This window comes from Stutzerimonas stutzeri (assembly GCF_024448935.1).
In the GTDB taxonomy this organism is placed as follows: domain Bacteria; phylum Pseudomonadota; class Gammaproteobacteria; order Pseudomonadales; family Pseudomonadaceae; genus Stutzerimonas; species Stutzerimonas stutzeri_AO.
This window is the reverse complement of sequence record NZ_JAMOIE010000017.1, coordinates 1-57,671: the sequence shown is the minus strand read 5'-3', so window position 1 is coordinate 57,671 and position 57,671 is coordinate 1. Positions and strand designations below refer to the sequence as shown.

The 57,671-nt window shown below is 55.9% G+C and carries 47 protein-coding genes and 4 pseudogenes (1 of these 51 running past the window's edge); 15 read left to right on the top strand and 36 right to left on the bottom strand.

The window, feature by feature from the left end; translation table 11 throughout:
• The 3 genes from prpC to NA637_RS07400 form a co-directional block, all read right to left on the bottom strand.
• Positions 1 to 726: the 5' portion of a bifunctional 2-methylcitrate synthase/citrate synthase gene (gene prpC / locus NA637_RS07410; RefSeq protein ID WP_256071670.1), read on the bottom strand. 402 nt of this gene lie to the left of the window's left edge; the window shows 726 of its 1,128 coding nt (coding positions 1-726); it begins with the start codon at positions 724 to 726; its stop codon lies beyond the left edge, outside the window.
• Between the two features lie 80 nt (positions 727 to 806).
• Complete coding sequence (gene prpB, locus NA637_RS07405) at positions 807 to 1,694, bottom strand: methylisocitrate lyase (protein WP_045426448.1); 888 nt, start codon at positions 1,692 to 1,694, stop codon at positions 807 to 809.
• Entirely contained in the window at positions 1,691 to 2,413 is a 723-nt protein-coding gene (locus NA637_RS07400; RefSeq protein ID WP_256071669.1) for a GntR family transcriptional regulator, read from the bottom strand. The genes prpB and NA637_RS07400 overlap by 4 nt, the downstream gene beginning before the upstream one ends.
• Positions 2,414 to 2,684: 271 nt before the next feature.
• Between NA637_RS07400 and NA637_RS07395 the strand changes: the two genes are divergently transcribed.
• From NA637_RS07395 to pabB, 4 genes are read left to right on the top strand one after another with little or no spacing between them, the layout of a single operon-like run.
• Positions 2,685 to 3,221: an ATP-dependent zinc protease gene (locus tag NA637_RS07395; protein WP_256071668.1), complete on the top strand. Its 537-nt coding sequence runs from the start codon at positions 2,685 to 2,687 to the stop codon at positions 3,219 to 3,221.
• 4 nt (positions 3,222 to 3,225) lie between these two features.
• Positions 3,226 to 4,752: an inactive transglutaminase family protein gene (locus tag NA637_RS07390; RefSeq protein WP_256071667.1), complete on the top strand. Its 1,527-nt coding sequence runs from the start codon at positions 3,226 to 3,228 to the stop codon at positions 4,750 to 4,752.
• 3 nt (positions 4,753 to 4,755) lie between these two features.
• Positions 4,756 to 5,739 carry an alpha-L-glutamate ligase-like protein gene (locus NA637_RS07385; protein ID WP_256071666.1) on the top strand — a complete coding sequence of 328 codons (984 nt, stop codon included), beginning with the start codon at positions 4,756 to 4,758 and terminating at the stop codon, positions 5,737 to 5,739.
• Between the two features lie 47 nt (positions 5,740 to 5,786).
• Positions 5,787 to 7,136 (top strand): aminodeoxychorismate synthase component I, encoded by a 1,350-nt coding sequence (gene pabB / locus NA637_RS07380; protein WP_256071665.1) that lies wholly within the window; start codon positions 5,787 to 5,789, stop codon positions 7,134 to 7,136.
• A gap of 40 nt (positions 7,137 to 7,176) precedes the next feature.
• Here pabB and thrH read toward each other — a convergent pair whose 3' ends face one another.
• Complete coding sequence (gene thrH, locus NA637_RS07375; protein ID WP_256071664.1) at positions 7,177 to 7,794, bottom strand: bifunctional phosphoserine phosphatase/homoserine phosphotransferase ThrH; 618 nt, start codon at positions 7,792 to 7,794, stop codon at positions 7,177 to 7,179.
• 185 nt (positions 7,795 to 7,979) lie between these two features.
• On the opposite strand from thrH, the gene NA637_RS07370 reads away from it, so the two are divergent.
• Positions 7,980 to 8,714: a phosphoadenylyl-sulfate reductase gene (locus NA637_RS07370; protein WP_256071663.1), complete on the top strand. Its 735-nt coding sequence runs from the start codon at positions 7,980 to 7,982 to the stop codon at positions 8,712 to 8,714.
• Positions 8,715 to 8,823: 109 nt separating this feature from the next.
• Here NA637_RS07370 and cysB read toward each other — a convergent pair whose 3' ends face one another.
• Both cysB and NA637_RS07360 read right to left on the bottom strand, forming a co-directional pair.
• Positions 8,824 to 9,798, bottom strand: coding sequence for an HTH-type transcriptional regulator CysB (gene cysB / locus NA637_RS07365; RefSeq protein ID WP_256071662.1), 975 nt, complete (start codon positions 9,796 to 9,798; stop codon positions 8,824 to 8,826).
• Positions 9,799 to 10,161: 363 nt separating this feature from the next.
• Positions 10,162 to 10,605 (bottom strand): annotated as a pseudogene (locus NA637_RS07360) (2-dehydropantoate 2-reductase N-terminal domain-containing protein); the annotation flags it as partial.
• Positions 10,606 to 10,869: 264 nt separating this feature from the next.
• On the opposite strand from NA637_RS07360, the gene NA637_RS07355 reads away from it, so the two are divergent.
• A complete protein-coding gene (locus tag NA637_RS07355; protein WP_256071661.1) occupies positions 10,870 to 11,946 on the top strand; it encodes a 3-deoxy-7-phosphoheptulonate synthase in 1,077 nt (358 codons plus the stop codon).
• 43 nt (positions 11,947 to 11,989) lie between these two features.
• Here NA637_RS07355 and NA637_RS07350 read toward each other — a convergent pair whose 3' ends face one another.
• Positions 11,990 to 12,280 (bottom strand): GNAT family N-acetyltransferase, encoded by a 291-nt coding sequence (locus tag NA637_RS07350; RefSeq protein WP_256071660.1) that lies wholly within the window; start codon positions 12,278 to 12,280, stop codon positions 11,990 to 11,992.
• 422 nt (positions 12,281 to 12,702) lie between these two features.
• On the opposite strand from NA637_RS07350, the gene NA637_RS07345 reads away from it, so the two are divergent.
• The gene (locus NA637_RS07345; RefSeq protein WP_256071659.1) at positions 12,703 to 12,957 is read left to right on the top strand and encodes an Lpp/OprI family alanine-zipper lipoprotein; all 255 of its coding nucleotides are present in this window, start codon (positions 12,703 to 12,705) and stop codon (positions 12,955 to 12,957) included.
• Positions 12,958 to 13,043: 86 nt separating this feature from the next.
• Here the strand turns inward: NA637_RS07345 and NA637_RS07340 are convergent, their stop codons facing one another.
• The 3 genes from NA637_RS07340 to NA637_RS07330 all read right to left on the bottom strand — a co-directional run bounded on the left by NA637_RS07340 (position 13,044) and on the right by NA637_RS07330 (position 15,007).
• Entirely contained in the window at positions 13,044 to 14,006 is a 963-nt protein-coding gene (locus NA637_RS07340; protein ID WP_256071658.1) for a L,D-transpeptidase family protein, read from the bottom strand.
• A 68-nt stretch (positions 14,007 to 14,074) separates the two neighbouring features.
• A complete protein-coding gene (locus NA637_RS07335) occupies positions 14,075 to 14,356 on the bottom strand; it encodes a hypothetical protein (protein ID WP_256071657.1) in 282 nt (93 codons plus the stop codon).
• Between the two features lie 45 nt (positions 14,357 to 14,401).
• A complete protein-coding gene (locus NA637_RS07330) occupies positions 14,402 to 15,007 on the bottom strand; it encodes an arylesterase (protein ID WP_256071656.1) in 606 nt (201 codons plus the stop codon).
• Between the two features lie 10 nt (positions 15,008 to 15,017).
• Here NA637_RS07330 and NA637_RS07325 point away from each other — a divergent pair, with 10 nt between their 5' ends.
• From NA637_RS07325 to NA637_RS07315, 3 genes and pseudogenes are all read left to right on the top strand, one after another.
• On the top strand, positions 15,018 to 15,704 hold the full coding sequence (locus NA637_RS07325; RefSeq protein ID WP_256071655.1) for an ABC transporter ATP-binding protein: 687 nt from the start codon (positions 15,018 to 15,020) through the stop codon (positions 15,702 to 15,704).
• Positions 15,701 to 18,202, top strand: a complete 2,502-nt coding sequence (locus NA637_RS07320) for an ABC transporter permease (RefSeq protein WP_256071654.1) — start codon at positions 15,701 to 15,703, stop codon at positions 18,200 to 18,202. Before NA637_RS07325 ends, NA637_RS07320 begins: the two co-directional genes overlap by 4 nt.
• A 63-nt stretch (positions 18,203 to 18,265) precedes the next feature.
• Positions 18,266 to 18,436, top strand: a pseudogene (locus NA637_RS07315) (transcription elongation factor GreB); the annotation flags it as partial.
• Positions 18,437 to 18,524: 88 nt separating this feature from the next.
• On the opposite strand, the gene greB (NA637_RS07310) reads toward NA637_RS07315, so the two are convergent.
• On the bottom strand, positions 18,525 to 18,998 hold the full coding sequence (gene greB / locus NA637_RS07310) for a transcription elongation factor GreB (protein WP_046163597.1): 474 nt from the start codon (positions 18,996 to 18,998) through the stop codon (positions 18,525 to 18,527).
• Between the two features lie 78 nt (positions 18,999 to 19,076).
• The gene (gene parS, locus NA637_RS07305; protein ID WP_256071653.1) at positions 19,077 to 19,493 is read right to left on the bottom strand and encodes a type II RES/Xre toxin-antitoxin system antitoxin; all 417 of its coding nucleotides are present in this window, start codon (positions 19,491 to 19,493) and stop codon (positions 19,077 to 19,079) included.
• A 229-nt stretch (positions 19,494 to 19,722) separates the two neighbouring features.
• Here parS and NA637_RS07300 point away from each other — a divergent pair.
• Positions 19,723 to 20,092, top strand: a pseudogene (locus NA637_RS07300) (IS256 family transposase); the annotation flags it as partial.
• Between the two features lies 1 nt (position 20,093).
• On the opposite strand, the gene NA637_RS07295 reads toward NA637_RS07300, so the two are convergent.
• Both NA637_RS07295 and NA637_RS07290 read right to left on the bottom strand, forming a co-directional pair.
• Positions 20,094 to 20,693 carry a DUF6088 family protein gene (locus NA637_RS07295; protein ID WP_256071652.1) on the bottom strand — a complete coding sequence of 200 codons (600 nt, stop codon included), beginning with the start codon at positions 20,691 to 20,693 and terminating at the stop codon, positions 20,094 to 20,096.
• A 164-nt stretch (positions 20,694 to 20,857) separates the two neighbouring features.
• Positions 20,858 to 21,148: a helix-turn-helix domain-containing protein gene (locus NA637_RS07290; RefSeq protein ID WP_256071651.1), complete on the bottom strand. Its 291-nt coding sequence runs from the start codon at positions 21,146 to 21,148 to the stop codon at positions 20,858 to 20,860.
• A 104-nt stretch (positions 21,149 to 21,252) separates the two neighbouring features.
• On the opposite strand from NA637_RS07290, the gene NA637_RS07285 reads away from it, so the two are divergent.
• The gene (locus NA637_RS07285; protein ID WP_025986794.1) at positions 21,253 to 21,699 is read left to right on the top strand and encodes a hypothetical protein; all 447 of its coding nucleotides are present in this window, start codon (positions 21,253 to 21,255) and stop codon (positions 21,697 to 21,699) included.
• A 44-nt stretch (positions 21,700 to 21,743) separates the two neighbouring features.
• Here NA637_RS07285 and NA637_RS07280 read toward each other — a convergent pair whose 3' ends face one another.
• The 12 genes from NA637_RS07280 to NA637_RS07225 all read right to left on the bottom strand — a co-directional run bounded on the left by NA637_RS07280 (position 21,744) and on the right by NA637_RS07225 (position 42,192).
• On the bottom strand, positions 21,744 to 22,052 hold the full coding sequence (locus NA637_RS07280) for a hypothetical protein (RefSeq protein ID WP_256071676.1): 309 nt from the start codon (positions 22,050 to 22,052) through the stop codon (positions 21,744 to 21,746).
• A gap of 151 nt (positions 22,053 to 22,203) precedes the next feature.
• Positions 22,204 to 24,243: a protease Lon-related BREX system protein BrxL gene (brxL, locus tag NA637_RS07275; RefSeq protein WP_256071650.1), complete on the bottom strand. Its 2,040-nt coding sequence runs from the start codon at positions 24,241 to 24,243 to the stop codon at positions 22,204 to 22,206.
• Positions 24,244 to 24,257: 14 nt separating this feature from the next.
• Entirely contained in the window at positions 24,258 to 26,885 is a 2,628-nt protein-coding gene (pglZ, locus tag NA637_RS07270; protein ID WP_256071649.1) for a BREX-1 system phosphatase PglZ type A, read from the bottom strand.
• Positions 26,886 to 26,941: 56 nt separating this feature from the next.
• Positions 26,942 to 28,651 (bottom strand): LeoA/HP0731 family dynamin-like GTPase, encoded by a 1,710-nt coding sequence (locus NA637_RS07265; RefSeq protein WP_256071648.1) that lies wholly within the window; start codon positions 28,649 to 28,651, stop codon positions 26,942 to 26,944.
• 9 nt (positions 28,652 to 28,660) lie between these two features.
• The gene (locus NA637_RS07260) at positions 28,661 to 30,757 is read right to left on the bottom strand and encodes a GTPase (protein ID WP_256071647.1); all 2,097 of its coding nucleotides are present in this window, start codon (positions 30,755 to 30,757) and stop codon (positions 28,661 to 28,663) included.
• A gap of 4 nt (positions 30,758 to 30,761) precedes the next feature.
• On the bottom strand, positions 30,762 to 34,325 hold the full coding sequence (gene pglX, locus NA637_RS07255) for a BREX-1 system adenine-specific DNA-methyltransferase PglX (RefSeq protein ID WP_256071646.1): 3,564 nt from the start codon (positions 34,323 to 34,325) through the stop codon (positions 30,762 to 30,764).
• Between the two features lie 52 nt (positions 34,326 to 34,377).
• The gene (locus tag NA637_RS07250; RefSeq protein ID WP_256071645.1) at positions 34,378 to 35,130 is read right to left on the bottom strand and encodes a hypothetical protein; all 753 of its coding nucleotides are present in this window, start codon (positions 35,128 to 35,130) and stop codon (positions 34,378 to 34,380) included.
• On the bottom strand, positions 35,108 to 36,295 hold the full coding sequence (locus NA637_RS07245) for an AAA family ATPase (RefSeq protein ID WP_256071644.1): 1,188 nt from the start codon (positions 36,293 to 36,295) through the stop codon (positions 35,108 to 35,110). The genes NA637_RS07250 and NA637_RS07245 overlap by 23 nt, the downstream gene beginning before the upstream one ends.
• A gap of 125 nt (positions 36,296 to 36,420) precedes the next feature.
• Positions 36,421 to 40,092 carry a BREX system P-loop protein BrxC gene (gene brxC, locus NA637_RS07240; RefSeq protein ID WP_256071643.1) on the bottom strand — a complete coding sequence of 1,224 codons (3,672 nt, stop codon included), beginning with the start codon at positions 40,090 to 40,092 and terminating at the stop codon, positions 36,421 to 36,423.
• 18 nt (positions 40,093 to 40,110) lie between these two features.
• Positions 40,111 to 40,686 carry a DUF1788 domain-containing protein gene (locus tag NA637_RS07235; RefSeq protein ID WP_256071642.1) on the bottom strand — a complete coding sequence of 192 codons (576 nt, stop codon included), beginning with the start codon at positions 40,684 to 40,686 and terminating at the stop codon, positions 40,111 to 40,113.
• A 22-nt stretch (positions 40,687 to 40,708) separates the two neighbouring features.
• Positions 40,709 to 41,326: a DUF1819 family protein gene (locus NA637_RS07230; RefSeq protein WP_256071641.1), complete on the bottom strand. Its 618-nt coding sequence runs from the start codon at positions 41,324 to 41,326 to the stop codon at positions 40,709 to 40,711.
• Positions 41,323 to 42,192 carry a helix-turn-helix transcriptional regulator gene (locus tag NA637_RS07225; protein ID WP_256071640.1) on the bottom strand — a complete coding sequence of 290 codons (870 nt, stop codon included), beginning with the start codon at positions 42,190 to 42,192 and terminating at the stop codon, positions 41,323 to 41,325. Before NA637_RS07225 ends, NA637_RS07230 begins: the two co-directional genes overlap by 4 nt.
• Positions 42,193 to 42,549: 357 nt before the next feature.
• Here NA637_RS07225 and NA637_RS07220 point away from each other — a divergent pair, with 357 nt between their 5' ends.
• Both NA637_RS07220 and NA637_RS07215 read left to right on the top strand, forming a co-directional pair.
• Positions 42,550 to 42,840, top strand: a complete 291-nt coding sequence (locus NA637_RS07220) for a BPSL0761 family protein (protein ID WP_256071639.1) — start codon at positions 42,550 to 42,552, stop codon at positions 42,838 to 42,840.
• Between the two features lie 111 nt (positions 42,841 to 42,951).
• Positions 42,952 to 43,092, top strand: coding sequence for a hypothetical protein (locus NA637_RS07215; protein ID WP_256071638.1), 141 nt, complete (start codon positions 42,952 to 42,954; stop codon positions 43,090 to 43,092).
• Positions 43,093 to 43,367: 275 nt separating this feature from the next.
• Here the strand turns inward: NA637_RS07215 and gmtX are convergent, their stop codons facing one another.
• From gmtX to gmtY, 3 genes are read right to left on the bottom strand one after another with little or no spacing between them, the layout of a single operon-like run.
• A complete protein-coding gene (gmtX, locus tag NA637_RS07210) occupies positions 43,368 to 43,967 on the bottom strand; it encodes a gamma-mobile-trio protein GmtX (RefSeq protein ID WP_256071637.1) in 600 nt (199 codons plus the stop codon).
• Positions 43,968 to 43,970: 3 nt separating this feature from the next.
• Positions 43,971 to 48,458: a gamma-mobile-trio integrase GmtZ gene (gene gmtZ / locus NA637_RS07205; RefSeq protein ID WP_256071636.1), complete on the bottom strand. Its 4,488-nt coding sequence runs from the start codon at positions 48,456 to 48,458 to the stop codon at positions 43,971 to 43,973.
• On the bottom strand, positions 48,451 to 49,812 hold the full coding sequence (gene gmtY, locus NA637_RS07200) for a gamma-mobile-trio recombinase GmtY (RefSeq protein ID WP_256071635.1): 1,362 nt from the start codon (positions 49,810 to 49,812) through the stop codon (positions 48,451 to 48,453). The genes gmtZ and gmtY overlap by 8 nt, the downstream gene beginning before the upstream one ends.
• 128 nt (positions 49,813 to 49,940) lie before the next feature.
• On the opposite strand from gmtY, the pseudogene greB (NA637_RS07195) reads away from it, so the two are divergent.
• Positions 49,941 to 50,270: pseudogene (gene greB, locus NA637_RS07195) on the top strand (transcription elongation factor GreB); the annotation flags it as partial.
• A gap of 204 nt (positions 50,271 to 50,474) precedes the next feature.
• Here greB (NA637_RS07195) and NA637_RS07190 read toward each other — a convergent pair.
• The 7 genes from NA637_RS07190 to recR all read right to left on the bottom strand — a co-directional run bounded on the left by NA637_RS07190 (position 50,475) and on the right by recR (position 57,624).
• On the bottom strand, positions 50,475 to 51,602 hold the full coding sequence (locus NA637_RS07190; RefSeq protein ID WP_256071634.1) for an acyl-CoA dehydrogenase: 1,128 nt from the start codon (positions 51,600 to 51,602) through the stop codon (positions 50,475 to 50,477).
• A 9-nt stretch (positions 51,603 to 51,611) separates the two neighbouring features.
• Positions 51,612 to 52,799, bottom strand: coding sequence for an acetyl-CoA C-acyltransferase (locus NA637_RS07185; protein ID WP_256071633.1), 1,188 nt, complete (start codon positions 52,797 to 52,799; stop codon positions 51,612 to 51,614).
• A 12-nt stretch (positions 52,800 to 52,811) separates the two neighbouring features.
• Positions 52,812 to 53,579 carry an SDR family NAD(P)-dependent oxidoreductase gene (locus tag NA637_RS07180; protein WP_256071632.1) on the bottom strand — a complete coding sequence of 256 codons (768 nt, stop codon included), beginning with the start codon at positions 53,577 to 53,579 and terminating at the stop codon, positions 52,812 to 52,814.
• A 640-nt stretch (positions 53,580 to 54,219) separates the two neighbouring features.
• Positions 54,220 to 54,993: an ABC transporter permease gene (locus NA637_RS07175; RefSeq protein WP_256071631.1), complete on the bottom strand. Its 774-nt coding sequence runs from the start codon at positions 54,991 to 54,993 to the stop codon at positions 54,220 to 54,222.
• Complete coding sequence (locus NA637_RS07170; protein WP_256071630.1) at positions 54,993 to 55,736, bottom strand: ABC transporter ATP-binding protein; 744 nt, start codon at positions 55,734 to 55,736, stop codon at positions 54,993 to 54,995. Before NA637_RS07170 ends, NA637_RS07175 begins: the two co-directional genes overlap by 1 nt.
• A gap of 93 nt (positions 55,737 to 55,829) precedes the next feature.
• Positions 55,830 to 56,819, bottom strand: coding sequence for an ABC transporter substrate-binding protein (locus tag NA637_RS07165; RefSeq protein WP_256071629.1), 990 nt, complete (start codon positions 56,817 to 56,819; stop codon positions 55,830 to 55,832).
• A gap of 205 nt (positions 56,820 to 57,024) precedes the next feature.
• Entirely contained in the window at positions 57,025 to 57,624 is a 600-nt protein-coding gene (gene recR, locus NA637_RS07160) for a recombination mediator RecR (protein WP_256071628.1), read from the bottom strand.
• Positions 57,625 to 57,671: the final 47 nt, after the last annotated feature.

The following is a 57,671-nucleotide window of genomic DNA, read 5'->3' as shown; positions in this document are numbered from 1 at the left end:
GGCCTCTTCCGGACTCTTCCACTGCTTGATCATGTCCATCGCCGCTTCGTTGGCGCCGCCATGCAGCGGACCACGCAGCGAACCGATCGCGCCGGTGACGCAGGAGTACATATCCGACAGCGTCGAGGCACAGACACGCGCAGTGAAGGTCGAGGCGTTGAACTCGTGCTCGGCGTAGAGGATCAGCGACACGTTCATGACCTTGACGTGCAACTCGCTCGGCTTCTTGCCATGTAACAAGGCCAGGAAATGCCCACCCAAGGTGTCCTCATCGCTGCTGCATTCGATCCGCGCCTGCTCGTGAGTGAAACGGTACCAGTAGCACATGATGGCCGGGAAAGCCGCCATCAACCGTTCGGCCACATCCCGCTGCTGCTCGAAGGAGTGCTCGGGCTCTAGCGTACCCAGCATGGAAGCGCCGGTCCGCATCACGTCCATCGGGTGAGCGTCGGCGGGGATTCGCTCCAGCACTTCCTTCAGCGCGGCAGGCAAACCCCGCATCGTCTTGAGTCGCGCCTTGTATTCGCTCAGTTGCTGTGCGGTCGGCAGCTCGCCGTAGAACAGCAGATAAGCGACTTCCTCGAACTCGGCCTGTGCGGCCAGATCGCGTACGTCGTAACCACGGTAGGTCAGTCCTGCACCGGTCTTGCCAACCGTGCAAAGAGCGGTCTGCCCGGCAACCTGGCCACGCAGGCCTGCGCCACTCAATACTTTTGCTTCAGCCATTGCCTTCTCCTTGATTGAATTTGTTCTGGATACTGCAAACTGCTCATCAAGCCGGACGGGCGATTGGGGCCCGCCCCGCGTTAGCTTTTCTTCTGGGCGAACAACGAATCGAGGTGCTGCTCGAACGCGTGGTAGTTGATGCGATCGTAGAGCTCCATGCGGGTCTGCATGGTGTCGATTACATTTTTCTGCGTACCGTCACGGCGCAATGCCGTATAGACGTTCTCGGCCGCCTTGTTCATCGCGCGGAACGCGGAAAGCGGGTACAGCACCAGCGAGACATCGACACTCGCCAGCTCCTCGGTGGTGTACAGCGGCGTGGCGCCGAACTCGGTGATGTTGGCCAGGATCGGCGCCTTCACCCGATCTGCGAACGTCTTGTACATCGCCAGTTCGGTGATGGCTTCGGGAAACACCATGTCGGCGCCCGCCTCGATACAGGCTTGCGCACGATCAAGCGCCGATTCCAGTCCTTCCACGGCCAGCGCATCGGTACGCGCCATGATCACGAAACTGTCATCGGTTCGCGCATCCACGGCCGCCTTGATCCGATCGACCATCTCCTGCTGCGAAACGATTTCCTTGTTGGGCCGGTGACCACAGCGCTTGGCACCCACCTGGTCTTCGATATGGATAGCCGCAGCGCCGAACTTGATCATCGACTTGACCGTACGTGCCACGTTGAAGGCCGAGGAACCGAAACCGGTATCGACATCCACCAACAGCGGCAGGTCGCAGACGTCGGTAATGCGACGCACGTCGGTCAGTACATCGTCGAGCCCGGTTATGCCGAGATCCGGCAGGCCGAGCGAGCCGGCCGCCACGCCGCCACCCGATAGGTAGATCGCCTTGAAGCCAGCACGCTGGGCCAGCAGCGCGTGGTTGGCGTTGATAGCGCCGACGACCTGCAGCGGATGCTCACTGGCCACCGCGTCACGGAAACGCTGGCCGGGGGTAGGAAGTGTCATGCCTCACCTCTTGGTTGTGATGTCTGTTGCTGAGCAGCCAAATAATGCCGCTCGATGTTGCGCTTGGAAGCGCAGATATGCCGCCGCATCAGCAACTCGGCCAGCTCGCCGTCGCGGTCGGCGATGGCGTCGAGAATCCGGTGGTGCTCGGCAAATGCCTGACGCGGCCGATTCGGCGTTGCGGAGAACTGGATGCGGTACATGCGCACCAACTGATACAGCTCCCCACACAACATCTGCGTCAGCGTGCGATTGCCGCTGCCCTGAATGATCCGATAGTGAAAGTCGAAGTCGCCTTCCTGCTGGTAATAGCCGACGCCCGCCTGGAATGCCTCGTCTCGCTCATGGGTATCCAGAACGCGCCGCAGCTCATCTATTTCCGCCACACTCATGCCCTCGGCGGCGAGTCGGCAGGCCATGCCTTCCAAGGACTCGCGAATCTCGTACAGTTCGATCAGCTCGGCATGGTTGAGCGATACCACCCTGGCGCCAACGTGCGGCACACGGACCAGCAGCTTCTGCCCCTCGAGACGGTGTATGGCTTCACGCAGCGGGCCGCGACTGATGCCATAGGTACGCGCGAGCTCAGGCTCCGATATTTTGCTGCCCGGTGCGATATCGCCTTTCACGATGGCTGCCAGGATCCGTCGGAAAACGTGCTCGGAGAGCGTACCGCTGTCAAGCTGATCGGGGCGAGGAACTTCCAGTGTATCCAACATATTGTTGACATCCGAGCCCTTAATGGCTCCACGTTAGCCGCTGAAAAGGCGCCAGGTCAATCATACAAAAGTAGATTGTCGACAATCGATTCACCGACCTGAGCTAATCACTGCGCGCCTGGCGCCGCAGCACGGCTTGAGCCTAGCCTCGCGATCAGCCACCCATGCTAGAATGCGGCACCGCTGTATATGCCACGCCCGGCGCTCGCCTCGACGTGCTTCACTATGGCTCGTTGTTCGAGCCACTTCCTCGACTCGACTACCTGGATTTATGAGCACCAAAACCCGCCTTCTATTGCTCTGTCTCGTAAGCGCTCCGTTCTGGGCCCAGGCCGGTGAGAAAACGATCTACGGCCTGAATGAGCACGTGGCGTTACTTGATTTCGATCTTGAGGTGCCAGCCAAACTCGATACAGGCGCACAGACTGCCTCGCTCAGCGCCCGCGACATCGAGCGCTTCAAGCGCAACGGAAAAAGCTGGGTACGCTTCTACCTGGCTATTGATGAGGCCCATAACCGGCCCATCGAACTGCCCCTGCAGCGCATCAGCAAGATCAAGCGTCGCGCTGGCGACTTCGATCCGGAGGAAGAAAAAACCTATACACCTCGCCCGGTTGTTGAACTCAATCTCTGTGTGGGCAAGGTTAAACGAGGCATTGAAGTGAACCTCACGGACCGAAGCGCATTTCAATACCCTCTTCTAATCGGTTCTGATGCGCTTGCTCGCTTCGGTGCCCTGGTCGACCCTGGTCTTAAGTATGCTGCTGGCAAGCCCGGCTGCATTATCGAATCCGAAGCTTACGAGTAACCCCATGCGCGCCCTCACATTGCACCTGAAAATATTGATTCTTTTGCTCGTCACACTGGGTATCGCAATCACTGCCTACCAGATATTCATTTTGGGCATCCCGGTTACTGAAGATGAAACCAGTGACCTTTGGAACATAGACGCCAAGGTTGAATTTCAGGCCAACCCGCGCGAGCCGGTGAAGCTGCAGATGTACGTGCCGCCACTGAATCAGGATTTCGTCAGCCTCAACGAGAGCTTCATCTCCAACAACTACGGTGTCAGCATCAACCGGGCCGACGGCAACCGCCGGGTTACCTGGTCCGCACGCCGCGCGAGCGGAAACCAGACGCTCTATTACCGCCTCGTGCTCACCAAGCGCTACAGCGGCGAGCAGAGCAAGCCCACCGGCCCGATCTTCCGCGACAGCATTCCGGTTGAAGGTGCTGAAAAGATTGCCGCAGAAGCATTGCTTTCACCGATACGCCAGCATTCGGCCGACGTAGAGACCTTCATCAGCGAAGCCATAAAGCGTGTCAACAATGCCAACGATGACAACGTCAAGCTGCTGCTTGGCGGTGACGCTTCCACGCCGAACAAGGCACGGGTAATCGAGCTGCTGCTGTCCATAGCGCATGTCCCCATGGAGCGCGTTCATACGGTTCGACTGCAGGCCGACATGGCCCAGTCCCCCGAGCTCTGGCTGCGGAGCTTCAACGGCGACAAATGGCTGTATTTCAATCCGGAAACCGGCGAGCAAGGTTTGCCTCAAGACCGTCTGGTCTGGTGGACCGGTAACGAACCGCTGCTGAACCTCGAAGGTGGGCGCAACCCGCAAGTTACCTTTACGCTCAACAGCAGCGAAATGAATGCCATCCGTCTGGCAACACTGACGGACGAAAATACCGACGCCGACTTCCTCGAATATTCGCTTTACGGTCTGCCGCTGCAAACTCAGCAGACCTACCAGATCATGATCATGATTCCGATCGGCGTTCTGGTCATTCTGATTCTGCGCAACCTCGGCGGCTTGCAAACACTGGGTACCTTTACGCCAGTGCTGATTGCGCTCGCCTTCCGTGAAACCCAGATCGGTTTCGGCATCATCCTGTTTACCATCATTACGGCCATGGGCCTGTCGCTGCGCTCGTATTTGGAACATTTGAAACTTCAAATGCTGCCACGCCTGTCCGTTGTGCTCACGTTCGTCGTGGTGCTGATCGCGGTGATCAGCCTGTTTAGCCACAAGCTCGGGCTCGAGCGCGGGTTGTCCGTTTCACTGTTCCCGATGGTCATCCTGACCATGACCATCGAGCGGCTCTCCATCACCTGGGAAGAACGCGGCGGCGGCCATGCATTCAAGGTTGCGGTCGGTACGCTCATCGCAGCGGCACTGGCGTTCCTCCTGATGAACATTCCGGAGCTGACCTACTTCATCTTCACTTTCCCGGCGGTCCTGCTGATCATGGTCGGCTTCATGCTTGCGATGGGTCGTTATCGCGGCTACCGCCTGACCGAACTGTTTCGTTTCAAAGCCTTTTTGAAGGATTGAGCCATGTTCGGTCTAATCAAGACGTGGAAGGCCCTCGAAGCCAAAGGCATCATGGGCATCAACCGCCGCAATGCGGACTACGTGCTCAAGTACAACAAGCGCAACCTGTACCCGATCGTCGACGACAAGATCATCACCAAGGAGCGCGCAATCGAAGCGGGTATCGATGTCCCGGAAATGTACGGGGTCATCGAGACCGAGCGCGATATCGGGAGGCTCAAGGATATCGTCAAGGGCCATTCCGACTTTGTGGTCAAGCCAGCGCAGGGTGCGGGCGGTGACGGCATTCTCGTCATAGCCGATCGTTTCGAGGGTCGTTACCGGACGGTGTCAGGAAAGATCCTCACTCACGACGAGATCGAGCATCAGATTTCCAACATCCTCACCGGACTGTACTCGCTCGGTGGTCACCGTGACCGCGCCCTCATCGAGTACCGCGTCACGCCCGACCCGATCTTCAAGAGCATCAGCTACGAAGGGGTTCCGGACATCCGCATCATTGTCCTGATGGGCTACCCGGTAATGGCCATGCTGCGCCTGCCGACGCGACAGTCTGGCGGCAAGGCCAACCTGCACCAGGGTGCCATCGGCGTGGGAGTAGACCTGGCAACAGGGATTACGCTACGCGGCACCTGGCTGAACAACAAGATCAGCAAACATCCGGACACCACCAACGCTGTGGACGGCGTACAGCTGCCGAACTGGGACGGCTTCATGAAGCTTGCAGCCGGCTGCTACGAGCTTTGCGGCCTTGGCTATATCGGTGTCGACATGGTGTTGGACAAAGATAAGGGGCCGCTGATTCTCGAGCTCAACGCACGCCCCGGCCTCAACATTCAGATCGCTAACGACTGTGGCCTGACCCACCGCGCCCACGCCGTGGAAAAACGGGTCGAGGAGCTCAAGAAAAACGGGGCGCAGGAAACCCCCGAAGAGCGAGTGCGATTCGCTCAGGAGCTGTTTGGCCACATCCCGGCTCACGACTGAGCCTGAGCCCGGCCCACTGGCCGGGCTCCCTCCGAACGAAACACATCATGCCTCTTTGCACACTGCATGCCCTTCCCTATCGCCCCGACCCAGCTTTCTGGTTTGAGCGCATCCGCCATGCACCCGGCGCAGTGCTGCTCGATTCCGGCCGGCCGGTTGCCGAACGTGGCCGATTCGACTTGCTCAGCGCATGGCCGATACAGTTTCTCGAACCTAGCGCGTCGGAAACGGGCCTCGCATTTTTTTCGAGGCTGCGTGAGGCGCTCCGTTCATTAGGTGATGCCAAAGCGCCGCCGAACGCCGACGTTCCCTTTATAGGCGGCCTGCTGGGCTATCTCAGCTATGACTTCGGCTCACGATTGGAAAACTTCTCCAATGATGGTGCCGACGACCTGGGTCTTCCCGATGCTCGGTTCGGCATCTATGCCTGGGCAGTGGTGAACGATCATCAGCGTCAATCCACGCATCTGGTCTTTCATCCATCACTGGATCAGACGGAACGCGATCGTCTGACCACGCTGTTCGAAACGAATTGGCAATCTCCACTCGTAACGTTCAGCCTGTCGTCTGCCTTCACAGCCGACCTGATATCCCGCAAGTATCAAGACGCGATCGAGCGTATCCAGCATTACATCCAAGCAGGTGACTGCTATCAGGTGAACTTCGCCCAACGCTTTCAAGCGACCTACAGTGGCGACCCATGGTGGGCGTTCCGCCTTCTGCGCGACGCATGTCCGACCCCCTTCGCTGGCTTTATGGCGACCGAACAAGGAGCCATTGTAAGCGTCTCCCCTGAGCGCTTCCTGCGCGTGAGCGACAGGACAGTCGAGACCCGCCCGATCAAGGGCACTCGCCCTAGAAGGCTCGATCCTCGAAGCGATCAGGCACAAGCCGACGCGCTGATGGCCAGCACAAAGGACCGGGCAGAGAACCTGATGATTGTCGACCTGCTTCGCAACGACCTGGGCCGCAGCTGCGAAATCGGAAGTATCCGCGTGCCGGAGCTGTTTTGCCTGGAAACCTACCCCAATGTGCATCACTTGGTCAGCAGCGTCAGCGGGCGACTTGCAAAGGGCAAGGATGCGCTCGATCTGCTCGCCGGCGCCTTTCCCGGCGGATCGATTACAGGCGCACCGAAGATCCGTGCCATGCAGATCATTGGTGAGCTAGAGCCGACTCGCCGCGCCATTTACTGTGGCTCGCTACTTTATCTGGATGTGCGCGGCGAAATGGATAGCTCTATTGCGATCCGCACCCTGCTGTTCCGAAAAGAACACGTCTACTGCTGGGGCGGCGGCGGCATCGTGGCAGATTCAGCCTGGCAGGCTGAGTATCAGGAAACCCTGGATAAGGTGAGCGTGTTGCTGGGGACGCTGGAGACAACGCTAGAAGCATAAGGCTCCACGGCGGCTGGGCATGCTGCCGTGGAGCCATTTTTTACAGCGTCAGCTTGCGGCTGGATGCCTTGATGAATTCTTGCTTGAGCGCATCGAAGGTATGCACCGCGGGAAACTGCGGGAACTCTCGGATGACGTTGTCCGGCGCATGGAAGAGGATGCCGGCATGCGCCTCGGAGAGCATGGTGGTGTCGTTGTACGAGTCGCCTGCTGCGATGATGCGGTAGTAGAGACTCTTCAGCGCGATCACCGACTGTCGCTTGGGATCTTTCTGGCGCAGCTGGTAGCCCACGACGCGACCCGAGTCGTCGGTGATCAGACGATGGCAGAGCAGCGTCGGAAAACCCAGCTGGCGCATCAGTGGCTGGGAGAACTCGTAGAAGGTATCGGACAGAATCACCACCTGGAAACGCTCTCGCAGCCAGTCCACGAAATCGACGGCGCCATCGAGCGGCTTCAGCGTGGCGATGACGTTCTGGATGTCCGAGAGCTTCAGATTGTGCTCGTCGAGAATTCTCAGTCGCTGCTTCATCAGCACGTCGTAATCAGGAATGTCGCGCGTGGTCGCCCGCAGCGATTCGATTCCGGTGGCCTCGGCGAAGGCAATCCAGATTTCCGGAACCAAAACACCTTCCAGGTCGAGACAGGCTATTTCCACGGGCGCGCTCCTTACAGCAGTAAAATTGAAGCGGCACTCTAACGACATGGACCCAGCGAAGCAACGCGCCTCTTATTCCACAAAGAGCGGTTTGTAGACCTGAAACGTTATTTAGCGTCATAACAACTGTTTGCTAACATCGTCACCAGCAGAGCGCACCAAGCACCAACCAAGGAAGCCGCCCGATGAGCCAACCCATTGATGTAGCCGCGCTGGCAGCCTCCTATGCCGGCAAATCCCCGCAGGACATTCTCAAACTGGCCTTTGACCTTTTCGGTGATGATCTGTGGATCTCGTTCAGCGGGGCTGAGGACGTCGTGCTGGTCGACATGGCCTGGAAGCTGAACAAGAGCGTGAAAGTGTTCAGCCTCGATACCGGACGACTGCACAGCGAGACCTATCGCTTCATCGAGCAGGTTCGCGAGCACTACGGTATTCCCATCGAAATCATGACGCCGGATCCGGCACTGTTACAACCCATGGTCAACGAAAAGGGGCTGTTCAGCTTCTACCGCGACGGCCATGGCGAGTGCTGCGGAATTCGCAAGGTCGAACCCCTGCGCCGCAAGTTGTTAGGCGTTCGCGCTTGGGCAACAGGCCAGCGCCGCGATCAGAGCCCGGGTACGCGCAGCCAGGTTTCGCTGCTCGAGATTGACAGCGCGTTTTCCACACCCAGCCACAGCCTGTACAAGTTCAACCCGTTGGCGCAGATGTCCAGCGAAGAAGTGTGGGGCTATATCCGCATGCTCGAGCTGCCCTATAACAGCCTGCACGAGCGCGGGTTTATCAGCATTGGTTGCGAGCCGTGCACACGTCCGGTGCTGCCCAATCAGCACGAGCGTGAGGGCCGCTGGTGGTGGGAAGAGTCGACCCAGAAGGAATGCGGTTTACACGCTGGCAACCTGATCGCTAAAAGCTAACGACCGACACTAGCCCTTCTCGATGAAGGGCTTGCGAATGGGTCTCTTGTCGCGGCCTGGCACCGAACGTTCCCGTTTCGCCCGCTCCCTGCCTCTTGTCGAGATCGGCCTAAAAGGTTGGCAGGTCGACATCCATGAACAATTCATCCAGCTCGACCTTGTTTTTGCATTGCACGGCTTTCTCGAGCATTTCTCGATCCAGATGCGGCGCAAAGGTTTCAATGAAGTCGCACATGAAGCCGCGCAGAAATGTGCCGCGGCGGAACCCGATTTTGGTCACGCTGGGTTCGAACAGCTCGCTGGCATCGAGCACAACCAGGTCCGGGTCGAGCTTTGCATCGACGGCCATGCGCGCTACGATCCCGACACCCAATCCGAGGCGCACATAGGTCTTGATGACGTCGGCATCAGCGGCAGTAAAGACCACCTTCGGTGATAGCCCCCTGTGGCTGAACGCTTCGTCCAGCTTGGACCGGCCGGTGAAACCGAACACATAGGTCACGATTGGATGCTCGGCCAAGGCTTCCAGCGTAAGCTTCTCCAGTTTTGCCAGCGGATGCCCCTGCGGTACGACGACGCAACGGTTCCAGCGATAGCACGGCATCATGACCAGGTCGCCGAACAGTTCCAGCCCCTCGGTAGCGATGGCGAAATCGACGGTTCCATTTGCGGCCATTTCGGCAATCTGCATTGGCGTGCCTTGGTGCATATGCAGCGAAACGTCCGGATATTGCTTGATGAATGCCCTGATTACGGGCGGCAGTGCGTAGCGCGCTTGCGTATGGGTGGTCGCGATGCTCAGGGTGCCGCGCTTCTCGTTGGAGAATTCCTGGGCGATCTGTTTAATGCTTTCGCATTTGCGAAGGATCTCTCCAGCGGTGGTGATGATCCGCTCACCCGCTGGCGTAACCCGGGTCAGATGCTTCCCGCTGCGTGCGAAAACCTCTACGCCCAACTCATCTTCAAGCAAACGAATCTGTTTGCTGATACCCGGCTGCGAGGTGAACAGGCTTTGCGCTGTTGCCGAAACATTGAGGTCATGATGCGCCACCTCCCAGATGTAACGCAGTTGCTGAAGCTTCATAGAGATCCCTCAAAGGCCAATGGCGCCCGGACGCCATCCATATTTTTATAACTTTAAGCACCAGAATGGCGAAATTCCAGACCATATCCGTATGAATCGCCTGCAGATATCGAGCCATAGACTGCTTCCGCCCTTCGCCAAGGCAGAGCGGCAAGCCCAACCCGCGCTCCGCTATAGGTCCACCAGCCCACTGGCATCGCCGGGGTGGTCATAGAACCCCGGATCTGGCGCCCAGATTGAGCTTAGCAGCCGAGAAGCGAACCACTACGGCACCGAGAACCGCCCGGCGGGCATGACCCGCCGGGCGGGTTGGCCAAAAATCGTCAGCGCGCACGTGCTGACAGGAAAACGCAGAGCCTGGTAAAGCGCCTCGGTCTTCGGCATCGCAAATCCCGCGCCATGCGCGCAGATGAAACAGAGACCACCCAGCAGATGGATGTTGTCCGGCAGCACCTGCCGCAGGGTCTCCTCGACCCCCAGGCCGTTCTGCAACACCACAACTTTGGCATTTTCCGCTGCAGCCTCGCCGATCAGGGGAGCCAAGTCCGAATTGCTGGTGCTTTTCGCGCCAATCAGCAGCCAATCACATTTGGGCATTTGCGCAGCAGTGCGATAAGCCTGTACCGAGTCCAGGTGCATCGAGCCATGCACCGCACTGTTTACCTGCAGCCCATTGTGCAGAACCGTCTCGTATTCGCTGCGCAGAAGGAAATGCACATCGTAGCCAGCCCGGGCGAGCATCACTCCGTAAAAGCCGCCGATAGCGCCAGCACCGATGATGCCGATTCGAGATTTGGGAGCAGTCATGCGGGAACTCCAACTACAGATCAGTGGGACGCCCTAGTTGGCGCACGTTAAACGGTCACCTTACCAGTGTCCCTAGGCAGCGCCCAGCAGCTATGCATAGTCACATGGCACGCCGGCCACCGGCGATATGGCCGTCCGACTTCAAGATGATTGTCGAGGCAGCGCAATACGCGATAAGGTTCCGCTTCCCCGCTGCGCCCTCAAGCCCTGCTCCGCCGCACCGGGATTGGCTGGCGGACGGCATCTGTGATTGACGAGAACACGATGGCTGATTTACCGATCGATGACCTTAACGTTTCTTCCAACGAGACACTCATTACGCCTGAACAGTTGAAGCGTGAAATACCGCTGAGCGCTGCCGCGCTGGCGACCGTCTCCGAAGGGCGCCAGGTGATACGCGACATCCTCGACGGCAAGGATCATCGCCTGTTCGTCGTGATAGGCCCCTGCTCGATTCACGACCTGAAAGCCGCGCATGAATATGCCGAGCGTCTGAAAGTGCTTGCCGACAAGGTCTCGGACAGCCTGTTCCTGGTCATGCGCGTCTACTTCGAGAAGCCACGCACCACGGTCGGCTGGAAGGGCCTGATCAACGATCCGTACATGGATGACTCGTTCAAGATTCAGGATGGCCTGCATATCGGCCGTCAGCTACTGCTCGATCTCGCTGAGATGGGCTTGCCGACCGCTACCGAAGCCTTGGACCCGATCTCCCCGCAGTACCTGCAGGATCTGATCAGCTGGTCGGCCATCGGGGCGCGGACCACCGAATCCCAGACACACCGAGAAATGGCGTCAGGCCTGTCGTCTTCGGTGGGTTTCAAAAATGGCACCGATGGCAGCTTGACCGTAGCGATCAATGCGCTGCAATCCGTATCCAGCCCGCACCGTTTCCTGGGGATCAATCAGTCCGGTGGGGTCTCCATCGTCACCACAAAGGGCAACGCCTACGGTCACGTGGTGTTGCGTGGCGGGAATGGCAAGCCGAACTATGATTCGGTCAGCGTCGCAGTCTGCGAGCAGGAATTGGGCAAAGCCGGCATCAAGCCCAACATCATGGTGGACTGCAGCCATGCCAATTCCAACAAGGACCCAGCCTTGCAGCCACTGGTGATGGACAACGTGGCCAATCAGATCCTCGAGGGCAATAATTCGATCGTTGGGCTGATGGTGGAAAGTCACTTGGGCTGGGGCAACCAGGCCATTCCCAAGGACCTCGGCGATCTGAAATACGGTGTCTCGATCACCGATGCCTGTATTGACTGGGAAGCCACCGAAAAAGCCGTTATTGGCATGCACGCGAAGCTGAAGGAGGTCCTGCCCAAACGCGTCCGCAGCTGACGCTGTCAGAATCGAAAAAAAACGTCGGTTTGCCGGCGTTTTTTCATTCCCGGTCGAGACCGTCCGAGGAAGCACCCTGCCGTTCGATGTACCACTCCACATACGAACAGGATGGAATAACCGTATAGCCCTCCCGTGCGGCGTAATCCAGCGCATGCTGGGTCAATACGGCCGCAACACCCCGCCCACGCAGCGCATCGGGCACGAAGGTCCGGTAGATATCCAGAGTTTGTTTGCCCAGATCGACATAGGCCAGATACGCGCGGTGACCGTCCACGGTGGTCTCGAACTGATGGCTCGTTCGATCATGATGGATGCTTAGCTGTTCGGCCATCTCGCCTCCTCTGCAGGCTTGACCTGCCCTGTTTGTTTGGATACTGGGTGCAGCGTTGAGACGCACTGTCCGTTCTTATTGTTAGCTGGACGACGCATGCTACCGCCAGGTAAGACTTGACTTCAATTGCTTGAATCAGTAGCCGCCGCGCAGTCAGCCGGCCGCTCTGCAATCAAATGAGCGACGCAGATGAAACTGCAACTTTTCGGTACTCGCACCGGTCCATGTATCGAGTGTAGCGGCTGACCCTGACTGTTTTTCAGCCAGTTTGGCCAGCAGTTGCCGTAAAACGAATGAGCATGCAGAAAATAGCTGCTAGTAGCTGCTTGGCTCAGTTTACTTAGTGCAACTAATCGGTAGTATGTGTGCGCCAACTTTCCATTACGGGAGTTGCCATGGACTTCATCCTTAAGGGGAACACGATGAACAAGGTTCTGAAATTTTCTGCTCTGGCTTTCGCCGCAGTTCTGGCCACTGGTTGCAGCAACAGCATGACCAAAGAAAGCGAAGCCCGCCTGACCGCGACCGAAGACGCCTCTGCCCGCGCTCAGGCGCGTGCCGACGAAGCGTACAGCCGTGCCGACGAGGCTCTGCAGGCTGCTCAGAAGGCTCAGCAGACCGCTGACGAAGCCAATGAGCGTGCACTGCGTATGCTGGAACGCGCCAGCCGCAAGTAAGCTTTAGGCGAAAAAAGCCGACCTGCGATCCGGTCGGCTTTTTTGTGCGCGCCAGATTGACCTGGCGTCATCTACAGGCGTGGATCCTAGAAGACAGGCTCTTCATGGGTGGCCAGCGCCTGACCCAGCTCGGCGATCTGGATCGGCAGGCCGTCCTCGCCAGCGATGATCTCACGGACCATCTCCCAATCAAGCTGAAGTGAACCTGCAGCCTCATCACGCTTGAGCAAGGTATTGATGACCACCGCATGCTTGTCCATCAGCGTCATCGGTTTTTCTTCGTCTTGAAGTGGCCTGTGTGCTTCCAGATAGACCTTGCCCTGACTCACGCCAAATTTGTATGGCTCATCGATGATCCGTACCGAGGTGCCGACCTTGACCAAGCCTGCCAGCTCTAGGACGTTATGGTTGAGCATACGGAAACAGCCATGACTGACGCGCATGCCGATACCGAATTTCTTGTTCGAGCCGTGGATGAGGTATCCGGGCAACGCCAGGCTCATCTTGTAAGGACCAAGCGGATTATCAGGTCCTGGCGGCACGACCTTTGGCAACGGATCACCATCGGCAGCGTGTTCATCGCGGATAGATTGCGGCGGGTACCAGGCAGGATTGCTTATCATGGCTGAAATCCGTGTATTGCCAACCGGGGAGCCCCACCCCTCACGCCCGATGCCGAGCGGAAAGGTATGCACCACGTCCCCCCCTTCCGGGTAGTAATACAGGCGGTACTCCGCAAGGTTGATCACGACGCCTTCTCGCGGCCCGGGCGGCAGAATGTACCGAGTCGGCAGGATGATGTCGGTTCCTTCACCTGGTAACCAGGGATCTACGCCCGGGTTTGCCGCAACCAGCTCCAGATAGCCCAGATCATGCGTCTCGCCGAGTGCAGCGAAGGTGTCCTCGTGGTTGGCCTTGATCACCTGAATCTGCCCAACCACGTCCTCACCTTCCGGAGGTAGCGGTAGTTCGAGAGCGACAGACTGGCCGACCGAAAGCAAGGCTGCGAATGACACACTGGAAGCGACTGCAAACGCACGCGAAAGCATTCAGGGATTTCCTTGGGAAAGTGTTCATGTTGGCGGCAATTATACTCGAACCGCTGACGGCCGCCGAGCTACCAGGCGCTGACGGCAGACGGAAGGCCTTTAAGCTGTGCCCCAAGTGCTTCACGACAAACGGGACAGAGGCGGCGATCTTTCAGAATCGAGCGCTCGATGTCTTGCCAGAGCGGGCGCGCTGGAAGAAAACCGCCACAGAGCGTGCGATCGACCTGACCATTCAACTCAAGTTGCCGTAATGCCAAGTGCAGCCGATTTTCGTGACAGGCAAAGAGGTCGAACTGCTCGTCTGGAACGATGAGGCGATAGGCAAAAAGGGTCCAGGCTGGGCGCGGCATCCGAGGCTCCGATTCGCGGGGCGCGACAGTAGCCGCGCGCGCATTTCAAAGCAAGGGTTCGAGCACCGGCCAGACGTTGTCCAGCAACTGCTGCTGCGCACTCGCAGTGGGATGGATGCGATCGGCTTGCATCATGCCCTCAACGCCGCCGACACCTTCGAGAAAAAACGGGACATATGGAAGGTTCTGCTCGTCCGCAAGCGAGTCGAACGCGTCGGCAAATGCAGTTGTGTAACGATGTCCCAGGTTGGGTGGCAAGCGCATACCGAGCAACACGACCTTGGCATCGGCCTCGCGTGACAGGTCGACCATGGCTGCCAGGTTTCGATTCAGTTGTCTCGGCGGCTGACCACGCAGCCCATCATTGCCACCCAGTTCGATAATGACCACTTGCGGATCATATTCCTCCAGTAACGCAGGCAGCCTCGCCAGTCCTCCAGCGCTGGTGTCGCCGCTGATCGAAGCGTTCACCACCCGATGATCGAGATTCTCTGTATCAAGGCGTTGCTGAAGCAGCTGCACCCAGCCCTGGCTGGTTTCCAGCCCGAAAGCGGCACTGATACTATCCCCGACCACCAACACCGTTCCCGCCAAGGCGCCCTGAGCCCAGCACAGCAAAACCAGGACCCCACCTTTCAGCCAATTTCGCATCGGAATCTCCATGAGCGCCAGCATTCTTTACGCCAGGAACCTTAGCAAAGCGGTACCCAGCGCGGAAGGCGAGCTGGCGATACTGGACGATGTGTCATTGAGTCTCGACAGCGGCGACAGCCTCGCGATAGTCGGCACGTCCGGTTCTGGTAAATCGACGCTGCTCGGCTTGTTGGCTGGCCTGGACCTGCCCAGCTCTGGCGAGGTGCACCTGGCCGGCCACCTGCTTGGCGCTCTCGACGAAGACCAGCGGGCACGCGTGCGAGCTGAACACGTCGGCTTCGTCTTTCAATCATTTCAGCTGCTCGACAGTCTCAACGCCCTGGAAAACGTCATGCTGCCGCTGGAACTGCATGGCCGCCGTGACGCACAGGCGAAAGCTACCGAATTGCTCGACCGGGTCGGCCTAGGCGCGCGTCTGCATCATTATCCGAGGCAATTGTCAGGTGGCGAACAACAGCGTGTCGCCGTGGCCCGCGCATTCGCCGCGGAACCGGCGGTGCTGTTCGCCGATGAGCCGACCGGCAACCTCGACAGTCAGACGGGCGCAACCATCACCGAGCTGTTGTTCGAACTCAACCGCGAACGCGGCACGACGCTAGTGCTGGTGACCCATGACGAACGCTTGGCCCAGCGTTGCCAGCGTCTGCTCCGCCTGGAAGGCGGCCGCCAACTCCTCGATGAGTTGAGCCGATGAAGAATCTGTCCGCCAGCCGCTTGGCGACGCTAGCGCTGCGTCAGCTGTTGCGTGATGCGCGCGCCGGTGAGTTGCGCGTATTGTTCTTCGCGCTGTTGATCGCGGTCGCGGCCAGCACGGCTATTGGCTATTTCGGCGCGCGCCTGAACGACGCCATGCTGCTGCGTGCAACCGAGTTTCTGGGCGCCGATCTCGTGCTGCGCGGCAGCGCGCCCGCCGAACCCGAACAGGTCGAGGCAGGCGAGCGACTACAACTCCAGCACGCTCGGGTAGTTGAGTTCTCCAGTGTTGTCGCAACGGATGACGACCTGCAGCTGACCAGCGTCAAGGCCGCTGACGATAACTATCCGTTACGCGGAGAGCTTCGCAGTGCGGCTGCGCCCTACCAGCCGGAACAACCAGGTCCAGGCCCGCAGCCAGGCGAAGCCTGGGCCGAAGCGCGCCTGTTCGCCGCCCTCAACCTGGAGATCGGCGATCAGATAGAGGTAGGTAACAAGCCGCTGCGGCTGACCCGCGTGCTGACTTACGAACCTGATCGTGTCGGCGATTTCTCCAGCTTGACGCCACGCGTGCTGATGCATCTCGACGATCTCGAGGCCGCCGGTGTGGTGCAGCCCGGCAGCCGCGTGAGCTATCGCGAACTCTGGCGCGGTTCGCCCGAACAGCTGGGAGCTTATGCAGAGCGCATCAGAGCCGACCTGCAACCACACCAGCGCATCGAGACAGCCAAAGACGGCAACCGCCAAATCGGGGGCGCGCTGGGGCGCGCCGAGCGCTACCTGAACCTGGCCAGCCTGGCCGCCGTGCTGCTGGCGGGTGTCGCAGTGGCCCTGTCGGCCGCGCGTTTCGCGGCGCGCCGCTTCGATGCCAGCGCGCTGTTGCGCTGCCTCGGTCTGTCACGCCGCGAAGCACTGATGCTCTACTCCCTGCAACTCGCTTACCTCGGGCTGCTGGCCAGCACGGCTGGCGCGCTGCTGGGCTGGGCCGCGCAACATGGGTTGTTCTTCCTCCTGCGCGAACTCGTGGTCAGCGAAGTGCCACCGGCCACGCTCTGGCCGGCCCTGGCGGGAATTGCGACCGGCCTGGTTGCGCTGGCCGGTTTCGCATTGCCGCCCCTGGCCGCGCTCGGTCGTGTGCCACCGCTGCGGGTGCTGCGCCGCGACATGTTGCCGATCCCGCCAAGCTCCTGGCTGGTGTATGGCGCCGCCGTAATCGCCCTTGGCTTGATCATGTGGCGGCTCAGTCTGGATCTGAAGATAACCCTCGCGCTGCTGGGGGGTGGTCTGCTCGCCACCGTGATCCTTGGCGGATTGCTTTTGCTGGCACTGAAAGGGCTGCGTCGAGCGCTGTCCGGGGCGTCGCTGACATGGCGTTTAGGGCTCGGGCAACTGCTCCGACATCCGCTGGCGGCGGCTGGTCAGTCGCTGGCTTTCGGCCTGATCCTGCTCGCCATGGCGCTGATAGGGCTGCTGCGCGGCGAACTGCTCGACACCTGGCAGAACCAGTTGCCGGATGACGCCCCCAACCATTTCGTCCTGAACGTCCTGCCCGCCGACCGGGACGCATTCGCCACACGTATCGAGGCACTCTCCGATCACGTCGCGCCTTTGTATCCGGTGGTACCGGGTCGCCTGGTTGCCATCAACGGCGAGCCGGTGCGCCAGCTGGTCAGCAAGGAAAGCCAGGGCGAGCGTGCGATTCGTCGGGACCTGAGCCTGACCTGGGCCCAGGAATTACCGGCCGACAATCGCCTAACCGCCGGCCAATGGTGGCCCTCGGCGGGAGGCGAACTGCCTGGCGTGTCAGTGGAAGCCGAGCTGGCCGAGAGCCTTCAGGTGCAGCTGGGTGACCGACTCAGCTTCACAGTGGGCGGGCTCACCCGCGACGTCGGCGTGAGCAGCCTGCGGGAGGTCAACTGGGACAGCTTTCAGCCCAACTTCTACATGATCTTCGAGCCGCAAACCTTGCAAGACGTACCCGCCACCTACATGACCAGCTTTCACCTGCCCGAAGGGGAGGATCGCGAGCTGGTACAGCTGGCCAGGGATTTTCCGTCCGCAACGATATTGCAGGTCGAAGCCTTGCTCAGCCAGTTGCGCAGCATCCTGTCGCAGGTTTCGCTAGCGGTCGAATACGTGCTGATGTTCGTGCTGGCGGCAGGCCTGGCGGTATTGTTCGCCGGTCTACAAGCGACGCTGGACGAACGGATTCGTCAAGGTGCACTGCTCCGAGCGCTCGGGGCGGAGCGGACATTATTGATCAGAGCCAGACGTACCGAATTCGGGGTATTGGGCGCCGCCAGCGGTGTACTTGCCGCATTGGCTTGTGAACTGGTCAGCGCCCTGCTCTATCACTTCGTCTTCGATCTTCGCTGGCAGCCGCATCCATGGCTGCTACTGCTACCGCTGGTCGGCGCGCTGCTGGTCGGTGCGGCGGGCGTGCTGGGAACGCGGCGAGCCGTTAATGCCAGCCCGCTGAATGTGCTGCGTGAAAACTGACCGGAGCAGGCAGCGCGTTTGCAGCCTGTAGAATGCCCAGCCCGTGCCTGAATCGGAAACTCCATGAGCCGTTATCGTCCACCTCGCCCTGCCGGCACCCCGCTGATCACCCCCGAAGGCGAAGCGAGGCTGCGCGCCGAGCTGCATGAACTGTGGCACGTGAAACGTCCTCAGGTCACCCAGTCGGTCAGCGAAGCAGCGGCACAAGGCGACCGCTCGGAAAACGCCGAATACATGTTATCGCCCCAAGCGCCATACTAAGTCTAAAAAATCTCTTGTAATTCATACAGATAAAAATAGTACGCATACTAGATAAGCCATACTATTTCTCGTATTCGATGACATTGACCCACCAACACGCCTCGCCTTGAGGAGTATGCACGATCGCCTCGTCGCCAACCTCCTTCTTGAGAAGGGCCCTCGCCATCGGTGAGTCGATTGAGATGTAGTCCTTACGACCATAGATCTCGTCGTACCCTACGATTCTGAACCGCTTTAGATCCCCAGCTTCGTTCTCAATTTCAACCCAAGCACCGAAGAAGACTCGCCCCTCCTGCGAAGGTGCGTACTCCACAACCCGCATGTCTTCCAAGCGCTTGCGCAGGTAGCGAACACGGCGATCAATCTCGCGCAGCAGCTTCTTGTTGTACTGGTAGTCAGCGTTTTCACTGCGATCACCAAGAGACGCAGCCCAGGTGACCTTCTGTGTTATCTCTGGTCGGTAAACCCTCCACAGATGATCCAGCTCCTCTTTCAAAGCTTCATACCCTTGCTTTGTGATGAGATTTGTACTCAACAATTTTCTCGCTGTGTGTGGAGTGTCAATTGGAAACGTTGGTCTGGCTCTGGAAGACAATCTGAGGCTTCGGCCGGATCACTGGTAAACACCGAATTCGATGCGGGTCAACAGATCCTCCAGCATTCGCTCCCCAAACGAGTTGCTCAGCAGATCAAGCGGCGTCCTGCCTTCGAATCCAAACAGCGGCTTAACCAGCCAGCGTTCAGCAGCTTCTCTGCTACCCAGCACTTCCTCAGCCTTCGATAGGATCTCTGCAAAGCGCATAACCTTGCTGCTCTGGTCAGAAGTTAGGGCCATGCGCTGTGCCTTAGCCCGGTGCCGCAGTGTGCGTTCGGTCATGCCGATGACCTTGGCAAGAACAGCTTTGCCTTTCAGCAGCTCCACCGCATCAACCAAGCGCAGGACGTCTTCCGGCGCAAGGCCGACCTCAATCAGGCGATAGACTGCAAGCGGATCGTCAGGGTCGACTCGCTCATTGAGGAGTACCTGCATGGGATTCGCGGCTACGTTGCTGCTGCGCGAGCTAGCGGCGGAAGACTGATCCATACTCAATCTCTGCAAAAGATGAAGAGCTCTGACTTTAAGCCTGACTCCAGTGGCAAGCAACGCTATGAGCAGGTTCGACGACGCCGGGCTTAGTCAGAAGAATGTCGGGCCGAACCATGGGCATGTCTCTTCCCCCTTTGCTGCAAGTGGATCCTGCTGCGCTGGCTAAGCCCTCAATCGCGGCGTACAGGACGTCTTCGTCGCCTGCGTGGATGGCCTGAAGGGCTTCCCCGAGGCCATCGAGGATGGTGTTCTCGCACACCAGCGTGCAGCTGTGCATCGTGCACATGATCAGGCACAGCCTGAACTACGTGTCCTGGAAGCGCCGGGCCGAGGCGGCGGCCGACCTGAAGCGGATTTATCGGTCCAGCACGGCAGACGAGGCCGAACTGTGCCTCGGTGAGTTCGAAGCCAAATGGGACGACGACCACATGCCGATTGGCCAATCCTGGCGACGCAACTGGGCGCGGATCACACCGTTCTTCGATTTCCCGCCGGAGATCCGCAAGGTGATCTACACCACCAACGCCATCGAGTCGGTGAACACTACTCACTTTCCTTGGCGGCATGGCTCAATGCCGATCGCATCCATTCTGGCATCTTACAGGCCCGGAGCTTAATCAGCTCTTCGCTGCTCAGCGCGTTGACTATCTTGGAAACCACCTTCGCGGACACTCCCTCCTTCCCGATGTAATGGAGAGCTGTAAGCGCCACCCCTACCTTCGTGCCTGCGTGCTGCAAGCGATCCTTGGAGACGTGCTGGAGGCGAACCACCGCATTGCCAACCTTGATCTCGCGAGTAGATCCGCTGGTGTAAAAGGTCGGCAACACCTGCATCTGTGTGCTGAGGCCCAACCTCCGAACAGCCTCCGCGCCGTGCATCTGGATCGTCTCGCCGTTCGCCTTCGTGATGACCTCCATTACAGCCAGCGGACTCGGGCGCACCACCCTGCCGGTGTACTTGCTCGTTTTAGGGCGCATGTAGACACCGCGAGCCAATCGCTCCAGCGTGCCTGATTGCACCAGCCTAGAGAGCGCCGTATTGATCGAAGCACCGGAACCGACATGCTCGAACATCGCACCGGCAAAGGGCCTCCCCTTTGGCATGTGCTTGACTCGATTTAAAATAGCTTGTGCGACGGACATATGAGCCCCAAAAAGTCAGAATCCACGTATATTCTGACGCCCACGAAAACTATCAGCCCTGCCAAAAACGGGACCTTCAGGCCAGCCACAGGACACAGAGGGACCAATGCCAACACTCACTGTGCGGTCACGGAACCGCCTCCTCACACAGCCCCGCTGAGCAATCAGTCCGGTTCGACTAGATCTCTCAATTCCTCACCAACCTTCTCCAAGAGCTGCTCAAAACTTTCAGGAGCTTCGGATCCAAGCAAGTAGGTCAGGGCCAAGAGGGTGACCGGATGAATGTCGAGCACCGTGCAGAGGCTATCGAGCTTTTCGAGAGTCGGGCTCGTTGTCCCGCGCTCCAGCATGCTTACGAAGGTACGACTGCTAACGAGTGAGAAATCTTCCTGTGTCAGCACCCTACGCTGTCGCACGAACCTCAACGCCTTCCCGAACGAATCCCGAACTTCCATTTTGCTGCTCCGCAAAATGGAACGATGAAGCGCGATTGAACAATATATGACTACAAAATATATTGTTCACTAATCAAGCAAAATTCTCATTAGGAAATTGCCTCGTGTTCAAAACCAGTCGGAATGCGGAACTGCTTCCTGGGCTCTCAACAGCGCCAGATGGCGTGCAGTTCTGGTCATATGTCGAGCTAGAGATGACCTGGCCCTGGTTCTACTTGCAGATCGTTGAGGACGATGGAAACCAGGCCTTTCGAAGCATGCTAATGGTTCCCTCGGTTCCATTGCTGGAACAGGTCATAGCTGCGCAGACTGAGCACGCCTGGCTGGAGCAGGCGTATCTTGTGAGTCCTGGGCATACGAACGAGGTTGGTCGCTGGTTGATGGAGCCGTTACTGGAGGTTCTTTCAATTCGTGATGCACAAGGTAGCGAGCTTGGGCACCAGTACCGAGTGGAGGGAGATCGCACGTACTCAACCTCAGCAAGTCAGTCTCTCGGCAGTCGAATTAGTAACCACGTGATCTTCTCTGCTGCATCACATCTGCGAGGCTAACGTCCCATATCCTGCCCGTATCCATAGTCCCATCTGAACCGAGCTCAGTTGTCTTTCCAGAACTCGCTCCTCTGCACAAGGCCGAACTCATCATCAGCCCTATCGGGATTCTCATCGAACATGGTGTTGACCATACGCTCGCGGCGGAGACCACTCAGCGCTCGGAAAAAGCAGGCCTCACAGAGATGCACCTCATAACGCTCGCCATCATGCTTGGAGCCATACCCCCAATGAGCCTGAAGGGTTCCAAACTGAAAACCATGACCTTCAACGTGAGTACTCTGACAACACACATCACAGGTAATGTCTGCGACCGTTTCACTCGGCAAAACAACAATATGCTTCACGAACAGCACCTCCAGCGGTGACAAAGTCCTTGCCTAGCGACCTTTTCAATTTACCTACAGACCGTCATCACCACTGCTCCCAAGAGAGGCGGCCCCTGTACGCCATAGCTTTGATAGCAGCCTCATCGTTACTCGGTACAAATCTGAAGCTCGAAGCTCAATCCACACCTAGAGCCTTAATCACCGCATCGACAGGATCCGCGTAAAAACTCGTCTGAAACTTGGTAAACAGTTCCGGGGGAATGGTTGGCAAATCCACCGCGCTGCTCATAGGCAACGCGACCCGCTTGCCGCCTGCATCGAAAGCCACCTGCAGACACTCCGCAATACTTTCCACTGGAGTGATGTTGCCACCAAGACTCATATCGCCCAGTACGACCATCTGCCCCTGGGCGGGGCGCCCCAGCAAGCCTGAGGCGAAAGCCACCAAGCTAGCGAGCGCCATGTGGGTCAGCGGACCAGTGTTTTGCAATTCCACTACATGCAGGTGGAAATCATGTTCTAGAACCCTGGCCGAGGCACTGATGCGCGAAGCATTTGCCTTAAAGTAGTCAAAGGCAATCTTCACCTGCTCCTTGGCAATGCTGGAATTCCAGAGACCAGAGGTGGCGAGCTTTCCAGAGCCTTTGGTGACCTGTAGCTCAAGGCGGTACAGCCCTGGCATACCTTTTCCGCTCAAGCCGATGGTGTGAATGAAACCAGGCTTGCTCTGGCCTTCAGGGATCAGCGTCCCGCCCCCCTGCTCCTTCACCGTTACGAAGTGCTCCTCCAGCGTTTCATTGTCGATATAGCTGAAGTGGACATCGTAGAACTCCATGCCGCCGATTTTCTTCAGCTGCTCCTTGACCCGGCGACGCACCTGCAAGGCGTACTCCAGGCACTGCCGCACATCTTCCTTGGCGAACTGGTCATGGGGATAAAGCAGCTTGAGTAGCCCGGAAACGGTCTTGCGCACCGCGATCACATCACGCTGGTTGAGATTGTTGCCAAGCTTGAAGTACTTATCGATGGCGTCGGCGAAGCTACGCTTGCGCATTTCGCGGAAAAACTCTGCCAGGTAGTCGACGATCAGGCCGTACCTATTGGTGAAGTACTCCGGGCGCATCTTGGGGATCTCCCAGCCTGGGATGTAGGCATGGAAGCGGTCGAAGAAGGCCGAATCGATCATCTGCTCCGGGAAGGGAGCCAGCAGATGGCTGGTCTTCACCAGAGACTCTACGCTCTGGTTGATGTTGCCAACGAAAACCATCGAGGCCGAGGCCTCCATCTGCTCACGCCCCCGGCCAAAGGATCCGGAGGCCATGAAGTCCTTCATGATCTGGACGCCATCCTTGTCCTTGAAGTTGATACCAGCCACTTCATCGAAGGCAACGACATCCCACAGTCCAACCAAGCCAATGCGTCGGCTGCTCATGTTGTAGAACAGGTTAGCCACCGTGGTCTGCCCACCGGATACCAGCATGCTGTTGGGCGAGCACTCCTTGTAAATATGGCTCTTGCCGGTGCCACGCGGCCCCAACTCGCAGACGTTGTAGTTGTTCTCGACGAAGGGAACCATGCGAGCCAGCAAGTGCCATTGCACAGACTCGTCCAAGGTCGAGGGCTCCATGCCGATGGAGCGAATCAGAGCCTCACGCCACTGCTCAGTGGTCAGTGCCGCCCGGCCCGAGAAAAGCTCTTGCATGTTCATGTTCGGCATCTGGATCGGCTTGAGCAGCGTCACGCCGAAGGGAGAGCCGTTCTGGCCCTCCTCGTGGTAGTAGCTCAAGGTGGCAATTACCCAGATCCCGCCTACCAGCAGCTTCTCGTATTCCTTGACGATGCCGGCAGAAATCTCCGCATCCTTGATGCCCAAGTTGCTGAAAGAGGCCTCGTAACGGTCCTTGCGCTCATTGAGCCGCACGGTTACCCGGTCGATCACCTTGTAAGTGCCGCGCTCGCGCACAAGAGATTTAACCCTCTCGGCCTCGTCAGGGCGCACATAGTTTTCGGCCAGCACGGTCTTGACGTTCTTCAGGCCCTGCTCGATGACCTCGGCGTCATCCGATGCGCAGTACATACCCAGCAGGTATTCGAGCACATAGACCGGGACGTTAGCCCCCTCTTTGATCAGCTTGGTCAGATCCTTTCGCACCACGCGTCCGGCAAAGTGTTCATTGAGAAGCTGATCCAGGTCTTTGTCCTGATAGGTGTCCATTGCGTGTCATGCTCTCAAAAAAAATCGTCGGTGAAGGCCAAATCGATGGTGACCCTGTAGCGCTCCAGCTCTGTATGGAGATCTTTGTCACGGATGACCAAGAAGTAGTCCTTCTTGCGGTCGAAGTCACTGCCGAGCAGAGACAGCCGCACCTGCTTCATGCGCTCGCTCATCGAGTCAGTGGAGCAATCGAAGGTCACGACCTCCTCACTGGATATCGGCTGCTCGCCCTCGAAAATGGCGACCGACACGGTGACTGGCAGTACATGTTCGCTAACCGACTCCGTCTGGATCAGATCGAAGCGCTGGATATTGGTCACCATCTTCAGCACCGACTTCGGTGAAATCACGCCCACCTTGCGCTTGGTGCGTTTCTCGGCTTTCTCGCCGCGCAGTTGGTTGACCGTCAGCACCGGTACAACAATCTCCTGGGGCATGGCACCGCCATGTACAAAGCGCGCACCGCCAACGAAGTGGAAGCGGTTCGCGCCTTTTGGAATCCAGAATTGGGTATCCGAGGTTGTACCAGCTGTCTGTCTAGTGGAGCCCTGCCATACATCTTTGGCTGCAGGCAGGGTGTGCCCGATGACGTAGCGTTTTTTGCTCTTGATAGTGTTCTCGGGCTTCTCAGCAAGCGAGGTGCGGTCAGCGATCTCCAGCTTGCTCTGCTGGAATAGAAAACCATGGTCGGCGGTAATCAGCACCGTGCTGGTGTTGAAGTGCATGAGGATCTTGCGGGTCAGCTCAGTCAGTTCCTCAATGGCCACCTCCACATGGTGGAACGTGTCCAATTCGGACGGGCCACCACTGTCGCTACGGTCATCGATGACGTTGTGATAGACGTAGATCAGTTGCTGATCTTTCAGTGCTTCTCGGCCTTCATCCCGTGACCAGGCTTTGACCTGGTCGGCTGTCACTGCCATTCCATTGTGCTGAGCAAGGATCTTGTCGCGTTGCACTGTGCCGGCGGTGGATTGCCCATCTGCGAAGACCGTATCGACGGCACCTTCCCGATACTCCAGGGTGTTGTGTGGCAGTAGCGAGGCCATGCCCAATGTGGTGTAGCTGGGTAGCACGCCAAGCTGACTGGCGAGGCTTGCCTCGCTGTAGCGTTTCTCATTGATGCGGTCACGCAGTTCAACCGCAGCCTCGTAGCGGAAGGCGTCGCTGATGATCACCACTAGGCGTTTACTGCGATTCTTCCCAAACTGTGGCTGCACCCAATGATCGAAGAAGTTCTGTTGGCTGGGCACTCCGGCGATCTTCCAGTGCTCCAGCCGTTGCTCGGCCTCTACCTTGTCGCCCCAGCTTCGGCCCAGTTGGTCGAGGTACCAGTAGGCGTAACATTGCTCGACGGCTTCATCGAGCTTCTTCAGCAGCTCTACATGAGCGCGCTGGGAAGCCGCAAAATAGTGGCGGTAAGCCCTGTCAAAGCGATACAGCTCGCTTTCATAGGCCTTGTAGATTGCTTCGGTACTGGCAAAGTGGAATCCAGCGGCATACTGCTGACGCAGGCTGAACAGATCAATCGCCGCTGACAGTGCGGAGTAGAGCAAGCGGTACTTACGGCGGATCTCGTCGTCCTTGTGACGCGAGGCCCAGTAGTTATCCAAGCGCTCGGAAATGATCTTCGAGAACAGGCCTAGGTCGCGCGGATCCGACTCCGGAATGGCCTTACTCAGATCGACGATGATCTGCCGCTCGACGACCTCGAAGGTGGCTACATTGGCCAGCGTTTCCAACGGAATCTCACCGATCTTCTGGCCGATATGCAGAGCCTCGGCGACCCAGCTGGAGATTTCGTCGTAAGCCTTGTAGTAACGCGAGCTATCCCTCCAGCGCGAAAGCAGCGCCCGAGAAGTCGCTCGGGCATTGGCAGACGGGATGGCAATCGCAGAAGCCCAGCTTGGGATGTCGCCGATGCTTTCGCAGAATCCGGTCGCCAGCAGACGAATCAGGAAGTGTCCGAAGCTGAACGGCTTTTCGCCATTGATTTCCTCAACACTGGCCGGGTAGCCAACCTCATCTCGTAGTGCCTGGAGCAGCACCGGCATCAGGCCGGATTTGTACAGCTCATCGATAACCGGGGGATTCTGCTCCAGGCCTAGGTCATCACTTACCATTGCTCCTGCCATGGTGCAGAGCAGCGCCATGATGTCACTGGCATTGGCCCCCAACACCACGGCTATCATCGCCAGATCCAACGCCTGTTCAGTGTCGCTTGGCTGGATCAATCGTTTCAGGCTGGCCAAGCGATTCTTGTTGCTGAGGAAGCGCTCACGGGCAGCAAGGTGCTCGCGCAAGCTCTGCTGTTGTAGACCCAGGTCGTTGAAGATCAGCGAGACCTTATCCGCATAAAAACTGCGCGAGTACAGTTTGATATCCAGCAGCCAATCATCATTGGCATCCGGCTCGGCACAGGGGAAGTACAGTAGGTACTTCCCCTCGGCATCCTCAAGCTCCAGCTTGAGTTTGATGCCGAAGGTGGACTCGCCCTGCATGTTTAACACCTGAACATCGGGCAGATCGAGCTGCCCCAGTTCGCTTACAAAACTCTGCTCAGGGTCGTACCAGAAGACTATGCGGTGGTTCTCCGCGAAAAAAGCCTGCCGCAGGCCTTGGGTCAGTTGTTGCGTATCCATTGATAAATCCTTGGGCTACCCCAATGTCCCAAACGCGAAAATTACGCTCGAGAATCTCAATAAGCGCTTTGGATCTCTTCGCGTAAATTTATGACCTCATCCAGTTGAGCGCGAAGCGCATTAGCGCTATCCGATTTACCCTCAGCCTGTGATCGTATTTCATGGAGGGCCTCGTCGATATTGGTGATAGGCAGATCAAAACCAGTATCAAGTAGTTTCTCGAGCTGCACGTCGATGCTCTTGCGCACGGCATCGCTGTACTCTTTAAAGTTCTTGCGAATGTCCCGCTTTATTTTAAGGATTTCTTTTGCATGCTCGGACTGTTGATAGTCGTCATACATCTGCATACCAAGCCCAAAAATCGCCATGGCTGGACCTAGAAATTTCGCGCCCTTTCCTATTTTGTCCGCTATTTTCACGGCCTCCCAAGCCTTGAATTTGTAGCCAAAGAAGCCACCAATCTCTTTTATAGCGTTATGTAGCGTGCTACCCGATACTGATTTGAGGCCTGTTTTAGATGCATCGCCAACAGCGCTCTTCGCAAGGAAGGAAAATCCTTTCTCTGCGGACTTCGTCAGACTCTGACTGAGAGCACTGTTAAGCTTCAAGGGATCATCCTTGGAGACGCTGCCGACTTTCCCTTGTTCCGTTTCAGGATCGAAATTCTTTGCAGCTTCCAGAGCTTCATTGATTCTCAAACTAGCAGGAGTATTCGCCAACTCGACTAACTCAGCCTCAAGATCTGATAGGCACTCGTTCACAGTGACCTGCAAATCCTCCAAGGCAGAATTTATCAGTCGCTCACATTCGTAAGTTGAGCTGTCCTGTGTTTTTTCAAATTCTTCCTGCTCTCCACCCAAAGCATCGGCAAGCCGGTTTCCTTGCTCGACAATCTGGCCGTTAAGCTTGTCTAGGTCCGCCCCGACCTTTTTGATCAGATCTCGTCTGTTGGCTTGAAAAACGCGCTTGTTTTGAGTGAGCAGACTAACCAAACCCTTTTGCAGCGGGTCAGAAATGGTCAGCTCGTCAATTTTCGACTCCAGCGTGATTTGAAGCTGCTGGAGCGGCGTCGTCAGCCTGGCGTATAGGCCACGTTGCGCGACAAAACCATCAATGGCTTTGGTGAACCCTTCAGCGTTAGAAAGCGCCAACAACTCTTGGCGTTCTTGCTCGTCTTCCTCATCCAATGAGTCGAAGAATGACTGGGCGTCAGTGAAGACGATGGGAAAGTCCTCTGGAATTTTGGGCTCAAGCACTTGGGTGATGCCCGCGATTTTGGTCTCTTTATCGGCCGAGTCACTTTCAAACTTGTTGATAACGATCATCATCTCCTTGGCGCGACCTTGATTAAAGCAAAGGTTGCGGAAGGCGGCACCCACGACATCGTCGAACAGCTCATTGGTAATTACGTATACCAGCAGGTCTGCTTTCGCTATGGCCTCAAGCGCTTGGGCATCATGTTGCTCACACTCACCCGCAAGGATCCCAGGGGTATCCCAGATATTTAACGATTTATGTTGGTATTGAGTGACCACATCCGTTGTTACGCCGGCTCCAATTTTAATGTGTTCAATACCTGTCAACATCTTAATTAGAGAGGACTTGCCAGCGCTGTACTGGCCAGCAAAAACAAGATTCAAATGCGCCAAATCAATATCGAACTTTGCCCCCGATGTCTTGAAGTTGCTGGCACTCCATAGATCATTAGAACGCTGGTAAAGGCCTTCGACCCTTTCCTTGAGAGCACTGTAACCAATTTCAATCATGATTCATCCTTAAACGGCGACGAGGGTAATTTCACAGGAACAAAGCGCAGCCACCATTTTTATTCGACGGCGGTCTTTTCCAATAATCTTGCTAATATTTTGCTTATGGGCGAACACGGACACTTTATCTTTTTCAGAAAGTTCGACCCTCTCTGCGAGCCCCTTATAAAGATGGGAGATTTTTTTATCCAAGCTGGAATTATATACTGCAATTATTTTTTCTCCCACGGCCTCGCTCATAGCCCGAAGAAGCTCAGTATTGCGGAAATAATCCGAGATCAAAAAATAACAAGCATATCCAGGGACCCTCACAATCTTTATAAGCTTTGGCAAGACAAAGTGTTGCTTTGTGATGACGCAAGCAACTCGATTCAGTAGGCGAAAATTAATCTCGTGCTTCAGAGCATAGAGTTGGCTATCAGTGCTATCCAGCTCGCTTATAAATCGACTAAGCGCTTGGCAAAGAAGAGACAGATTGTGCTCTGCCGGTAAAATAATAGCCCGATGGAGATTTATGTCAAACCAGTTTTCTAAATTAGCTTTTATTTTTCGCTTACTTTTCTCGATATCATCAAGCAAAGCCTGACGCTGTTTAGACTTGGCTTCTTTGAGTTTTTTAGCACGGCTATCAGAAAAAAATGAAAATATTGAAAACACTATACCGACACCAGCTGCCACCCAGCCTACAGGATTCCATGAGTTAAAAAAGGCAATTGCGCTTACAACCCCAGCTATAGCAGAGCCCCAACCGTTTATACGCTTGAAGTCGAACTCACTGAAACTCTGTCCATCGTGGGCAACCTCGAAAGACAAGGTAATATCCAAGCCCTCATTCATTTCTCGATTGAAATCTTGAAGTTCTTCTACCACCTGCTCTGCCAAAGCTTGTACCGAACGCTCTACCTTTTTTGTAATTTTTAAGCTCTTGTAATGACGATCCCAAGCTCCTGCTGCATTCTCGCCCTCAATGTGGTCATCAACAAAATCTGCCACAGAGTCAATTAGCGGTTTAAAAGCAAGATCTACTTCCTTAGAGAGCAGCCGTGGCGCATCACGAAGAGTTTTCACCTTCCATTGGGAGATACGCGTGAGGCTACTTTCGTACTGCGGCAAGAGCTTGGTAAGCCGATCCCTTTGGCTTAGTATGAGTAAGCTCTGCTCATCAACATGATGAAGACTTGAATCGAGAAACGTCTGGATTCTACGGATCGGCCCGTTACGTTCAACTTCATCAATGAGTGCATTAAGAACCTGGTCTATTCGGCTCAGCTCATGTAATTGCGAGCCTTCTTCCCCCGGCACGATGGTTGCCAAGAACGCAGCCTGGGCATGAATTGGTATGATTCGGACTGTGCTGGGATTTATGCCTGCACGACCGGCAAGGTTCTTTAATCGGCCAGTATGACCCTGAATATCTTCTTCTTTGAAAATATATTTTTCCGGGCTTCTCAATGCCCGCCGCCGGTTACCTTCACTTTCCAGATCCTTTTTCATGTTCAACACGAAGATCAAGGGCTTATTAAGCTTGTGAACATGTTCAAGCTCAACAAAGGTCGACTCTTGGATGCTGTCACTGTTGAGCATGAACAGCACGACGTCTGACTGTTCAAGAATCTCGTGGGCAATCTGCGTGTCTTCCTGACCGTTATAGGCTCCGAAGCCAGGGGTGTCGATTATCCTCAAGCTGTTCCATTCGTACTCTTTAACATCGCGCGTTGTTCTTTGCGCTCCTTTACCAATGGTCTGACCATCACCTCGGGTGATAGCCTCACGAATAGTGCTCTTGCCAGCCATCGTTCGGCCAAAGAGCATGACATTGAAGCAATCAAGGCTTCGCTTCTGCTTGGCGAGATTGGCGTTTCGTTTCGAGAGAAGCTTTCCGTAGTCTCTCTCAAGATCATGCAGCATGTTGGCCAGGCCATCCTGCACCATTTTGTCTTCGGATAGCGTCTGGCTGCCATGTTCAATCACGCCCTGCAGCTTTTTACTCAGCTCATCGATAATATCGTCGCACTGTTCAAAGTGCCCCTGAACAGTCCTGTACTCTTCTTTGGCGATCCGTTTACAGGTATTGAGCGAAGCCAAGTAGTTGTTTTGAGCCGTCACCGCTTTACTCCGCCTTATCCCCGGTTACAGCCTTCACTTCCGCTAGCAAATCACCAAATTTGCCATAGTTCACCTTCACGCCCTCATCCAGATCTAGGTTGATGCGCTGGTCGGCGTAGTGGCGTAGCTTTTCGTCGAAGGTGGCGAGTTCGGCTTGTTGGTTGTGCAAGGCTGCAAGCTCTTTTTCCAGACGCTTTTTCTCGGCAGTACTGGTACTGGCTTCGATGTCCTGCTCAAGCTTGTTGGCATAGGTGTTGAGCTTGGCGGTCAGCGGAATGACGTACTCGGTACGCATGCGCGCCAAGGTCCCTTCGTTATAGCGATGCAGGTAGACCAGGCACTGGAAGGCTTTATGCTTGCCACTACTGAACAGCCAGTAGATTGGGCGCTTCTTGTAGGTCTGCAGGTGCTCCTTGAAGAAGTTGTCGCAGAGATAACGACGCAAGGTCTCGCGGCTGGACTCGGTCTTTTTCGGCGCGAGGTTATCGGCGAGAAAGCACAGATTGGCTTCGAGGTGAGTCTTGTCCCAAGCCACCGAGACAAACTCGATCAGGCGGTTGGCCGCATCGTCGGCAAACCACTCCTTATCGGTGAGTGGGAGGATGCCGTCAGCATCAGCGGGGAAGCTGGTGTAACGGCCGGGGTCAAAGCCCTGGTTGCCGCTGTGGGCGTAGATCAGACCGGGCTCGTCGAGGCTGTAGCGGCCGAGCATGCAACCGATGGCGTAGGATACCAGCTCTTGCATGCTGTCTTCACGAAAGCGTGTCCACAACTCGGCCTCGCTGAGCTTGCCGCCGTAGCGGTAGGCCGGATTGACCGTGAGGGTGATCTGCTCGATAGGTACATCGGGGATAAGCTCGTCCGCCAAGCCGTAGGCGTCGATAAAGAGACGGTTATTTTCCTCTTCGAGGCGCTGCATCTCGGCGATGGTGTAACGATTTTGAGCGATCCAGGCGGCGTAACTGGATTCAAGGGTGGACGTGCGGTCGGCGGATGCCGTCAAGATGGGGAAGGATTCGAAGTCCCAAGAACGTTCATAGGCGTTCCAATCGGCTCTTGCGAGCTCAACGGCTTTGGCTGAAATCGATGCGGCGGTAGCTGGGATGTGCTTGGTACTGAACGGAACCAGTGCGAAGTATCCACTATTGAAGTGTAGGCCCGGCGAAACTGCCGCAGCTACTGCAGAGAGCACAACGGAGTTGCAGAATCCCAAGATTGCGAGCGTGGCTTCGCTATCCCTCGCAAACGCTGAATGGGCATTCGTCGCAAATATGAACCCTTCTGGATAAAACCGAAAGGAAGAGGCGCCTATCGTATAGTCTTGCCATGAGATCGACTCTTGGAGGTAGAAGCGCTCATTTCGTATGACTGACTTAGGCTTTCTCTTCTTAATCTCGCGCCCTTCGTCTTCCCAGTTGAGTACGAAGCCGATGTTCCCATACCATTTCCTAAAGTCGCCGCCTTTGTTGTAGGGGAACCACTTCGACTCCGCTGTACCGTCGCGGCTCAATTGGGCCCAGCTAGACATTTGAACATCCACCTCATGCCAGAGTCGGACGAAATCAGTGTCGCTAGACGTCGAGAGCCCTTGGCAAGCGGTGGCGATGTCCGATATAGCGGGCATTTCATTGTAGGCCCCTCTTACGAGGCTGCTCACTTGGTATGAAAGCGGAGCAGCTTCAACAGCCTCAAACTCGACTGGTGACACCACGTAGTCGCTCGCTGACTTAAACCGAGTCATGAGCGCTTCATTGGCGGTTACGGTTGATGCCTTATCGAAGAGTCTCCTGTACCGGCCACGCAATTGGCCGATCGCATGATTCATGATTGTGAATGCACATGAACCGAAGTCGGATCCGAAAACACCCCGCCCATTGTGTACGAGACTGAGAATCGCCCCACGCCCTAGCAACTCGGTTCGAAACTCTCCAAACGACGAGTTCATCATCCATCCGGGGATATTTATGTTCGCCATGCGACCCGAGGGACGGCAAAGGTCGAGGCCGGCCAGCATGAAGCAGGCGTAGATATCAGGTTTTGCAGCCGGATAGTTACGTTCAATAAACTCCGACAGCGGGCGGCAGTAGTATTTAGCACCCATATATGGCGGATTCGCCACCACCGAGTCGTACTGTGCAGCCAGCAATGCTGCCTGCTGCTCCAGCGGTTCCAAACGCTTGAGCTCATCCGCCACAAATAGATCTTGACTGGTCGCCTTGCACAGCTGCTTCAGCGCTGGCAACTTTTTCGCCAATCCCTTCGGTATCTGAATTAGCGAGCCAAAAGTAGTGGCATGCTCGAACAGCCTCTTTAACTCAGTGAGGTCACCTAGCTGTAGCCCGTAGTCCGCCAATTTTACACCGCAAGCCAATACATCCGCATCAAAGTCCGCGCTATCCATCAGCGCCATGACATTGAGCTTTACCCCACGCTCAAACAGCCGCCGGTCATCGGCGCGGCCCTTCATCATCAGGGCAAAGCCGGCCAACTGGGCGGCGCGCCCGTCGATATCAAGGCCGAACAGATTCTTTTGCAGAATCAGCTGCGCCACATCGCGCTGGCGGTAGCCGCGCTCAAGGTAGATTGCCTTGAACAGGTCGTAGGCCTCGACCAGGATGTGACCGGAGCCACTGGCCGGGTCGATCAGGGTCAGCTCCTCGGGATTGAGGCTTTCGGGGGTGATGGCAGCGAGCTGCGCCTTGACCTCGTCGGTCTGCTCGGCCGGCTCGATGTAGTACTCCATCTGTGCTTTGAGCGGTGAGTCCGGGTAGGTCGCCAGCCACTGCGCGCCAAGGGAATTCTGCACCATGTACTTGACGATCCAGTTGGGCGTAAACAACTGGGTGGCAGCGGGAATATCCTCAGACTTGACCACCTTGCCGATGACCTGGTCCTTCTTCTCGGAGATATAGAACTGGTAGAGCCAGCCGATGATCTCAATACTGGCCCAGTCCTCTTCGGGAATTGCGCTGACCAGCTCGCGGATCAGTGAGTCGGTTTTGGTCAGGTTGTCCGGCAGGAGCAGCTCGGTGGCGTCATCCACTGCCTCGAAGAGAAAAGGCATGGCCTGATGCAGGGCGTGACACTGGGCTAGCAGCAGTTCGCGGTAGAGCTCTTCGTCTCTAGTGCCGTCGAGCTTCAGCTCGGCAATGCGCTGTTTGTCGAGGCCCGGCAGGTCGATATCCAGGCAGTCGTCGAGAATCTGCGGTGTGGCAGCGCTGCCATCGGCTGCACTGAGCACGCGCCGGCCGTGTTCGAGATAGTCCTTGAGTTCCATATAGCGGATAGCGCACAGGCGGTTGAACCAGCTGTAGGCGGCGTGCTCCATGGCCTGGGCAAAACCCAGTTGCTCGACCTTTTTCACCAGTGCGGCGCGCGGGCGGATGATGCTGGCCGGAAAGGCGCGGTCTCCGATCAGGGCTAGATCACCCTTCTGCTCCAGCGGCGCGATGCCCATGGCGGGGATGCTGGATTCACGGATGCCAAACAGCGCCGCGCGCTTGGTCATCGCGGCGATAAAGGCGGTGCGTGCCTTGGGGGCGTAGTTTTTGACGTTGTTGGTGTTCATGGACCTTCCTTATGCGTTGGACAAAGCAATGCGGTGCGGCAAAAGCCGGTATTCACGCGGGCTCTATCTTTTGCCTCATTGCCTGATGCACGGCGCGTTGTAAGGCATTCTTGAATTCGTTGAAGGAGTCCATGTCAATGCGCTGAGCGTCTATCTCGCGGCTAATGACACGCTGGTTCAGTTGCTGAGTACTATTGGCTGCCGCAAGCGCAGCCTCTAATTGGGCCTTCAGAGGATTTACGCCACGATCATTACCAGACTCAGACTCAAGCTGATTGCAGTGCTGGTATGGATTAGCTTTGACTGCGCAAAGTAACCAGGCTTCTGATTTCGGCTTAGGGATCATGGGTACCCCAAGCTCAAAGGCTTCTGCTTGAAAGCCAGCAATCATGGATTGGTGTTTATCACGCCACTGACCGCGCTCGGCCGATGCAGTGCCATCACCGTCGCGAAACAACACAGCAATGACGGCGTCACCCAGTGAAGCTGCTTTGTCTTTCGCCGCTATGGCCAGAGCACGGGCGTTGGCATAGTAGTAATGGGTTTCTTTCGGCCTTTTCTTGCCCGAAATTGACATGCCTTTTCCTAAGCGAGCGGGTTTATTGGCTGCCAAATAGCTTTTGGACAAGTAGGTAACGCATGTGCCAGTGACGTGCGAGAACTCGAAGCCTTGAAACCCCTCTACTAACTGATCAACGAACCAAGCCATAGGACCAGGCTGGAATTGCTCAGCCGTGCAATGGTCAGCCGCTGGGTAGCATGCGCCGATATCGCCAGGGCCTTCACCGCTCAGTAGAAGATGCATCCATGCCTCCTTTACTCGGTTTTTGCAGTGACTCGATTTCCTGATAAAGGTGGGTAAGGTCAGTATCAATAAATGCTTCCCCCGGCCCCATGAATTGCAGTTTCTCTTTCAAGGACGGAATACTGAAAAGCTTGATGCTGCGGGTAAAGCCTTCATGGGTTTTGTACAGGTAAACCACACTTTCAGCGGCAACGCTGTCGTCCATGTAGTTGATGATCACAGGGCTATGCGTGGTAACCATAACCTGGTGATCACTGCTAACCAGCTGATCAACGAGGTACTCAACAAGTTCTGGGTTTATGCCGTTTTCGATTTCATCAAACAGTAGAAAGTGATGTTTTGATGCCAATTGAGAAAGGATTGCCATTAAGCGCAACATGCCATCATTCATGTGGCGAGCAGGAGTCTTCAGCTCCTGCTCACCAAAGCGTTCAACAATATCCAACTGTTTCCAACCAGAGCGCAGGGCACGGGTCTCAATTTTTTCTAGCTGCTGATAGACCGCGCTTAATTTTTGACGCAGGCTTTCCTTTTGCTCAGGAGACGCCTCATGGATGTATGCGGAGAGTCTTTCGCCACCCAACCCAAGGTGACCTTCTGCGCCGCGAGTTTTAGATCTGAGCAGCTCTGGCGAGAGTAAGTCCAGCGAATGAATTTGGATAATGGCCGATTTAACTGCGAGTAACACGTGGCTGAGCTGGGAGTCTTTTAGCGCTGAAAGAATCGAGCCTTGATACTCAAAAACGATTTTGCTGCGTTCCAGATTTTTCTGCACAGCTGCGGGATTCACCAGGCTGTAGTAGCCCTCCTCCACTCTCAGCTGCGTCGTACCATTCGCAGTTACGTGCTCCTGCGTGCAGCTCAGGGTGGTTCTATTAACGCTTCCACTCCAGACCAGAGTGCCAAAGTTGGCATCTTTAAGCGTAATCTTGAATTCGATATTGCTGCGCTTGCTCAGCTTTGAGTTGATGTCAGTCTTGTCCCATTGTCGCTGTTTTAGCCAGCCTTCCAAATCGCCTAGCATTAACTGGGAAATAAAGTCCACTGCCTGCAGGACTGTGGATTTACCGGCTCCATTCAGTCCGACCAGGCAGGTAAACTTGGCCAGTGACAGTTCAAAATTCACCAGTGATTTGAAATTATCTATCCAAATAGATGTGATCATTTTGTGCTAATCCGAATGTTGTGTCGCTGGCCTTGTGGCTCGATGCCCCGATCAGAATTGGTAACAGTATCAGTTTGCAAAGGGGTATTTCTGTTCCTCAACTCGCCTTAAGGCTGAGCATGGCCTCAACGGACTCTGACACGCTTGTCTTGATTGATAGCAACTTCTAACTCTGCCTTAAATGCTTCGATAAAGCGCTCGATGTCGCTCTGGCTTTCCAGATACAGGCCATTGCCGAGCTTGTTGAATACACTGGTGGCGGCCACCTCAACCACCGGTTTGGGCGGTGCTACCGGTTTAGGTGCGGGCGTCAGGGAAGACGCCCTATCTTCCTTGACGCCGCTGGCCACATTGGCGGCCTGTGCAGCCTTGGCCTGCTCCTGCTGGAGTTTTTGCTGGCGTTCGGCTTCGGCCTGGATGGCGCGCTCCAGATCGAACACACCGTCGTGCAGACGCTCATCAGCTGTCTGGGTTTGCAACAGGTAGATATTGGCGATGCTGGTTTCGGTCTCCAGATCCGCCTTGACCAACTGAAGTGGGCGCAGCAGGCGGTTGCTCAATTCCGCAGTTTCGATACCGCTCTTGGCGATTTCGGCCTGCAGCTGAGCAAGCTTCTCGTCGACCCGAGCCAGGGCATGCTCGCGCTTCTCGGTGAGGATGGCGGCATTGATCGCTTCCACCGTTTCCACCAGGCCGGCTACCTTGTGCAGTTGGCTATAAGGCGCGACGTTCTGCTCAATGGCTTGCAGCTCAAGAAGGGCCGTGCGGGCCTTGTCATCCTTTTCTAGGGCAGGTTTGTTCTTGTCGAAACGACGCAGGGCCTGCTGCAACTGCTGCCAGGTATGCAGCTGATTGGTGAAGAACTCATGGAGGTCGCGGTAATCCTCCTCCAGATCCAGGTAGTCGTCCTTGTTGTCGACCACGGTCTTGAAGAAGTCGACGCTGTCGGTATTGCTCAAGAGGCGTTGCAAACTGAGCAGAGCCTGCTCGATCACTTCTTTGCCGGGGAAGCGACCAACATCGGTCTTGCTCTTGTAGTTTTTGAGGTTGCCCAGCCAGGTCTCGAAATGGCCGCGGTAATACTCGAACAACTCCTTCTCGCCGGCAGGGCCGAGGGCGTTGAACAAGTCTTGGCTGAGGTTGCGCACCTGCTTGAGCAGCACTTCATCGGTCTGGCGCTTTTTCTGCACCGAGATTTCACGGCGCTTGCGGCTGTTGCTCAGGTAGTCGAAGGCATCAGGCAGCGGCAGGCTAGGGCCGGCAGCATGAAAGGAGATACGACTGGTCGCAGCCAGGCGGCCAAGGATCAGCAGGATCTCGCCGTCCGGCCAGCCATAGGGCCGCTTGCTGAAACGCTCGATGATGTCGGCCACCAGCAAGCGGTCATTGCCGGAGGCGCGCAAGGTGATGAACTGCTCGACTTCCTTGATCGCCTGCGGATTGCCTTCCTCGCCGTCGAGGGTCAGGCCAAGCTGGCCAATGTCATTGGTGTGCAGGATGGCATGGAGCTCGCGCTCAGGCTCCTGCTGCAGCACCCTCAGGTAACCCAGCTTGGTGTAGGAGTTCTCCAGCAGGTATTGGCAGGCTTCGTCGAACTTGCTCTGGATGTTGCTGCTGGACAGTTTGAGGTGCTGGCCCAGCGCGTAGACTTCGGTGCGCTCGATCAGCTCTTCGAGCATCAGGCGCAGGCGCTTCTTGCGCTCCTGGTTCTCCCGGCCACGGTCGGCGAGGATTTTGCTCAGCTCGGGCTGGCTGCCATCGTCATTGAGGCGGATGAACTTGTTGGTCTTCAGCCAGGTGCGTAGCTCGGTGAAGAACTCCTTGTTGTCCGGCAGCTTGAACAGCGCCATGCCAGTGGGCGCTTCGTTGCTCTTGTTGATGCAACCGGCTTCACCGTGAAGGGCGTAATCCAGATCCAGTGGCGAGATCACCTCGACGCGCAGGTCGTGCTCATAGCGGCCTTCCAAGCTGTGGCCATCGAGATAGCGGCCAATGCTGTAGTCGGTTTTGTTGACGCTGTAGCGGAACTTGTTCTTGTCCTTGAGCAGGTCCTTGTAGATCAGATCAGCGAGAGCCTTGTTCTCATCGGACGAGGCAATTTCGGTGGCCTTGATCTTGCGGGTGATGTCGCGCTCCTCGTTGGTGAGGAATACGAACTCCTCACCATTACGGGTGATAAGGCTCTCTTTCTCCAGGCGCTGCAGGGTTTCTTCGATACGGCGGCGCAGGGCGAGCTTGTCTTCGTCGACTTGCTCGATGGACAGGGTGACAAGGTTGTCCAGCGTGCCCTTGATCAGATCGACATAGCGAATCATGAACAGGGTGCGCAGGATCTGTACGTCGAAGGCATCGAGCACGGCGCTTTCGCCGGCCTGGTCGATGGTGCGCTTGACTGCTGTGTCGAGGAAGCCTTCCACCGCACGGTAGAAACTGTACAGGGGCACCAAAGCGCCAACGTCTTTGTTGGCAATCGACAGAGCAGCCATCTGGAAGGCATCGAGCATAGAGCGCTCACCGTAGGCCAGATGCGCGCCAGTGGCTCCGACCTTGCGGATTTCCTCGAAGACCTTCTGCACCAGTTGGAAGTGGTACGGCGCAAAGGGGTAGTTGTTGATGAAGCTCTCCGGACCGTCGTAATTACGCAGCGTCGGACCGGAGCGGTCGAAGGTAATCTGGTTGCGCAGGATGTCGCCCTTCTGCCCCCACAGAGCGCGCAGCTCGGCTTCGGCCTCCGCTGTTTTGCGTAGCAGGCGCTTCTGGATCACTTCGTCGGTGTTGGAGCTGGACAGCGACAGGCGTGTTTTGAAGCGCCCGGCAATCTTGGAGAAATCGTTGGCCTTGGAGGCCGAGAGCTCACCGAGCACCGCATCCATGTCGGCCTGGGAGGTGACGATGATCCAGGCGCGCCCCTTGCAGATGGTGCCGAGGTTTTCGGTGATGGTCTGCAGGGTCAGCATCAGGCGGGTATCACTGCCGATGAACTGGCCAACCTCGTCCACTAGGAATAGGACACGATGCTTGGCCGGCTTGGCATCGAGGTACTCGCGCACCCAGTGGCAGAAGTTCTCGACCGAGACACTGAACGTCTGCTCGGACTCCTCGAACCACTTGTGCGCTGCTTCGGCGGACAGAGCCAATACCTGCGCCAGGGCTTTCTCGATATCGTCCTGATAGAACTGGTAGCCATCGCGCTCTTCGGCCCAGACCAGACTGGTAGATTCGTTGAAGGCCTCAACAAAGCGCTCGTATACGCCGCGCTGGGTCAGGTGGCGCTCCATGTGGGCGATGTGTGGGTGGTCGCCGCTGAATCCCTGATGCTCGTTGAAAACGCGCAGGAAGACATTGAGGATCGGATTGCCAGCGTCGTTGGAACTCGCCTTGCTGTCGATATTGAACAAGATGACATCGGCGCTATTGGCGGCGGCCTTGTCGATATCTGCGCGAATCATCGCATCGCGCAGCTTGTTGGCATCGAAGAAGGAAACAGCGTTGCGGGTGTTGCCCTGGGCATCCCGAGCCCTGATGTTAGCCAGCAGGTAGGACAGGGTTTTCAGAAAGTGCGACTTACCCGAGCCGAAGAAGCCGCTGATCCAGACGCCTACGCGGTTGGCTATCGAGGGATCCGTCAGGTCGGTGCCATAGGACTCGAAGAAGCTGCGAAAGTGTTTTTCCAGCTCGTTGGTAACCACATACTCGTCGAGCTCCTGGTACACGGTGGCGTCGTCAGACTGGTCCGCTTTGACCACACCATTGATGGGGCGGTCGAGCTCCTTGGAGAAGATGTCTTTAATGCTCACGGCAATCGTCCTTATTGATCAGGGCACCAGCTTGAACGCACGGTAGTAGTTGTTGCTGGGGATACGGTTGAACAGGGACAGTGACTGCCCTGAGTAATGGCCGGGGTAGAACAGCACCAAAGGCTTGTGACCGAGCAGCGCGTGCAACTTGTTGAGCAGGTTGTGGGCACGTAGGACAGGCCAAACAGAGCCCACACCTGAAATCAGGACGACATCGCGCTCGGCAGCGCCGCTGTGCTCCATCAGGAAGGGAGCGAACTTATCCATGTGCAGAGGCCCGGAAAGCGCCTTGAGCAGCGCCTGGTCGCCCTTGGTCTGCTGCATCAAGATGGCCTTGTCGGTGAAGCTGCGCTGATCCAAGTATTCGCGCATGGCCTGCAGCAGGTTGATGTGGGCAACCTTGAGATGACTGTGCTTCTTGGTCAGGAGCCCTTCTAGAAAGCACAGGTACTCACGCACCTGTAGTTCATCCTCTGGGTCATAGTCGAAGATCCAGAAGCCGATCTCGTTGCCGAGGCCCTGGCTTTTGAGAAATTCCTCTGTGAGGATTTTTTCCGGGATCTGATTCAGCCGATCCTGTAGCTGCTGATTCATCACTTACTCCTTGATTCCGCGCCTACTGCGCAGCGGCGCTGGATACTTCCAGGCAGGCTCTGATTCGTTGTCGGTAGCTGTCGTCCAGCAACGCGCGTGCCTCTGGCCGGATCTTTAGGTTTTGCAATCTCATGCTGCGCGTACTTTCCAGCAGACCGACTTCAGCCAGCATGCGGTAGACGACTTGAGCCATCTTCTTGCGACTGGACTCAGTCCAGGTAGTGATGGCTGGATCTCGATGGCTGCGCTCATCCAGGAATTCGCTCCAATGGTAGGGCTCAAGTACCCCAGCGCGGGTAGCAAAGGCATCCCGGACGACGGTTTCGATGAATTCGACGAGGAGAAGATTGCGCTCCAGGGCTGAGCAGAACACCACTTGAGTGGCAAGCTCATCGTCGCCATCGCGAATGGCCCGCCAAAAGGCGGCGTCCAACCGTTCCAAGCGCTTGCGCAGAGCCTGAGCAACACGCTTGGCCGAAGCGGGGGTGCGTTTTTGAAGCCGGTTCTCTTGCTGGATGACCTCGTACCAGTGCTCGGCGCTGGCGTTCTGCAACAGCAGGTCGGCCACAATGCGAGATTCTCGAACCTGCAGCGAACCGCCGATCAGGTCGGAGTCATAACTGAAAGCCTGCACGCTCACCCCTGGCCTCCACCAAAGAGAAGAGGTTCAAGCTTTCTGCGATCCGTTGGTAACAGTTGCAGCGGATGCTCCCGCACACGGGAAGCGTCGTCCTCGGTAATTGCTGCCTGAAAGCGCTGCAGGGTGTAGTAGGCTAAAGCCTTACGCACGGTCAACTGTAGGCGCCCTTCCGGCATGGCGAAGTCGCGCTCGACCAAGGCTTTCTGAGAGTCGCTGAGCAGCAGATTGGGGATGAGCGTCAGAGAAATCTTCTCTTGCCATAGGCAGTCGCTTTCCGCCTTAGGTGCCTCTTCATCACAAGGCTTGGGCGTGCGATCAATGCGCGACAGAAGAAAATCACGGAAGTCCTCCCGCTTGTGACACCAGGCCCGTACATGCCAGCGAAAGCCCGTGTAAACCAAGGTGTGAGGAGAGATGACTCGCTCGTGTGGTGCCGGGTTGCTCATTGAGGCATAGAGGACTCTGAGACTAGTTCCCGCACGGCAAGCCCTGACTACCTCGCGCACTACCTCCGGTCGAATTGCACGGTCGGGCAACTGGACAGTGGCAACCCCCGGATGAGACTCCAGCACTTGAGCCATCGGCTGCCCGCCCTGACTCACGAGCATTTCGAGATACTCATTGACGTGCCCAGCCGTGAGTACCGGCTGAAAGCCTGCAGCTGGGACATAGCCTTTGACTGCGGGGTTATGAATGAGCGCCCCTTCGTTGAACTCCGTGTTGTACCGGTTAATGTCCGAGGAAGCCTGCTGCCGAGTAATGCCAAACCACTCGACTAGCTGAGTAGTGATCAGACGCCCCTCCCAAAAAGCAATCAGCTCAATGGCGCGCAGACGGAGAAGGACTTCGTGTTTGAGATTGAGCATCTGCAAGGCCTGACGAGGATTCGAACCCGATACTGCCCGAGCAGCAAAAGACTGTAAATAGACTTACTGTAAATTAAATTACCAAGCCCACCAGGAAGGACCCAGACACCGTCAGGAATATGACCCACCCCGCCAGATCAGTACGGAAAGATCAGCTCAGCCATCGCGCACTTGAAGCCGCGCTGACCAGGACAGCACAATGAGCCGTGCGCCCCTTGAACCGGCCGCCCCGTTGCTGATGATTGAGGTCACCCCCTTTTGGCAGATCAAACTCTATCCAGTAAACTGCCCCCACGGGCCGTGGGACACGTTGACGGGAAACCGTCCCCCCCCCGCGGACAATTCAGGAGTAATGCCATGACTATGGCTCATGAGCGCACCCGTAGCGTTGTGCAAACACGGGACTTCCTACAGGAACTGGCCAGGGACACGAGCCTTCCTGAATGCGTACGGAACCAAGCCAAAAATCTAGTACGACACTACCCGACAGCAGAAGCCGTCTTGTTGGCTGGTCGAGTGGAAGAGCGGTCCAAGCAGGAACTTTCTCTATTAGCCGACAAACATGGGCCTCTACATCCGGTTTTAGTCAGCTGGCTGTTGAATGATCCGATGTTTTCTGATCACGGAACTAGCCGAGCCAGACCATAACACTGGCAAGAAGGTCGACAGGGTTTGGCACGATAGATTGCCAATCATTTCTCATCTTCATTTCACTTGCACAGAAAGAACTTTCTCGACGGCGTCACGGAAGCCGGGCTTGTGGATCTTCCTACCTTTCGTATCTACCACTTCTCCCCTGTTGCCAATCGACAGCCCTACAAGGCCAAGCGCTCAAAAATCAATGACTGTTTTCAGCGTCGCCAATTCGGCATCATGATCGCGTCCCGGGAAGTGGTGTAACTGAACCAGCCGAAGGCGCCCTGCGGGCGAAAGAGGATGGTCATCGTGGTTCTTGGCTAACGTTGAGTTTGCGGACTTAACCTTCACCAGAGAAACCACGATGACCAAGCCCACTATCGCATTGACCGAGCTGGTTGAGAAAGGGGCAGACGCAGTGAAGCCATTACTGAGAAGCTGAGAACAGCTTTCTTAGAATCCGAATTTTTCAACAAAATCAGCTGGCTGCAGGGATCCTGTACAACTTAAGAGGCCATAACTACCTGCACAAATGGCTTTTAAAGATGACGTAGAGCTTTCTCAATGGCCTCAAACGTACCCGGTTTCAGCACACGAACTCCAGATTGGTCGAGCACATCTCCCTTATCACCCCTGTGAAATTCCCATTTCTTCATAAAATCATCCGAAATAATGTACTCCAAAGCACGCCTTTCAACGTTGTCCAACTTGAAAGTGCTTGGAGAGGCCCTACGGTCGTCAACATAAATTTCCAACCCAGGAGGTACAACTTCTTTGATTAAACGGCGCGCCTCCGCTAACTCAGAGATCAGTATTTTCACCAAGAGTCTATGTCGAGCGGTAGGCAGCTCATCAACCCATGCGTTAGCCTTGGTTTCCTTATGAGCAATTTTTTTGGCTGGAAACTCAGCCACAAAAGACTCTATGAGTGCCCGATAGTGGACACCAGAAGCGTTTCGAATACTTTGTGCCTTTGGCACGCCCCGATTTTCACCTAACCGAGCCACAGTGGCGAAACTGAAATCCGAAACTCCACGCTCAACCTGTTCTAGACAAACCTTATAAATCGCATCTAGCGTTAATTGGGTTCGTGGAGAAACAAACTCCTTGAGGTGTTCAAGCATAGCTTTAGGATCCATCACCTACCCCCCCTGCAGCTCCATGGCCATGTCACTTGCAATGGCATGCTTGCTGCCACCGAGGATTGCTTTGATTTCCTTAGGCTCAATGCGCTCCTCTTCGTTTAAGTCGCTCAACAGCAGTTTTCCAGTAATTAAATCATCCACCTTCGCCCAAGATTTAACACGCGTGAGGAGAAAATTCGTCAACTGGTTACCAATGACCAACTGCTGTTGCTTATCGAGCGCATACATCTTAGGAGTCATATTATTGAATGCGATCATTCTATCGAGCATCTGTGATCGAGAAGGAAGAGCAAGCTCTGCAGAAGCCGCTTCGTAAATTTCAGCATTCTCACACACCTCACTCAGTAAGTGAAACCTTGAAGAGTCCTCTAACGCGATGGCAAGTTCATGCCCACTTTGAACAATCAACTGAGGAAGGTTATCGTCATGTTTCTGCGCAACCTGCTCATTCAATACGGCCTGGCTTTGATTTATTAAACGAGACACTGACTGGATATCACAGAGAAAAAGATCGGCTTTCTTCGCAGCACTCTCCAACTCAGACTGTAGTTTTCGAGCTTTCATCTCTATGCTGGTTCGATCTCTTGTGTCAAACTTCTCCCCCACCTTCGACGCAGCGTATTCAGCATCATCTAGCTCTTCAATCGCTTGTGACACTTCAGCGATTCTTGAATTAATGTCTGCAATGTGATCAAATTGAATAGCGGCTTGCAAAGATATTTCATTCGCTATGTATAGCAGCCCGCCAATAAAAACAGGCCCCGTAACAAAATGCCGACAGCGCAGACAGTTCTGCATGCCTAGGTAGCCCCCCATAATAGGCTGTCGAACCTGAGTAGCTCCAATCAACGGCCCACCATCATCGCAACGAGTTCCGGCAAAAGGACAAAATCCGTAATCACGGAAAAGAAAACTACCTGGAAGACCTTTTCCTGTATATCGCAGAATAGCCTCCTCATTATTTTGAATCAGTTGGCTCCTTATCTCATCCACCCTATTTTGCTCAAGCATTTGGATGGTGGCATAGACCTGATTCGATAGAGCTCTCTTTTCACCTTCCGCAAACTTGACACGAAGCCCCTCGGCGTTAAGCTTTACGTAGTACAGCGACATGACAATAGAACTATGACCTGCAATTTTCATCACTATATCAAGTGGCAAGCCAAATTCTATGACATATGCCGTGATTAGGCTGACTCGCATACTATGGGGTGAATAAGGTGTACTATAATTAGTTAGCGACGAATGTCTTCCTTTAGACGCTGCAAGTTCTAATCCGGCGGGCTGACTATGATACAGTGCCGCCGCTAACCGATCCCTGAGCCGGGACGAGTAATTCCCACACTCCTCCTCACCAAATTCACGGAACAAAAAGCAATTTTCACCCTTTGCACTCCGCTGCTTTTCATTAAGATCAGTTCTGACACACTCTATCCATGGCATAGGCCTCGTCACGGGATTATACTTGCTCTGCCAATTACGAAACCGAATAATCCAAACCGCAAGCTTCTCCGGAATCCAAGGAACTGCATATCCCTCAGACCGAACTGAAGTCTTGTTTGAAGTAAAACGCATACCGATATTGTCACCAGGGTAGCGTTTGATGAAACCTTGGTCTTTAGTCATCCCAGCAAGTGCGGACACATTAGGGGTCCATACGATCTTGCCGTCCTCAAACTGAGGAATTTCAGCCTCGGCCTCTCCAGAATCAACATATGCCAATTGCCGACCGCGTGCAGGAACTGATGCAAGCGCGTATGTGTGCATCCAGTAACCTGGGAACCACATCAACGTTTTGCCATTTTCAGATTTGAAAATACAATCTGGATCCGCTGTATCTAAGACTTTCGAATCAACCTCGAACCAGTCGGCATCAAACCCCTGCAGGTGCGCTAGATCACCAAAGTTTAGTGCTGTTTCAGGGATGATCCAATTACACATCGATTGAACATGCTGATAGGCCAGAGCAGGCTTGTTAGTCTCGCCCGAACTGCCAACTTGACCGCCCCGATCGTAAGAAACACTTACAAATGGATTACGAGCACCTAGAGCAACCACACGCTCACCTGTGTCTTCGTCCTCAAATGTAAGCTTTGTTCTAATAACATAATCAGCGAACTCTTTTGCCGCCGCAAGGAGCCAGCGCTTAGCACTTCCGCCCGAACTATAAATAAACTCTTCGAATATATTAAGATCTACCTTGGCAGATGCAAAGAACACTTCAGGCGCATATCCAAGCTCATATTTCTGAATGTAGTCACGAACAAATCGACACAGTACCAATTCTTTATTACTACCACCACGAGATACTTTAAGAAATTGCTCTATACTCTCAGCCCAAGCCAAATATGGCGCACGAATATATTTGATCTTGTACGGCTCTGGCTTATTAACAAACTCATACCAACTATTCCATTTATCCTTATAAACAGTCGCCGGGGAGCGCGGGATTCGAGGATCATTTTTGACGGCGAGAAAACGCTTATAATCCTCTAGCCCTTTAACTCCGTCATCTATGACTAGAGCGCGTGTTTCCTCGTAAGTATAAGGAATTGGGGTATCACAAAAATCATACCAGTCAACCCAATCGTCGCTAAATACTCTATCCGGGTGTGCAGGAAGGCACGAGTAATTCTTGTACTGCTTCAGGTACTCCATACTGGTTTTGATCTTTAAGACTTTTATAGCAAATTTCGCCTCCAACAAAGTACCGCACTTTTCAGGTAGCAAAAAATCAATCCAGCCCTGCCATTCAGATCGGTAGTACTCCCATGGGGCGCTCGGCAAACTTTGATCCAGCCGATATAATCGCGAATACTCGCTGTGACCTGTAATGCCAAGTTTCCGAGCCGCCTGGCCAGCTTTCTTAAACGAATATTTTTCGGTACCAAGAAACTCTTCCCACCCCCATAGCCTCCAACTGTCCTGGTACACCTCATCCGGCGCTGACGGAAGTTTGGGATCTTTTTTATAACCTTCCCGATATGACGCTTTAGTTAGTAACCCGAGACGCTTCGCTGCATCACTAGCTTGCTCAATGCTTTCATACATATCCACGCCTTCCCGCTTATTTAAAAAATGTGGATAGCTGAGCCAATCGTCAGAATAAATTTTATGCGGATTCAATGGGAGCAGCTTATCTTCAATATAGCGCTCTCTATATTCCTTTTTAGTAGCAACACCTAACCGACACACCGCTTCCCTTGCTAAATCAATAGTGGCGTAATACTTATTTGCATTTTGAAATAAAAACTCTCTCCAACCACTCCAACTTTTACGATAAGTGGACTCAGGCTGAGATGGGAGCATAGGGTCCTCACGCTGCGCGAGAGCATAGCGCCTACGCGTCGATATCTGCATCTCCAATACTCGACGTTTCGCTTCCTCAAACGTGTAGAAACCACTTCCAAATGACGTACCGAGATAGACCTGCCACCCAGCCCAATCATCAAAATATAGAACTTCCGGATTACTTGGAAGACGCGAATCCAAATTGCGGCAATCACGCTTATATTTAGCTTTACTTTTAAACCTAAAACCCATGCAAACTTTACGAGCTTCCGTATAATTGTAATGCTCATCATCAACATGCATGACTTCCAGATAGTCACGCCATCCTTTCCATTGCTCGGAGTAAAATTTATTTGGGAATACCGGAAACCGTTCGTCATTTATTATTTTCTTCTGATATTCACAACGACTCACTACCTTTAGTTTCTGCGCTTCAGATCGAGCTAACTCAAAAGTGTTAAAAAAAAATTGAGACGCAGCATTTATGTCAAAAAAATCATCCCAACCAATCCATTCATTTCTGTAAAACTCGTCAGGCCTGGCCGGAAGCTTAATATCAAATGAATGTAACTCATCATAGTCAGCTTGAGATTTTAAGCCTAGCCGCCGAACTGCAACCGACGCCAACCCCAATGTTTTATATTTTTCGATACCACCAAGTTTTCTTGAAAGGAAATCCTCCCAACATCTCCACTCTGACTCGTAAATCACTTCAGGCCGACGCGGCAATCGAGAATCGCGTTTATATTCACGCAGATATTCACGACCAGTTGAAATTCCAAGCATCTGAACTGCTGCTTTAGCCTGGTCTAACTCTGGATAATAGCTATCAATTTTCCTACCAAGAAAACTTGGATATCCAAGCCATTCAGACCTATAAAGCTGCTCCGGCTTACTTCTAAGCTTTGGGTCTTCACGATAGCGGGATTTATATTCTAGAGCACTTATAATTCCGAGCGTCTTGACCGCAGCAGTGACCTCTGCCAGAGTTTTGTAAGGTTCAAATTCTGCACTAGGATTAGTACGACGAAAGAAATCTGGGTATCCCAGCCAACTGTCCTTGTATGTTCTGCTTAAGCTGGAGGGTAGCAACGGATCATCACGATAACGCTGTTCATAGTCCCTCTTAGAAGTTATTCCCAATGAACGCGCGGCGATTGAGGCTTCTTCGATAGTGCGGTAAAAATTAGCCATCCCCATTCCTCGACAACTTTTCTTCCATCAGGGCGCGAAGCTCCTCGCTACTAGATTGGGTATATACTAAGCATGAATCAGGAGAGCGATGACGCATCATCTTCTGTATTTCATGCTGGGTAAAACCATGAGAAGCCAGTCGATAACCATATGCATGCCGATGGCCATGCTCCGTGGTACCTAGATACTTCTCATGAGCCAAGCCAATACTGTTGACAGCAGCCTTGTGCAGGCGCTGAAAATTTTTAATTGTTTCAGGCTGTCCTTTTGTATTAGTAAAGGCATAGGGATGGTCGTTATTTTCGGGCTCAACTCGCTGATGCAGTAGATACTGCTGAAAGACATACAAAAACTCAGTAGCCTTAGCAGGGGGAAAAAAATTGACTTTAAAAAATTTTTCTCTACTACATAGTACCGGAGCTTTCCATCCAGCATGCAGGCGCTCGCTCTTAAGGTATTCTGTCCGTGGAACACGATGAAAGCGTTTAGCTAGATACTCTTTGCGCGACTTGTAACTTCCATCTGGCGATGCGCCCTCAGATGGATGATAAATACGCACTATTGCTTCGTTGCGGACAATGTCGATATCAATATCGGTTAGGTATAAGTGAAATGCCTCACTTTTACGAATACCGCCATAATGCATCAGCAAAGTAAGGGCGCGACCTTTCCAATCGATTCGCTGATTTGGATCAGAATACGCTTTGCAACGAGCTCGAATGAAGCCTTCGTCCAGCAGTTTTACAATGCTAGCCTCAGGAAATTTCTTCACCTCCTCCAAAGCTATAGGCGGACTTCCCTCACGCCCAACCACCCGAACAACACGATTACGCGCCCTAGCATCTTCATTTTTCTGTAGATGGTTAAGAAAAACTTTATCGTGCTTCTGATAGTAGGCGCACCAATTCAGGCGCTGCTCAGCGTTCGTAGCTAGTCGAAATGGGTTGGCACGGCTGGTCTTGCATTCAGGCTGGTCAGCAAGCCAATCCGTATAGTGAGTAATTAGGTAAATTAGATTGTCAGCATCTTCGGCACTGCGAGAATCCCAGTACAAACCAGTGGGATCCGTCAGCGTAACAGGGCTTATGGTTCCTGAACGCAAAACACTATCAAAGTTTTCTAACAACTCCGTTGTCTCGCTGAATACCCCTTCATTGGCATTGATGTATCTAATCAATAGCAAGATCGCGAATGTTGACCTTTCCCTCCATGACTGTCCGTTGCGAGTCATCTTGGCCAGATATCGAAGATGCGACAGTAGCACCCCGTTTTCAGTCAACAGCGCGGGAAGGCGCAGCACCCGACCGGTATTGTCACCTCTATACCTCACCTTCACCTTCAGCACGTATGCCATTTCTTGCCAACCAAATAATACGCGATTCGCAATACTTTCCTGATTAGCGTCTTGAAATGGAAGGGAAATCTTTGGTACGTGGCGGTAGGGTGCTTGATAAAATAGTATGTTTTTGCGTGAGGTGATAATACACCTACGGTAAGAAGATGCTGCGCGAAATCGACAGCCGCGTACGTTTTCTGACCAAACGGCTGGAGAAACTCAAGGTGGTCGGCGAACGACCCAGCGATCCCGGCAAGGTTTATTTTGGCGCCTGGGTGACAATCGAGGACGAAGATGGCGCGCAGGCCCGCTACCGTATCGTCGGGCCAGACGAGCTGGATCTGCGCCAGGGGCTGATCAGCATCGATTCGCCGTTGGCGCGCGCCTTGGTTGGTAAAGCCCTGGATGCCGAAGTCCTGGTGCAGACCCCCACCGGACCAAAACTCTGGTACATCGTTGCCATCGACTACCCATGACCAACCGGTTATCTCAATTGCGACCAGTCACGTCTCTCATCGTTCAAGCGGCTACCTTCGGCCAATTTGCCAATCATCGCTTTTCTACCCGTTAGACGTTCGCTCTGATCACAGACGCCTCGCTGGCGTCCGGGTGCGCAAGCCTGTGTCGGGTTGCATGGTAGGCGTCTGCGCCCGGTGCGAGTGGTCTCGCAGAGGTCAGGTTCAGAGATTGCGTGCAATCACCAATCGCTGAATGTCGCTGGTGCCTTCGTAGATCTGGCAGACCCGCACGTCGCGGTAGATGCGCTCCACCGGGAAATCCTTGAGGTAACCGTAGCCGCCGAGCGTCTGGATTGCCGCTGAGCAGACCTTCTCCGCCATTTCCGAGGCGAACAGCTTGGCCATGGAGGCTTCCACCAGTGCCGGCTGGCCGGCTTCGCGCAGTGCGGCGGCGTGCAGCACCATCTGCCGGGCGACGGCGATCTGGGTGGCCATGTCGGCCAGGCGAAAGGCGACGGCCTGATGTTCGGTGAGGGCCTTGCCGAACGCTTCACGCTCGCGAGCGTAATCACGGGCGGCTTCGAAGGCGGCGCGCGCCATGCCGACCGCCTGAGCGGCGATGCCGATGCGGCCACCTTCCAGATTTGCCAGGGCGATACGATAGCCCTCGCCCTCCTCGCCCAGGCGCTGAGATTGGTGCACACGCATGTCTTCGAACGCCAGCTGGCAAGTATCGGAGGCGTGCTGGCCGAGTTTGTCCTCGACCCGTACCACCTGATAGCCCGGTGTGTCGGTCGGCACGATAAAAGCGCTGATGCCGCGCTTGCCGGCGTCCGGATCGGTCATGGCAAACACGATCACCGTGCCGGCATGCTGACCGGACGTTATGAACTGCTTGGCGCCGCTGAGCACGTAGCCATCGCCGTCACGCCGGGCGCGGGTACGCAGGCTGCTGGCGTCGGAGCCGGCGTGGGGCTCGGTCAGTGCAAAGGCGCCGATCTGCGCGCCGCTGGCCAGGGGCGTCAGGTAGCGCTGCTTTTGCTCATCATTGCCAAAGCGCAGGATCGGCACGCAGCCCACCGAGTTATGCACGCTCATGATGGTCGAACAGGCGCCATCACCCGCTGCAATTTCCTCCAGCGCCAGGGCATAGGCGATGTAGCCGGTGTCGCTGCCGCCCCACTGTTCCGGACAGAGCATGCCGAAGAAACCCAGTTCGGCCATTTCGGCAATCGCTTCGGCCGGGTAGCGATGTTCGCGGTCCCAGTCAGCGGCGAAGGGTTTCAGGCGTTCCTGGGCGAAGCGCCGGGCCATGTCGCGAATACGGGTCTGGTCATCATCGAGCAGCATGGCACATCCTCAGTCGAGCAGTTCGATGGCCATGGCGGTCGCTTCGCCACCCCCGATGCAGATCGCCGCGATGCCCTTGCGCAGGCCACGGTCGCGCAGCGCCGCAACCAGGGTCACCAGGATGCGCGCACCGGACGCACCGATCGGGTGGCCGAGGGCGCAGGCGCCGCCGTTGACGTTGACCTTGGCGTGATCCAGGCCGAGCTCGCGCATGGTGACCATGCTGACCACGGCAAAAGCCTCGTTGATCTCGAACAGGTCCACCTCGTCGAGACGCCAGGCAGTGCGCTCCAGCAACTTGTGGATGGCACCGATGGGCGCGGACGGGAACAGATTGGGCGCATCGGCGAACACCGCATGGCCATGAATCACCGCTTGCGGCGTCAGGCCAAGCTGCTCGGCCTGGGAACGCCGCGTCAGCACCAGCGCGGCGGCGCCATCGGAAATCGAGCTGGAGTTGGCAGCAGTCACGGTGCCGCCTTCGCGGAACGCCGGCTTGAGGGTCGGAATCTTCTCCGGCATCGCCTTGGGCGGCTGTTCGTCGTCCCGGATGCTGCGCTGCTGACGACCCTGGGTGACCTGCAGCGGGACGATTTCGCTGGCGAAGCGGCCAGCGGAAATGGCGTCGCGGGCACGCTGCAGGGATATCAATGCGTAGGCATCCTGCTCTTCACGAGTAAAACCGTGGCTCTGCGCGCAGTCTTCGGCAAAGGTGCCCATCAGCCGGCCCTTGTCATAGGCATCTTCAAGGCCGTCGAGGAACATGTGGTCGAGCACCTTGCCATGCCCCATACGGTAGCCGCTGCGGGCTTTTTCCAGCAGATAAGGCGCGTTGGACATGCTCTCCATGCCGCCGGCGACGATCAGGTCGACACTGCCGGCGCGCAAAGCGTCGTGCGCCAGAATGGCCGCCTGCATACCCGAGCCACACATCTTGTTCAGGGTGGTGGAAGCGGTTGCCTTGCCCAGTCCCGCACCGAGCGCGGCCTGGCGCGCCGGTGCCTGACCGAGACCGGCCGGCAGCACGCAGCCCATCAGCACTTCCTGAACCTGTTCAGCCGAGACACCGCTGCGCTCTACCGCTGCGCGAATCGCGGCCGCACCCAGCTCCGGTGCGCTGAGGCTTTTCAGATCACCCTGAAAACCGCCCATGGGGGTACGGGCCGAGCCCAGAATCACGATTGGATCGTTGTTCATTGCTGTCTCCGATTATTTCGCGGCCATGCGCAACGCGCCGTCGAGGCGGATCACTTCACCGTTGAGCATGTCGTTTTCGATGATATGGCGTACCAACGCTGCGTATTCGCTGGCGCGGCCCAGACGCGGCGGAAACGGCACGCCAGAGGCCAGGGAGTCGCGGACCTCCTGAGGCATACCGGCCATCATCGGCGTTTCGAACACGCCGGGGGCGATGGTCATCACGCGAATGCCGTATCGCGCCAGTTCGCGGGCCGCTGGTAGTGTCATCGCAACCACGCCGCCCTTGGAGGCCGCATAGGCGGCCTGGCCGATCTGGCCGTCGTAGGCCGCGATGGACGCCGTGTTGATGATCACGCCGCGATTGCCCTGCTCGTCCGGCGCGCCCCTGGCAATGGCATCCGCGGCCAGGCGCAACATGTTGAAGCTGCCGATCAGGTTGAGACCGATGACCTTGCTGAAGCTGTCCAGCCCGTGCGGGCCTTGGCGACCCAGGATCTTTTCGCCACTGGCAACGCCGGCGCAGTTGACCAGCCCGTGCAGACCGCCGAAATGCTCGACCGCTGCGTTCACGGCAGCCCGAGCGGCGGTTTCATCACACACGTTGGCCACCACGCCGATGCCGTTCGCCCCCAGCGCTTCGCTGCGTTCGTTCAGCAGTGCTTGATTGATGTCCGCCAGTACCACCTTGGCACCGGCTGCGCCCAGTGCTTCGGCAGCCGCAGCGCCCAGGCCGGACGCACCACCTGTAACCAGGAAGACTTTGCCTTGAATATCCACAGCACGACCTCAAGAAGATGTTGGGTATCGGCAGGCGAATTGCCGGTTCCCGCTGAGTTCATCTTCTTCAGACTGAGGGGTACGGACAATGGTCGTTGCGGGCAATCGCGATGACTGGTTTGGCCAAGTCATTGGAAGTCATGAGGACGGGTAGCGCACTGTGGCGCTCGTGCTCGTCCATGATCGCCAGCAAGCTGGCTCCATGCTAACCGCCCACCGAACCCCTCTCACTGCGCTCTTTCCAGCTCACGGCATGCTGTCCACCTGTTGTTGGTCAAGCCACGTTCTGCAGGGTTTCGTGCCACCGCAGCGCCGTACATTGCCCAAGGTTTTCAAGGCCCAGGTCCTCGAAGAGGGCGCCCAGTCCGGGGCTTCCGTCGCCGGTGTAGCGCGCAGCCACAGGCTCACTGCCGACCTGGTGCATAAATGGATTCGCAAGCAGCGGGAGCCGCTACCGGTCGTGTCTGCAGGATGTGTCCCGGTACCGCTCGGCTTCTTGCCTACCGGGCGCGCAGATTCCGCGGGGCTGACGATACGCATCGAGAGCCCCTGCCACACTGGCAGTCTGCCGGTGCACTGGCCGGTGCAGACAGCGTCAGCATGAGCTCAGCCGCAGCAGACAAGGCATCACGGCGCGCTCTCAGACGTATTGGTAGCGCAGCATCCGTTGTTTGAATTTCTCCAGGACAACCTGATCGATCAAGGTCGCGAGAATAGCGATGACCAGAATATTCATCATCACTCCGGCCATGTCGGCAATTTCCCCGGAGTACGCCAGCGAGCGTCCCAGCCCCTGGCCGAAGCCGATCAGCATTTCCGCCGAGATCAACGCCCGCCAGGCATTGCCGAAGGCCAGCTGCGCGCCGGTGATCAGCTCGGGCATCACCGCCGGCAGATAAACCCGTCGCACCAGTTGCCAACGCGATGCGCCCATCACCCGAGCCGCGGCGACCTGGACCGGCTGCACGCTTTCGGTGGCGTTCATGACAGACAATGCCATCGGGAAGAACGCCGCAAGTGCGACCACGACGATGATCGGCAGGTTGCCGAAGCCCATCACGATCAAGAACAGCGGTACCCAGGCGATCGAGGGTATTGACTGAAGTATCACGATGGCCGAACGCAGGATCTCGCGAAAGAAGAACAGTACGCCCCCCAGCAACCCAAATCCGATACCAAACAGCATGGCGAAGCTATAACCACTCCCAAGCCGACTCATGCTGCCATACAACCCTTCACGGAACGCAGGCTCCTGAACGGTGGCAAACAGCCGTTCAAAAACCACGGGAATGCCTGGCATCAGAAACGCCGGCAGGCTCCATGCCGCGATTTGCCAGATCAGCAGAATGAACAGAATCGCCAACACCACGGCGAGGTACTTCTTCGGACCGGTCAGACGACGTCCCTGGCTCATCAGCGCCCTACCTCCGTCTTGATGCCTAACAACCGAAGGATTTCGCGCCGCTCAGCGGCGAACTCGGAAAGATCGTGGCTCTTCTCGCAATGGATGAAGTTGAACGTTTTCAGCACCTTCGCTGGGCGGGCGCTGAATACCAGCACGTGATCGGCCAGGTACAACGCCTCGTCAACGTCATGGGTGACCAACAGCACCGTGGGTTGATGCTCATCGATCAGCTCACGCAGTACATCCTGCAGCGCCATGCGCGTCAGTGCATCGAGCGCACCGAAGGGTTCATCGAGCAGCAACACTTCCGGCTTGGCAATAAACGCGCGAGCCAGTGCCGTGCGCTGACGCATGCCGCCGGACACCTGATGCGGGTAATAATGTTCGAATCCATCCAGGCCGACCCGGGCGAGCCAGGCCTTCGCCTGCTCGAACGCATCGGCCTTGGAGATTCCTTGAAGTTCCAACGCCATGGCCACATTGGCCTGCAGCGAAAGCCAGGGATACAGCGCATGCTCCTGGAAAACCAGCGTACGCCGGGGGCTTGGGCCAGGGATCTTGTCGCCATCGGCGAGCACCCGCCCTGCGGTTGGTTTTTCAAGTCCGGCAACCAGGTGCAGCAAGGTTGATTTCCCACAACCAGAAGGCCCAACGAGGGCGACCAACTCGCCCTGGGCGAACTCGCCGCTGAAGCCCTTGATGACTTCCAGCTGGCCAAAACGCTTGTCTACTTCTTCAAACCTGAGTTGCATATCGCTTTGAAGACCTCAAGAACTGCCCGATCAGCGGGCGGAATGACACTGCCCGGCACGGTGGCCGGGCAGTGTGGAACAATGTGCAGCGGTTTACAGCTCGCGTGCTTCTTGCCAGGACAAGTCGAGAATGGCGCTGGTATCGAATGGCTTGCCATCGCGAGTCTTCAGCGAGCCGAGTTCCTGAAGGATATCGGCCAGTTCCTGAATACGCGCCAGATCATCAGTGCCAAGCTTGGCACCGAAGGTCTGGGTTGCGATGGCCTCTTCGATCACGAGCTCACGGGACAGCTCACCGCGATTGAGCGTCTTTAGCGTCGGCTCGGCGATAAAATAATCAGCAATCAGTTTGGCGGCTTCTGCCGGCTGATTCTCTAACAATTCAATCGCGTCACGTTGGGCGTCCAACGACTGCCAGACCGCCTCCTTGCGCTTTGTCAGGGTGTCCCCAGCGGTAATCACCACCATGCAGGGAAATGGCCAAACCTCGCCGATCTCGTAGATCTGTTTGACCGGCGCCACCAGCTGGGCGATCCGATCATAGGGCTCGAAGAGAAACGCCGCATCGGTACGACCTGAGACGAGGGACTGGACCGCAACGGCCGGGCTGGTACCCATGATGTTGACATCGCTGGGTGCCAACCCCGCGGCCTTCAAGGTGACGCCGCGCAATACCGCATCGGCAGTACTGCCTTCTTTCTGCGACGCCAGAATCTTGCCTTTCAGGTCAGCGATCGTCTCGATGCCGGTTCCTTCGCGGGCCACGATAGAGTGATAGCCCTGCTGGGCGCCGCCGACCACCTTCAGATCAGCGCCCTTCGACGCCCAGGCCACCGCGTTGGTGAACCCAAGCACACCGGTGTCCAACTGGCCGCCGATGATGGCCTTGATCAGATCCGTACCGGAACTGAATTCAACCAGCTCGACGTCCAGGCCGTGCTTTTTGTAGAAGCCGCCCTCGTAGGCAACCATCGCCTGGGCATCGTCCATCACCCGGATATAGCCGACTTTGAATTTTTCCTGAGCCTGCGCAAAAGCGCTCAGCAACAGCAGTGCGGGAACCAACCAGTGTTTTGCCTTCATGATCGACCTCAAGTAGATAGGCAGCGCCGAGCTTATAACCAAACGAGCAATAAATACATCAGTTTGGTTATTAGTGTCTTATGACTTAGAACTTTACATGAAGTCCGGCTTGCTAGGCACTACCTAGGGGCGATAAGCGGTAAACTAGAAGTTATAAAGCACAAGATTGTCGCAAGAATTGCTTTCGGCCCAGATTGCCGACACGTCAGAGGACGATCGTCTTCCGACCGGCCAGCGCGTGTGCAAGCGTGCCCCCATCGACGAGATCAAGCTCACCGCCAAGCGGCACCCCGTGCGCGATGCGGCTGAGGGTCAACCCTTTCGGTATCAAAAGCTGAGCAATGTAATGCGCAGTAGCCTCGCCTTCAACGGTGGGGTTGGTGGCCAGTATCGCCTCGCTGAAATTGCCCTCAGCCACTCGTCCGAGCAGTTCGGGGATGCCTATTGCCTCTGGCCCTAGACCATCGAGCGGGGAGAGATGCCCCTTGAGTACGAAATAGCGGCCACGAAAGCCGGTCTGCTCCACTGCGAACACATCCACAGGGCTTTGCACGATGCACAGCAAGGCATCGTCCCGTCGCGGATCAGCGCACTGCGGGCAGAGCTCTTCCTCACTCAACGTGCGGCACCGGCGACAGTAACCCACCTCCTCCATCGCACGTGCAAGCGCCTGAGCCAACCTCAGCCCGCCGCTGCGGTCGCGCTCAAGCATCTGCAAAGCCATGCGCTGGGCCGTTTTTTGCCCTACGCCAGGAAGAATGCGCAATGCATCAATGAGTTGGCGAATTAACGGGCTGAAAGACATGGGGTCACCAGATTGAGGAGCAAGGGTTGTTCATTACGAGGCGGTAC

What these genes read in the sequence shown, in the direction of transcription:
- prpB (WP_045426448.1), bottom strand. Translation starts at nt 1,694, where the DNA reads ATGACACTTCCTACCCCCGGCCAGCGTTTCCGTGACGCGGTGGCCAGT.
- NA637_RS07400 (WP_256071669.1), bottom strand. Translation starts at nt 2,413, where the DNA reads ATGTTGGATACACTGGAAGTTCCTCGCCCCGATCAGCTTGACAGCGGT.
- NA637_RS07395 (WP_256071668.1), top strand. Translation starts at nt 2,685, where the DNA reads ATGAGCACCAAAACCCGCCTTCTATTGCTCTGTCTCGTAAGCGCTCCG.
- NA637_RS07390 (WP_256071667.1), top strand. Translation starts at nt 3,226, where the DNA reads ATGCGCGCCCTCACATTGCACCTGAAAATATTGATTCTTTTGCTCGTC.
- NA637_RS07385 (WP_256071666.1), top strand. Translation starts at nt 4,756, where the DNA reads ATGTTCGGTCTAATCAAGACGTGGAAGGCCCTCGAAGCCAAAGGCATC.
- pabB (WP_256071665.1), top strand. Translation starts at nt 5,787, where the DNA reads ATGCCTCTTTGCACACTGCATGCCCTTCCCTATCGCCCCGACCCAGCT.
- NA637_RS07370 (WP_256071663.1), top strand. Translation starts at nt 7,980, where the DNA reads ATGAGCCAACCCATTGATGTAGCCGCGCTGGCAGCCTCCTATGCCGGC.
- cysB (WP_256071662.1), bottom strand. Translation starts at nt 9,798, where the DNA reads ATGAAGCTTCAGCAACTGCGTTACATCTGGGAGGTGGCGCATCATGAC.
- NA637_RS07355 (WP_256071661.1), top strand. Translation starts at nt 10,870, where the DNA reads ATGGCTGATTTACCGATCGATGACCTTAACGTTTCTTCCAACGAGACA.
- NA637_RS07350 (WP_256071660.1), bottom strand. Translation starts at nt 12,280, where the DNA reads ATGGCCGAACAGCTAAGCATCCATCATGATCGAACGAGCCATCAGTTC.
- NA637_RS07345 (WP_256071659.1), top strand. Translation starts at nt 12,703, where the DNA reads ATGAACAAGGTTCTGAAATTTTCTGCTCTGGCTTTCGCCGCAGTTCTG.
- NA637_RS07340 (WP_256071658.1), bottom strand. Translation starts at nt 14,006, where the DNA reads ATGCTTTCGCGTGCGTTTGCAGTCGCTTCCAGTGTGTCATTCGCAGCC.
- NA637_RS07335 (WP_256071657.1), bottom strand. Translation starts at nt 14,356, where the DNA reads ATGCCGCGCCCAGCCTGGACCCTTTTTGCCTATCGCCTCATCGTTCCA.
- NA637_RS07330 (WP_256071656.1), bottom strand. Translation starts at nt 15,007, where the DNA reads ATGCGAAATTGGCTGAAAGGTGGGGTCCTGGTTTTGCTGTGCTGGGCT.
- NA637_RS07325 (WP_256071655.1), top strand. Translation starts at nt 15,018, where the DNA reads ATGAGCGCCAGCATTCTTTACGCCAGGAACCTTAGCAAAGCGGTACCC.
- NA637_RS07320 (WP_256071654.1), top strand. Translation starts at nt 15,701, where the DNA reads ATGAAGAATCTGTCCGCCAGCCGCTTGGCGACGCTAGCGCTGCGTCAG.
- parS (WP_256071653.1), bottom strand. Translation starts at nt 19,493, where the DNA reads ATGCAGGTACTCCTCAATGAGCGAGTCGACCCTGACGATCCGCTTGCA.
- NA637_RS07295 (WP_256071652.1), bottom strand. Translation starts at nt 20,693, where the DNA reads ATGTCCGTCGCACAAGCTATTTTAAATCGAGTCAAGCACATGCCAAAG.
- NA637_RS07290 (WP_256071651.1), bottom strand. Translation starts at nt 21,148, where the DNA reads ATGGAAGTTCGGGATTCGTTCGGGAAGGCGTTGAGGTTCGTGCGACAG.
- brxL (WP_256071650.1), bottom strand. Translation starts at nt 24,243, where the DNA reads ATGGACACCTATCAGGACAAAGACCTGGATCAGCTTCTCAATGAACAC.
- pglZ (WP_256071649.1), bottom strand. Translation starts at nt 26,885, where the DNA reads ATGGATACGCAACAACTGACCCAAGGCCTGCGGCAGGCTTTTTTCGCG.
- NA637_RS07265 (WP_256071648.1), bottom strand. Translation starts at nt 28,651, where the DNA reads ATGATTGAAATTGGTTACAGTGCTCTCAAGGAAAGGGTCGAAGGCCTT.
- pglX (WP_256071646.1), bottom strand. Translation starts at nt 34,325, where the DNA reads ATGAACACCAACAACGTCAAAAACTACGCCCCCAAGGCACGCACCGCC.
- NA637_RS07250 (WP_256071645.1), bottom strand. Translation starts at nt 35,130, where the DNA reads ATGCATCTTCTACTGAGCGGTGAAGGCCCTGGCGATATCGGCGCATGC.
- NA637_RS07245 (WP_256071644.1), bottom strand. Translation starts at nt 36,295, where the DNA reads ATGATCACATCTATTTGGATAGATAATTTCAAATCACTGGTGAATTTT.
- NA637_RS07235 (WP_256071642.1), bottom strand. Translation starts at nt 40,686, where the DNA reads ATGAATCAGCAGCTACAGGATCGGCTGAATCAGATCCCGGAAAAAATC.
- NA637_RS07225 (WP_256071640.1), bottom strand. Translation starts at nt 42,192, where the DNA reads ATGCTCAATCTCAAACACGAAGTCCTTCTCCGTCTGCGCGCCATTGAG.
- NA637_RS07220 (WP_256071639.1), top strand. Translation starts at nt 42,550, where the DNA reads ATGACTATGGCTCATGAGCGCACCCGTAGCGTTGTGCAAACACGGGAC.
- gmtX (WP_256071637.1), bottom strand. Translation starts at nt 43,967, where the DNA reads ATGGATCCTAAAGCTATGCTTGAACACCTCAAGGAGTTTGTTTCTCCA.
- gmtZ (WP_256071636.1), bottom strand. Translation starts at nt 48,458, where the DNA reads ATGGCTAATTTTTACCGCACTATCGAAGAAGCCTCAATCGCCGCGCGT.
- gmtY (WP_256071635.1), bottom strand. Translation starts at nt 49,812, where the DNA reads ATGGCATACGTGCTGAAGGTGAAGGTGAGGTATAGAGGTGACAATACC.
- NA637_RS07190 (WP_256071634.1), bottom strand. Translation starts at nt 51,602, where the DNA reads ATGCTGCTCGATGATGACCAGACCCGTATTCGCGACATGGCCCGGCGC.
- NA637_RS07185 (WP_256071633.1), bottom strand. Translation starts at nt 52,799, where the DNA reads ATGAACAACGATCCAATCGTGATTCTGGGCTCGGCCCGTACCCCCATG.
- NA637_RS07175 (WP_256071631.1), bottom strand. Translation starts at nt 54,993, where the DNA reads ATGAGCCAGGGACGTCGTCTGACCGGTCCGAAGAAGTACCTCGCCGTG.
- NA637_RS07170 (WP_256071630.1), bottom strand. Translation starts at nt 55,736, where the DNA reads ATGCAACTCAGGTTTGAAGAAGTAGACAAGCGTTTTGGCCAGCTGGAA.
- NA637_RS07165 (WP_256071629.1), bottom strand. Translation starts at nt 56,819, where the DNA reads ATGAAGGCAAAACACTGGTTGGTTCCCGCACTGCTGTTGCTGAGCGCT.
- recR (WP_256071628.1), bottom strand. Translation starts at nt 57,624, where the DNA reads ATGTCTTTCAGCCCGTTAATTCGCCAACTCATTGATGCATTGCGCATT.